Below are 57,671 nucleotides of genomic sequence, written 5' to 3' on the forward strand. Positions count from 1 at the left end.
ACGCCGTCAGCGTACGCAAAACAGCTTGCTGCCAAAGCCGATATCATCAATCCCGGACTCTAGATCCAACCGCTACTGAAAGCGGGGGGACGTCGCTGGGACCCGACAGGGCGGGCGTTGGCACCAAACATAGAGCCGGCAGCAGAGAAAATGCGCGCTTGGCTCAGGCGCGAAACTCAAGGAATGTGGGGGTCACACACTTACGCTTCCCCGTTCCTAGAGAAACAGCGAAACCCATATGCGGGAAGCCTTGAGACCTTGGGAGCATCGATCGCCCAGATCGTTGACGATGCATTTAATTTCATCGAGGCAGCCGATGAGATCCATCCCATCGAGGGAGAGATCCGACGTATTCGCCTTGAGACTGAACTGGTTCTCCATACCGCGCGATTCTGCGAGGCGGCAATCAAGCAGATGCTGCACTGCACGTCCTTCTCGCGGGCAAAGTACAAGAATGCGGCGCTGGGCGAACTCCTCGCTCAAGACTGCCATGCATGCCGCAAAGCCGGAGCGCCCAACCACCAGTTCTCGCTTATGGGCTCACTGGCCCACCAGTACTATCAGTGCTTAGACTTCGAGCAGTGCGGCTTTGACCACCTAGTCCTGACGAACAAGAGGCGAAACGTGGAGGCGGCACACTCAGATGCACAGCGTCTGCGGGACTGTACGGTTCGAGAGTCCAGACAGGCCCTAAAGACAACTCTTGATGAGGTGGCGAATGCATTCACACACCTTCTCGGCCACATAGCGGGCGTGGAGACCGCTTTGATTCGAGAGATCGAGATACGCATTGAGCACTACCCCAACATGCCACCTCGAGAGGCATTCCGTGGGCTACTCACGAAGACGTCCTTGAACTACGACGAAAAAGACGTCTACCAGGGTCCAGGCTACCTTGAGAGGCAGATCCACGAGCGTCGCGCTCGACGAGCCAAACAAAGTGGCCTACCCACCGACGCTCAAACGTCGACGCCTCCTTCCGATCAATCTCCCGCAGTCCAAGACTGAGCTACATACATGCAAGAAGAGACCGCAGTCGCCCTGCACTACCTAACTTGGCCAGCCGTCGGCGAGATCATTCGAACTGTTGGCGTCGTCGTGACCGCAGTGGTCGCGATTTGGGCCTTAAGGAACTGGAGCCGTCAGGACGGAGCCAAGAGGGAGGCAGAGTTCTTGGACCTGATAGTGGACGCGACTCATGAACTGCTTGCGCAGCTTCCAGGTCCTCTCACCTTGCTAGACATGATCCACATTGGATTCATGAGCCGCGCCAACGATCCAGAGGACCCGGCCGAGCTTATGCGCGGGGCAACGATCTACATCCAGCAGCACGGTCTAGAGCAGCACAAACTGCTCTTAGAACGCCTCGAACCTGTGCGACCCCTCCGCGCAAAGCTGAAAGCCCTGACAGCCAAGGGACAGATGTTCCAGTTTCCGAACTATCAGAACCAGTGCATAGCGGCCATTGAGTCGATTACCAGGCAGGTAGATCGTCTTGAGCACTTTGGAGTGGTTGTGTCTTCCGCAAACTGGAACTGGGATCACCCTGAAGTCCATAGGGCAGTACAGGTTGCCCTAGAGACGACCCCCTCTGACACTCGTCCCAAGTTGAACGCCGGCAACGTGCAGATCCTCGACTTCGCACGAGACGCGTATGGAAGACTGTACGGAAGGCGTTGGACAACGTAACGCATCACGCGTTTATAGCAACTCAGACGTCCACGGCAACCGAGAAGAACCACGGTGGCGATAGTTATAGCGTGCCATCGGCAGCAACCCGCGCGATCTCCGGGATCATTTTGCCTGACGCCTGCCTGACATGGCAGCAGCACGAACAAAGGGGCACTTGCCACCAAATGGCCCGTGCAACAAAAAGGGCTCCCGCCAGGGAGCCCTTTGTAGTCTTGATCACTAGACGGTAGGCCACTAGCAGCTTATGCCTATCCAACTAGCAGCTTATGCCTATCCGCACAGAAAGCGCTCTACTTAGCGCCAGAATTTCTCAGCCGCACTTCGAATAACCACAGTTCAAACACGTAGCACACCCGTCCATGATGACGAGCGCCTTGGTGCTGCACTTGTGGCAAAGAGTCGCAGAGGGCGGGAAGCTGGCGCCATCGCCAGTCACGGCGATGTCCTCGGCGGCGCCCTGCGCGGGCGCGGCCGGTGCAACGGTCACAGTTTCAACTACGTCAGAGTTTTTTTTTGCGCGGTCTTCGTACTGCTTGCGCTTCTCGGCCAGGATGGCGCGCTGGTGCGCGCTCATTTCCGGGTCGTGGATCAGGCCGATCGACTTCATGTGCTCTTCCACGATGGCGCCCAGCTCGGCCACCAGCGACGGCATGTACACGCCACCGGCCTTGAAGTAACCGCCGCGCGGATCGAACACGGCCTTCATCTCGTCCACCAGGAACGTCACGTCGCCGCCCTTGCGGAACACCGCCGACATGATGCGCGTCAGCGCCACGATCCACTGGAAATGCTCCATGGACTTGCTGTTGACGAAGATCTCGAACGGACGGCGCAGCTCATGCTCCGTGCCCGCGTTCAACACGATGTCGTTGATGGTCACGTACATGGCGTGCTCCACCAGCGGCGACTTGATCTTGTAGGTGCTGCCGATGAGGACTTCCGGGCGCTCGATGCGCTCGTGCATCTGGATGATGTTGTCCTGCGGCACTTCCTTTTCCACCGTCTCGCGCGCCACCGACGCCGTGGGAATCAGCGCAGCGGCTTCGCGCGCCTTGTCTTCCGGGGTGAGCACGCTGTAGCCCTTGATTTTCTTGTCGATCTTGACGGCCATGACGGGAGAATCCTGTTCGTGTTCTGAAAGTTGTCATCGATGGGCGGGGCCTGGCCTTCCGGGCCGGCGACCGCCCCAACCCTCCCCCGGACCCGGGGGAGGAGGGGTGCATCAGGTCTTACTTACGGGCCGCTTTTTTTGCTGCTTTCTTGGCGGCTTTCTTCGGGGCTGCCTTGCGCACGGCCTTCTTGGCCGCTTTCTTCGGAGCGGCTTTCTTCGCCGCCTTCTTCACGGGCGCCTTGCGGGCGACCTTCTTCACTGCTTTCTTGGCGGCCTTCTTTACCGGCGCCTTCTTGGCGGCGGCCTTCTTGGCGACCTTCTTCACGGCCTTCTTGGCAGCCGTCTTCTTGGTGGCTTTCTTCGCTGCCTTCTTCGCCGTCTTCTTGGCGGCCTTCTTGCCGGTCACCTTCTTCTGCAGGCTGGCGGCTTCGGCCTTGGCGGCGGAACTGGCGGCGGCCAGCTTCTTCTTCGCCTTGGCGACGGTCTTCTTCACCGCCTTGGTGGCCTTGTCGGTGCGCTTGGCCACGGCCTTCTTCGCCTTGGCGATGTCGGCACTGACCGTCTTGCGCGCCTTCTTGGCCGCCTTCTTGGCCTTGGCGACCGTTTCGCTGGCGGTGGTGGCCACCGCTTCGCCGATGCCTGCCACTGTTTCCTTCACGCTTTCGGCCGCGCCGGAAAGCGTCGCCGTGACACCATTACCGTTGCTCATGTTGCCCTCCTTGTGGGCGAGGTTCGTGACGCTGCCGATGCTATACCCGATTGCGCGGGGTGAAACGGTGAAGCCGATGAATCGGAGCCTGCCGTGATGCACCCCTTCCCCCGCGTGCGGGGGAAGGTTGGGATGGGGGCGCGTTTAGCAATGAGCAGAAGCAACTCGCTGCGCTCGCACCCCTCTCCCGCCCCTTCGGGGCACCCTCTCCCGCAAGGGGAGAGGGATTCAACGCTTGTCCTTCTCCCGACAAGCGGGAAGAGGGGTTCAATCTTTTCCTTCTCCCCGCAGGCGGGGAGAGGGATAAAGCATCAGAACTTGCCGTAATACCCTTCCTTCAACGCATCGAACAGGTTGGCGGCGGTGTGCATTTCGCCGTCGTATTCGATCTGCTCGTTGCCCTTCACCTCGATGACGTTGCCGTCTTCCAGCTCGAAGCGGTAGGTGGTGTTCTCCAGGTCGGCTTCCTTCACCAGCACGCCCTGGAAGGCTGCGGGGTTGAAGCGGAACGTGGTGCAGCCCTTCAGGCCCTGCTGGTGGGCGTAGCGGTAGATGTCCTTGAACTGCTCGTACGGGTAGTCCGTGGGCACGTTGGCGGTCTTGGAGATGGAGCTGTCCACCCACTTCTGCGCGGCAGCCTGCACGTCCACGTGCTCCTTCGGGCTGATGTCGTCGGCGGCGATGAAGTACTCCGGCAGCTTCGCATCGGCGTCGTCCGAGAACGGCATGGCCTTCGGGTTGACCAGTTCGCGGTAGGCCAGCAGCTCGTACGACCAGACGTCGACCTTTTCCTTCGACTTCTTGCCTTCGCGGATCACGTTGCGGCTGTAGTGGTGCGCGAACGAGGGCTCGATGCCGTTGCTGGCGTTGTTGGCCAGCGACAGGCTGATGGTGCCGGTGGGGGCGATGGAGCTGTGGTGGGTGAAGCGGCTGCCCACTTCGGCCAGTTCGTCCACCAGGTCGGGGGCGACGCTGGCCACGCGCTGCATGTAGCGGCTGTACTTGGCGTGCAGCACCTTGCCGGGGATCTCCTGGCCGACCTTCCAGCCGTCCTTCGCCATTTCCGGGCGCTGGCGCAGCATGGCGGCGGTGACAGTGAACAGCTCGTCCATGATCGGGGCGGCGCCCTTCTCCTTCGCCAGGGCCAGGCCCATTTCCCAGCCGGCCACGGCCATCTCGCGGGCGATGGCTTCGGTGAATTCGCAGGATTCCGGGCTGCCGTACTTGTGCTTGAGCATGGTCAGCGTGCTGCCCAGGCCCAGGAAGCCCATGCCGTGGCGGCGCTTGCGCAGGATCTCGGCGCGCTGCTGTTCCAGCGGCAGGCCGTTCACTTCGACCACGTTGTCGAGCATGCGGGTGAACACGCGCACGACTTCCTTGTATTCCTCCCAGTCGAAGCTGGCCTGGTCGGTGAACGGGTTGCGCACGAAGGTGGTCAGGTTGACCGAGCCCAGCAGGCAGGCGCCGTAGGGCGGCAGGGGCTGCTCGCCGCACGGGTTGGTGGCGCGGATGGTCTCGCACCACCAGTTGTTGTTCATCTCGTTGACGCGGTCGATCAGGATGAAACCCGGCTCGGCGTAGTCGTACGTGGACACCATGATCATGTCCCACAGGTGCCGCGCGCGGATGTGGCCGTAGATCTTGCAGGCCACCAGGCCGTCGTCGCGGACGATGTAGTTCTTGTGGGTGGGCCACTCGCGCCAGACCACCTGCGCGGCGTCCTCGACGTCGATGTCGCCCTTTTCCTTGATGTTCACCGGGAACACCAGCGGCCAGTCGGCGTCGGTGTCCACGGCTTCCATGAAGCCGTCGGTGATCAGCAGCGACAGGTTGAACTGGCGCAGGCGGCCGTCTTCGCGCTTGGCGCGGATGAAGTCCTTGACGTCCGGGTGGGAGATTTCGAACGTGCCCATCTGCGCGCCGCGGCGACCGCCGGCGGAAGACACGGTGAAGCACATCTTGTCGTAGATATCCATGAAGGACATGGGGCCGGAGGTGTACGCACCGGCGCCGGCGACGAAGGCGCCCTTGGGGCGCAGCGTGCTGAACTCGTAACCGATGCCGCAGCCGGCCTTGAGGGTCAGGCCGGCTTCGTGGACCTTGTCCAGGATGCCGTCCATCGAGTCCTCGATGGTGCCGGACACGGTGCAGTTGATGGTGCTGGTGGCCGGCTTGTGCTGCTGGGCGCCGGCGTTGGAGGTGATGCGGCCGGCGGGAATGGCCCCGCGGCGCAGCGCCCACACGAAACGCTCGTACCAGTAGGCGCGCTTTTCCGGGGTGCCTTCGGCGTCGGCCAGGGCACGGGCCACGCGCTGGTAGGTGCCATCGATGTCGGCGTCCAGGGCCTCGCCCTGCTTCGTCTTCAGCCGGTACTTCTTGTCCCAGATGTCCTGGGATGCCGGTTGCATGGGAATCAGGGCAGGCTGTTCCGTCTTGACCGCCTCGAGGCGCACCGTACTCATGGTTGTGTTGTTCTCCTAAAAACGACTGGAACGTGTGTTGGCTGTGGCGGGTGGGTAGCGGGCCCACCCCCGCGATTCACTGCGGGATGTTCATGGCGGACCCGGACGACGGGGACGGCGCCGCGGGCAGCTGCACAGGATGCGCCGCCCGGGTTGCCGGATTGTGGAAGTGGGACCTGCCATCGCCATGGTGCCCACTGCTTCCCTCGCCCTCATGCGCCAATCCCCAAAGGCGCCCGATTTCCCAAGCGCAAAGCCCGAAAAAACACCAGTGCTTGGGTCCGCTTCGTGCTGGACCGCAACATCTTGTGTCCGCACGAAGCCGTCAAACTACGCCCGGGGGTGCCCCCTGTCAACCGGATTGACATGACAATTGCATGGCATCCACCCCACCGTCCGTCATCACGCGCCGGTGCCGGATCAGGACCTGCGGAGGCCGGACTTCATTGCAGGTTTAGGGGTCCGTCAGCAGACTCATTCAGGTTGAACGGGCGCCCTTCCGGCCCCACTCCCTTCCCGACGCAACGACCTGCCGACCGACCATGAAGAATGCGCTGCGCCCGTTTCCCACCCTGCTGGCCCTGACCGCGGCCGCCGCGTTCGGCGGTTTCGCCGCCACCGGCCTGAACGATCTGCTGCAGAAGCCGGCCCAGGCCGCCCCTGCCGCCCCTGTCGCCGCTGCCGCCGTCCCGGCCGCCGCTGCCCTGCCCGCCACGGCGGACGGCCAGGCGCTGCCGTCGCTGGCGCCGATGCTCAAGCGGGTCACCCCGGCGGTGGTGAGCGTGTACAGCCGCCAGACCGTGCGGGTGGCCAGCCCGCTGGGGCCGTTCGGCGACGACCCGGTGTTCCGCCGCTTGTTCGGCATCCCCGACATGCCGCGCGAGCGCGTGGAGCGCGCACTGGGCTCGGGCGTGATCGTCGATGCCACCCGCGGCTACGTGCTGACCAACCACCATGTGGTGGAGAACGCCGACGGCGTGTCGGTCACGCTGAGCGATGGCCGCCAGGTGGAGGCCGAGTTCATCGGTTCCGACCCGGATACCGACATCGCGTTGATCCGCATCCCCACCCAAGGGCTGACGGCGGTGCCGATGGCGAACAGCGACCAGCTGCAGGTCGGCGACTTCGTGGTGGCGATGGGCAACCCCTACGGCCTGGGCCAGACGGTGACGTCGGGCATCGTCTCGGCGGTGGGGCGCAGCGGCATCCCGGTGGCCGGCTACCAGAACTTCATCCAGACCGATGCTTCGATCAACCCCGGCAACTCGGGCGGCGCATTGGTCGACCTGCAGGGCCGGCTGGTGGGCATCAACACCGCCAGCTTCAATCCGCGCGGCAGCATGGCGGGCAACATCGGCCTGGGCTTCGCGATCCCGATCAACATGGCGCGCGGCATCATGGACCAGCTGATCGCCAACGACGGCGTGGTGCGCCGGGGCACGTTCGGGGTGGAAGCGCAGGACGTGGACGAGCGCGTCGCCCGCGGCCTGGGCCTGGAGGCACCGCGTGGCGCGCTGCTCACGCGCGTGTATGCAGACTCGGCCGCCGCCGCCGCGGGCCTGCAGCCCGGCGATGTGGTGCTGGCCGCCAACGGCCAGCGCATCGACAACCGCGCCGCCCTGCACAACTTCGAAGGCCTGCAGCCGGTCGGCGCGCGCGTGGCGCTGGAGGTACGCCGCGACGGCAAGCCGCTGCAACTCAACGTGGCGTTGAAGGAAGGCGTGCGCAGCGCGGAAGGCGCCACCCTCGACGCACGCCTGACCGGCGCCACGCTGAAGGAACTGGACGAATCCGCACGCCAGATACTGCGCAGCCAGGGTGCCAACGGGGGCGTGCAGGTCAGCAACGTGGTGCGCAACAGCCGCGCCTGGAACAGCGGCCTGCGCCCGGGCGACATCATCGTGGCGGGCAGCAGTGGCGAATTCGGCGACCTGCCCAGCTTCCGCGCCAGCTTCGAACGCAAACCCGAGCAACTGGTGTTGCAGATCCTGCGTGGACGCGGCACCGGGCGCCTGCTGATGCGGTAACGCGCGGCGACGATGCGCGGGCATAACAGCCCGTTCACCGCCTTGCATTAGAGTGGCCCCATCCCCCGCCCACAGGAGCCAACCATGACCATGCCCACCAACACCGATGCGCTGAAGTCCAACCTGGGCGAAGCCGGTTCGCATCTGGCGTCGGCCGCCGCCGCTGCCGGCGAAGCGATCAAGGGCGCCGCCAGCGCCGCGGGCGACGAACTTCGCCTGGGCAAGGCCAACGTGAAATCGGAACTGGCCGACACCGCGCTGTCCGGCATCGCCGCCGCTGAAGCTGGTGGTGGTGCTGCGCGCGAGCAGGTGGACGCGCTGATGGACAAGGGCCGCGACCTGATCGACAGCGCCGCCGACCTGATCCGCGAGCGCCCGCTCGCTTCGTTCGGCGTGGCCTTCGCGGCCGGCTGGATCATCGCCAAGCTGGCGCGCAGCGGCGGCGACAAGTAAGCCGACCGCGTGAACGACGCGCCCCGCGAGTCCGAAGCCGGTGCATCCGGCGACACGCCGCCACCGGATTTCGCCGACAGCCTGAAGCAGGTCGGCGAGGCCGGCCGTGCCGCGTATGGTTCGGCCAAGGGCACGGGCCGAGCACTGCGCGGGCTGGTGTCGGCGGATTTCGCGCTGGCGCGCAGCGCCTTCGGACGCGCCCTGGCATGGGCCTGCGTGGCCATCGTGTTCGGCGCTTCCGCTTGGCTGCTGGTAACCGGCGCCCTGATCGCGCTGATGCAGCGCCTGGGGTTTTCCTGGCTGCAGTCGCTGTCGCTGGCGGCCTGCATCAGCCTGGCCATGACTGCGCTCGCAGCGTGGAAGGTGGGCCGCTACTTCGACTACACCGGCATGCATGCCACCCGCCGCCAGTTGGCGAGGCTGGGGTTGTTCGATGAGGACGAGGTGGTCGACGACGATCCCCCTCCCGGTACCGCGCATGATCCGCGCGCGGCCGATCACGGAGGGGCGTGATGCGCTTCGAACAGTTGCTGCAGCACGTGCAGCGTGCGGAACAGCGCGTCGAACTGCGCGCGACGCACACGCAGGTGCAGTGGATCACGCTGAAGCAGGCATGGCGTGCAGGCTGGACGCCGGGGCGCATCGTCATCGCGGGCGTGGTCAGCGGCTTCCTGGTGGGCCGCGCCGAACCGCTGCGCACGCTGACCGGTGCGCGCTGGATGCAGATGTTCACCGCCGTCTCCAGCTTCCTGGCCACCGCGCAGGCGGCCGCCGCCGCAGAGACCGCCGAGCAGGCGGCCGACACGGCGCAGGATGCGCAGGAGCAGGCCGAGGGCCTGGCCGACGACGAACCGATGGTGGACGAGGCGTTCGACGAGGATGAGATCGTGGTGACCGCGCCGCGTCCGGCTGAAGCGGCGACCGAGCTGTCCGAGCGCTGAGGCGCCTGCACGTTTGGGGGCGTTTGTAGGAGCGACGTGAGTCGCGACCGCGCGAATCAAGCCTTCCTTGCACCGAACTTCGCCGGAAAAGGCAGCGGCCTGTCCGAAGCCTCCCCGACCTCTGCCTCTTCCGGTCGCGACTCACGTCGCTCCTACAGGGGGCACTGCACAATCGCGCATCCACCCTGGCGGCCGACTGCCCATGACGACACCCGCTCCAACCGACGCATCCGCCGCTCCCACCCCACCTCCGCCGCGCCCACGCGCCTCCACGCCGATGCTTGTGCTGGCCACGCTGGCCGTCGGCTACACGCTGTGGGCGGCGCAGGACCTGCTGCTACCCGTGTTGCTGGCGATGTTCTTCGCGCTGGTCGGCAACCCCATCATCCGCGTGCTGCGCCGGATCTACGTGCCGCGCTTCCTCGGCGCGCTGATCGTGCTGATCGGCGGCATGGCGGCAACGGGGCTGTTGGCGCAGAAGATGCTGCCTTCCGCGATGGAATGGGCACAGCAGGCACCGCGCGAGATGCGCCAGCTCGCACCCAAGCTGCGCGAACTGACCAAGCCGGTGCAGGACGCCAACAAGGCGGCGGAGAACTTCGCCCGGGCCGCCGGCGGGCAGACCGGCAAGCAGCCGCAGGTGGTGCACACCGCGCCGCAGGACGAACCCTACCGCAAGCTGCTGGCCACGCCGCGCTTCCTTGCATCGCTGCTGGCGGTGGTGCTGCTGACGTTCTTCTTCATGGTCTACGGCGAGAACCTGCAACGCAACGCGATAGCGCTGTTGCCGGGGCGGCAGCAGAAGAAGTTCACCGTGGAGATCCTCCATTCCATCGAGCGCGAGGTATCGCGCTACGTGCTGACCATCAGCATCATCAACACCGTGGTGGGCCTGGTGTTCGCCGGGGTGCTCTACCTGCTGGGGCTGCCCCTGGCGGAGGCGCTGTTGTGGGGCACGATGGCGGCGCTGTTGAACTTCGCGCCGTACGTGGGCCCGCTGATCGGGATCGTGGCGATGCTGCTGGTGGGGTTCATCAGTTTCGAGGAACCGTTCCAGTCGATGCTGCCGGCGGTGGCCTACCTGGTACTGCACACGATCGAGGGCCAGATCATCACGCCGATCATCCTGGGCAAGCGGATGGCGCTGTCGCCACTGGTGCTGATCCTGGCGCTGATGCTGTTCGGCTGGCTGTGGGGGATCATCGGGCTGCTGCTGGCGGTGCCGCTGCTGGTATGCGTGAAGCTGGTGCTGGCGCGAGTGGAAGGGATGGAAGGCTGGGCGCGGTTGCTGGAGTGATTGCCGCGTGTTGAGCCCCTTTCCCGTCGGGAGAGGGGTTGGGGTGAGGGGCAACGAAGACCGTCTCTTCGATCTGCCCTGTTGGCACGACATCCAAGATGGCTCGTTGACGCCAAGGCGCCTTGCGGATGGGATCTTTCCTTCTCACGCATGGCGCGCTCGCCGCGAGGCATTACTTTCTTTGCTTGTGCAAAGAAAGTAATCAAAGAAAACAAACCCCAGGCGGCACGCCCTCCGCGCTGCGCGCTCCGGGTCCGCGAGCGGGCCGGGAATTTCCGTAAGACACATCCCTGTGCCATACGGAAACGCCGCCCATCCCGGGCGGCGCCCTTCGGGTTTTACCCGGCCCACTCGCCACGCCTCATGGGGACCCCAAAGCACAGGCAAAAACGCGCGCGCAGGATCTTGAGCTCTGGCTCTCGGGGGCCCCTGAGGTCCGGCAGTCCCGGCGGGTCAAACCCCAACGGGGCGGCGCACAGGACGTGCGCCGTTTTCGTATGGGCCAGGATGGCCCTTACGAAAATTCCCGCCGGGACTGCGAACCCGCCGCGCAGCGGCGGGCGGACCGCCGGGGTGTGCTTTCTTTTGCCTACTTTTCTTTGCACAAGCAAAGAACAGTAGGGCCCCGCGGCGAGCGGCACCATGTGTCAAGAGAAGACGGCCGCTCCCGCAAGTCCATCGAAAAAAGCCACCGCGGATCTGGTGGATCGCCATGACCGAGGGAGAAGCGGGCTCCGTTGCCCCTCACCCCAACCCCTCTCCCGCAGGGAGAGGGGCTCAATCCGGGCTAGAACCGCCCCGGGTGAAGGTGGGTGCGGAGCCGGGTGTAAAATCGGCCTGATGAGCTTCCCCGTCCGCGCCATCACCCTCGACCTCGACGACACCCTCTGGCCGTTCGCCCCCATCGGCGCACGCATCGAGCGCGTCCTCGACGACTGGCTGCGCCAGCACAGCCCCGCCACCGCCGCCATGTTCCCGGTCGAGCGCATGCGCGCCGTGCGCGAGCAGGTGTTCGCCGCGCATCCGCAGCACAAGCACGACCTCAGCACCCTGCGCCGGATGACGCTGGAACACGCCCTGCGCGAGAGCGGCGCCGACATGGCCCTGCTCGAGCCCGCGTACGACACCTTCTACGCCGCACGCAACCAGGTCGAGTACTACCCGGACGCGCTGGCGGCGCTGGAGCGCATCGCCGCACGCCTGCCGGTCGCCGCGGTGACCAACGGCAACGCCGACCTGCAGCGGATCGGGCTGGGCCACCTGTTCGTGCACCAGATCCATTCGCGCGAACACGGCGCCGCCAAGCCGGAAGCCAGCATCTTCCTGGCCGCCTGCGAACGGCTGGGCGTGCCGCCGGCCGAGGTACTGCACGTGGGCGACCACATCGAGATGGACGTGCTGGGCGCGGCACGCGCCGGCCTGCGCAGCTGCTGGATCAACCGGCCGGAAGACCACGACGGCCAACCCCGCGCCTGGACGCACGAAACGCTGCGCCCGGACTTGGAATTCCATACCCTCACCGCGCTGGCTGACTGGCTGGACGCCCACCCCGACTTCGCCACGGAACACGCCGCCGCATGAGCGCTGCCCTCGCCTATACCGATTCCTCCGCCAATGCCCGTCCGCTGCATGTACTGGAACGCGCGCAGCTGGCCGCGTGGCGCGCCACGCAGTCGCCGGCGGTGAATGCGTGGCTGGACGCGCAGAATTTCACCGCCTCGGCCGGTACGCTGCTCGCACTGCCGGGCGAACAGGGCCTGGCCGGTGCGGTAATCGGCATCGGCGACGCGCTGGACCCTTATGCCTACGCGCATGCACCTTTCGGCCTGCCGGCGGGCGATTGGGAGATCGCGGGCGAGCTGCCTGCCGATGCGCGCACCGCGCTCCAGCTGGGCTGGGGCCTGGGCAGCTACAGATTCGACCGCTACAAGCAGCCGCCGCGCAAGCCGGCGCGCCTGGTGCTCCCGCAGGCCGACGCCGAAGCGCTCGACCTGCTGGCGGCCAGCCTGCAGGTGCGCGACCTGGTCAACACGCCCACCGAGCACATGGGGCCGGACGAGCTGGAGGCCGCGGTACGCGAGCTCGCCGCCACGCACGGCGCGCAGGTGGAGGTGGTCGCCGGCGACGCGCTGCTGGCGCAGAACTTCCCCGCCATCCACGCGGTGGGCCGCGCCTCCCACCGCGCACCACGCCTGATCGCGCTGCGCTGGGGCGATGCGGCGCAGCCGCACGTGGCGCTGGTCGGCAAGGGGGTGTGCTTCGACACCGGCGGCCTGGACATCAAGCCGGCCGACGGCATGCGCAACATGAAGAAGGACATGGGCGGCGCGGCGCACGCGATCGCGCTGGCACGCCTGGTGATGGCGCGCCGGCTGCCCGTACGGCTGACCCTGCTGGTGCCGGCGGTGGAGAACAGCATCGGTCCCAACGCCTTCCGCCCGGGCGAAGTGATCGCCACCCGCAAGGGCGTCAGCGTGGAGATCGATAACACCGACGCCGAAGGCCGCGTGATCCTGTGCGATGCGCTGGCCTATGCGGGCGAGCAGTCGCCCGACCTGCTGCTGGACTTCGCCACGCTGACCGGCGCGGCGCGCATCGCGCTGGGTCCGGACCTGCCGGCGCTGTTCGCCAACGACGATGCGGTGGCCAACGACTGGATTGCCGCCGGCGAACGCACGCGCGACCCGGTCTGGCGCATGCCGTTGTGGCGCCCGTACCTGCGCTACCTGACCAGCGGCATCGCCGACCTGGCCAATGCGGGCTCGCGCATGGCCGGCGCGGTCACCGCCGCGCTGTACCTGGAGCGCTTCCTGCCGGACGGGATGAAGTGGGCGCACCTGGACGTGTACGCGTGGAACGACAGCGACCGCGCCGGTCGCCCCGCCGGTGGCGAAGCCCTCGCGCTACGCAGCGCGTACGCGATGCTGAAGGCGCGTTACGGCGGTTGACATCGCCCCCTCTGTAGGAGCGACGTAAGTCGCGACCGCACGCTGTCAGCGCTCCCGTTCTTCCGGATTGCCGCTTAGCGCTCGTGCGACGCATCGTGTCTGCCGGATGGGTACGGTTGGGTTCCGGGTCTGCGGTCGCGACTTACGTCGCTCCTACAGAGGGCACTTCATTTCTTACAACCACCCGCGCTGCCGCGCGAGACGATACGCCTCGATGCGGTTGCCGACGCCCAGCTTGCCGATCGCCTCGGACAGGTAGTTGCGTACCGTGCCCTGCGAGAGGTTCAACTGCCCGGCGATCTCGCCGGCCGACTGGCCCTCGCCGGCCAGCCGCAATACCTGGCGTTCGCGGTCGTTGAGCGGATCGGCATCGGACCATGCCTCGAGCGCGAGTTGGGGATCGATGGCGCGTCCGCCGCGCTGCACCTTGCGCAGCGCTTCGGCGAGGTCCTCGGCTGGCGCATCCTTCAGCAGGTAACCCGAAACACCTGCATCCAGCGCGCGTCGCAGGAAGCCGCTGCGTGCGAACGTGGTGACGATGACCACTTTGCACGGCAGTTCCTGCCGCTGGATGCGCTGGGCCAGTTCCAGTCCGGTCAGGCCGGGCATTTCGATGTCGGTCACCAGCAAGTCGGGCTTGAGCCGTTGCAGCTCGCGCCACGCCGTCTCGCCATCGGCCGCGCTGCCGACGACTTCGATGTCGCTCTCCATGCCCAGCAGGGCGGTGAGCGCGCCGCGCACCATGGCCTGGTCTTCAGCTAGGAGTACGCGGATCATTTGAACGCCGTCGCGGTAAGGTCGGTCGCCACGCTAGCAAATAACGTGCGCCTGGAGGGAGTGGGCACTGTTCCTTGTAGGAGCGACGTGAGTCGCGACCGCACGGCTTCAGCTGGCCGGGTGCTGATCGAGATGACAGGGGCGCATGCATGCGGATGCGTCTTCATTTCGCCACGATATATCGACGTTCAAGACGTGCGGTCGCGACTCACGTCGCTCCTACAGTGCCTTCGATCGGCTTCGATGTGGCTGCATGCTCCATCCCTTCCCCCGATGGCAGCGGCAACACGATCTCCACGCAGGTCCCCTGCCGCAGCGTGGAGTCGATGCGCAGGCGCCCGCCGCGCGACTCGACGCGCTCGCGCATGCCGTTCAGGCCATTGCCTGGCACGGCGGCGCTGCCGACGCCGTTGTCGCGGATGCGCAGTTGCACGTGCCCGTCGCTGCAGGCCAGCGCGACCTCGGCGATCGTGGCGCGCGCGTGGCGCTGGATGTTGGTCACCGCCTCGCGCAGGCTCAGCGCAAGCACCGTCTCCAGATCGGTCGGCAACGCCATGTCCTGCGCTTCGTAGCGCAGGGTGACGCCGTCGGATTCGAGCAGCAGGCGGGCGGAGGCGAGTTCGGCCGCCAGCCCCGCCGCACGGATGCCGGTCACCGCCCGGCGTACCTGCGCCAGCGCGTCGCGGGCGACGCGACTGACTTCATTGATCTCGTTGCGGGCGGCCTGCGGGTCGCGGTCGACCAGCCGGCCGGCCAGGTCCGACTTCAACGCCACCAGCGACAGCGTGTGCCCGAGCAGGTCGTGCAGGTCGCGGCCGATGCGCTCGCGTTCGGCCAGCGCGGCGAGCCGGCGCACTTCTTCGTGCGACAGTTTCAGCTCGGCACGCTTGCGCACCGTCTCGGCCTGGAAGTAGTTGCCCGTGAACACCGCCACCGACACGATCGCGGTCACGGCCGGCACGAACACCGGGAATCCCAGCCAGACCGCCATGCCGCAGTAAGCGATGATCAGCAGGGCGAAGACTTCGAGCCGGATCCACATCGACCCCGGCATCAGCGCCACGAAGGCCGCGGCGTAGATGACGTAGGTGTTGGAGAACGCATTGAACGGCATCAGTCCGTAGCCCAACGCCGCGATGCCCAGCGTGCACAGCACGCGCGCCAGCGCGCTGCCGCGATAGGCCAGGAAGTACATCGGCAGGAACACGGCGATGGACGCCAGCGTCGGCCACAGGTACCAGCGCACGCCCTCGCCCCAGTCGGCGTTGGACGGCACCAGCACCGGGACGAACAAGAACACCAGGTAACCCAGCAGGAAGATGGGCATCCAACCCAGGCCCAGCGCTTCGGGCACCAGACAGTCGCGCAGGCGCGTCAGCGTGGACAGCAGGGGCGACGAAAGATGTTTCATGGACGACTCCTTGCGCCGGCGATCCGGCTCACTGCACCAGGCGGCGGCGGGCCAGCACGAAGAACACGGCGGTGATAGCGGCCAGTACGGCCACGTGCAGCCCCAGCGGATGCCCCGTGCCCGCGCCGACGGCCTGTTGCGCGATGTGCGCCAGATAATACGCCGGCCACACCGGCGCGATGGTCTGCAGCACCGACGGCAGCATCGTGAGCGGCACCCACAGGCCCGACAGGAACGCCATGGGCAGATAGATGAGATTGATCAGCGCAGGAGCACCGCGTCCGCTGACCAGCGTGCCCAACCACAGGCCGAGCGCGCTGAAGGGCAGCACGCCGACCAGGCAGGTGGTGGCCCACGCGATCCACTGCGTGGCCGACAGCTGCACGCCGGCCACGCCGGCCGCGAGCGTGGCCAGCAGCGCCAGGATGATCGCGGCGAACAGCAGCGCCATCGCCATCTTCGCGACCAGATAGGCGCCGGGCGGCATAGGCTGCGCGCGCTTGAGCGTCAGCAGGCCCTGCTCGCGATCCATCGCGACGGTCACGCCGAAACCGAACAGCGCCACGCCGATCACCCCGAACACGCCATAGCCCGCCAGCATGTACTGCGCGGCGGCCGGACCGCCCTTGCCACCGAGCAGCACACCGAACAGCAGATAGAACACGGGCGGGAACAACAGGCACGGCAATGAGAACGACGGCGTGCGCAGCAGGCGGAGGAATTCGTAGCGCGCTTCGAGCACGTATGCGCGGGCAGAGGAAAACGGAACGGGAGCGATGGTGTCCATCAAGCGGCTTCCTTCTGTGCGTCGCGGGTCAGGGCAAGGAACGCATCGGCCAGGCCGGCGCGCTGTACTTCCAGATCGGACAGGGCGGCGTCCTCGGCCAACAGGCGGCGCACGACGGGCTCGGCGGCTTCGGCGACGATCTCCAGCCGCGCCCCATCGCGCTGCGCCAGCTGCACGCCTGGCCACCCCTGCACCAGCGCCGCCGGCAGCGCGCTGGTGCAGCGGATGCGGCGCTGGGCCACGTGCGCACGGATCTGCGCGACCGTGCCCTCCGCCACCACGCGGCCGTGGTTCACCACCACCACGCGGTCTGCCAACGCTTCCGCTTCTTCCAGGTAGTGCGTCGTCAACAGCACCGCGCACCCTTGCGAACGCAGTTCGCGGATCGCCTTCCACAGCGTCTGCCGCGCATCGATGTCCAGGCCGGTGGTGGGCTCATCGAGGAACAGCAGCTCGGGCCGGCCGCAGACGGCCAGCGCGAACTGCACGCGCCGCTGCTGGCCGCCAGAGAGCTGGCCGTAGCGGCGCGCCATCAGGCCGTCGAGTCCGGCCAGCGCGACCAGGTCGGCGACGCTGCGTGGTTGCGGGTAATAGGCGCGGGTGAGGTCGATCAGCTCGCGGACCTTCAAGGTGTCGGGGACGGCGGCGGCCTGCAACATCACCCCGGCGCGACGGCGTGCTTCCAGTGCCTGCGGTGGCAGCCCGAACAGCTCGGCCGTGCCGGTATCGGCGCGCTGCAGGCCCAACAGCAGGCTGATCGCGGTGCTCTTGCCCGCCCCGTTCGGACCGAGCAGGGCCAGCACCTGCCCGGCCGGCAGCGCCAGGTCCAGGCCATCCAGCGCCAGCGTCTTGCCGTAGTGGTGGCGCACGCCGCGCAGGCGGGCCAGCGGAGCGGAGATAGAGGATGCCAGGTTCATGCGAAGGTCTCGCCGGAGGGTATGGCCATCCTGCCGGCCCGCGTGCGGCGTGATGAGTGCAGTCCCTCAGGCGAATCAGGTGACAGGTGTCACTGGGATGCGTGCGTCCGCTGGGCAACGATGCGCCCCGTGGAAGGCCGAAGACAGCCATCGCCACACGAAGTGACTTCCGGCAACTAGGCTTCCGGTACTCTTGCTGGTCACACTTTCCCGCATTCACCGTCTGGATACGCATGAATACGTCTGCCGACCTGCTGAAGGAACTCCGCATCGACCGCAAGGCGCCGCCGCCTGAGCCCACGTCGCGCCGCGGCCTGTGGATCACGCTGGGCGTGGTCGTGGTGCTGCTGGCGCTGGCCGCGGCGGGCTGGGCGTTCTTCGGGCGCGAGAAGTCGATCGAAGTACGCACCGCGCCCACCGTGGCGATGGGCAACGGTAGCGCTTCCTCGTCCGTGCTGGACGCCTCCGGCTATGTGGTCGCGCGGCGCATGGCCACGGTGTCGGCCAAGATCACCGGCAAGGTGCGCGAAGTGCTGATCGAGGAAGGCATGAAGGTGGAAGCCGGCCAGGTCATGGCCACGCTCGACCCCGTCGATGCCGACGCGAGCCGCGCGCTGTCGCAGGCGCAGGTCGAGTCGGCGCGCTCGCAGGTGGCGAACGTACAGGCGCAGCTGACCGAAGCCGAAGCCAACGCGCGCCGTTTGTCCTCGCTGGTGCAGCAACAGCTGGTCGCCCGCTCGCAGTACGACCAGGCCGTTGCCACGCGCGACGCCCTGCGTGCACAGATGCAGGCCGCGCAGCGCAACGTCACCGTGGCCAGCCGCAGCCTGGCGATTTCCGATAACGGCGTGGACAACACCATCGTCCGCGCGCCGTTCGCCGGCGTGGTGATCGCCAAGGCCGCGCAGCCCGGCGAAATCGTATCGCCGCTGGCCACCGGCGGCTTCACCCGCACCGGCATCGGCACCATCGTCGACATGGAATCGCTGGAAGTGGAAGTGGAGGTCAACGAATCCTTCATCGGTCGCGTGCAGCCGAGGATGCCCATCCAGGCAACGCTGAACGCCTATCCCGAGTGGCAGATCCCGGGCGAGGTGATCGCCATCATCCCCACCGCCGACCGCAGCAAGGCGACGGTGAAGGTGCGCGTGGCGCTGGGCGTCAAGGATCCGCGCATCGTGCCGGACATGGGCGTGCGCGTGAGCTTCCTGGAGGCCGCCACACCACAGCAGGCCGAGCAGCCCAAGGGCGTGCGCGCCCCCGGTGCCGCGGTGATCGAGCGCGAAGGCGCGCAAGTGGCCTTCGTGGTCGGCGACGACGACACCGTGCAGCAGCGCGCCCTGAAGGTGGCCGGCAAGCTGGGCGACGACGTGCACGTCACCGACGGACTGGCCCCGGGCGAGACCGTCGTGCTGGACCCGCCCGCCGAACTGAAGGACGGCGCCAAGGTCGTGCTGGCGGAAGACACCGAGTAAGTCCGCAAAGCGCTGCGTGAGGATTGCCTCACCGCCGCGAATCACCGAACACCCGGCGCCGCCCCACCGGCGCCTGTCGATCCCGGGCGACGCCATCCGTCGTCCTGACGGGTGGTCCATGTCCATTGAGGACGGGATTCGCCCTGTTTGAACCGCAGCATCGCCGTTCGCCTTCCCGTCTCCCATCAAGGATCCTGCCGATGTCTTCCCTGGTTTCCATCCGCAACCTCACCAAGACCTACCAGCGCGGCCCCGAGAAGGTGCAGGTGCTGCATGGCATCGACCTGGACATCCCGCACGGCGACTTCGTCGCGCTGATGGGTCCGTCCGGCTCGGGCAAGACCACCCTGCTGAACCTCATCGGCGGCCTGGACACGCCCAGCGACGGCGAGATCGAGATCGAGGGCCAGCGCATCGACCGCATGAACGACGGCCAGCTGGCGCACTGGCGCAGCTCGAACGTCGGCTTCGTGTTCCAGTTCTACAACCTGATGCCGACGCTGACCGCGCAGCGCAACGTCGAGCTGCCGCTACTGCTGACCAAGCTGGGCGCGGCGCAGCGCAAGCGCAATGCCGAGATCGCGCTGCAGCTGGTGGGCCTGGCCGACCGCAAGGCGCACCGCCCCAACGAACTGTCCGGCGGCCAGCAGCAGCGCGTGGCCATCGCGCGCGCCATCGTCTCCGACCCGACCTTCCTGATCTGCGACGAACCGACCGGGGACCTCGACCGGCATTCGGCCGAGGAAATCCTCAACCTGCTGCAGATGCTCAACAAGGAACACGGCAAGACCATCATCATGGTCACGCACGATCCGAAGGCAGCCGAATACGCCACCCACACCATCCACCTGGACAAGGGCGAACTGGCCGATGCTCCGGCCGGCGCGCACTGACCGGAGGCGGCCATGAAATATTTCTCGCTGATATGGTCGGCGCTGTTCCGCAGCAAGACGCGGACATTGCTGACCCTGCTCTCGGTGGTAGCGGCTTTCCTTCTGTTCGGCCTGCTGGACTCGGTGCGCGTGGCGTTCAATTCCGGCGGCAGCGTGGCCGGCGCGGACCGCCTGGTCGTGGCCTCGCGGCTGTCGATCACCCAGATGCTGCCATACAGCCTGTCGGCCCGCATCGACGCCACGCCGGGCGTGAAGAAGAGCGCCTACGCCGCCTGGTTCGGTGGCATCTACAAGGATCCCAAGAACTTCTTCCCCAACTTCTCGGTCGGTCCGGGCTACATGGAGATGTATCCGGAATACATCATCGATCCCGCGCAGCTGAAGGCCTGGGAGGCCGACCGTACCGGCGCCATCGTCGGCGAGAACCTGGCCAAGCGCTTCGGCTGGAAGGTCGGCGACACCATCCCGCTGCAGGCGACGATCTTCCCGCAGAAGGACGGCAGCAACGCGTGGCCGCTCACGCTGCGCGGCACGTTCAAGCTCGCCGACAGCAAGCGCAAGGGCGAGGAGAACCAGTTGCTGTTCCACTGGAAGTACTTCGACGAGGCCAACCAGTACGTCAACGGCCAGATCGGCTGGTACATGGTCAAGCTGGACAACGTGAACCATGCGACGCGCGTGGCCAATGCCATCGATGCGATCTCGGCCAACTCGGCGCACGAGACCAAGACCCAGACCGAGCAGGCCTTCAACCAGTCCTTCGCCAAGCAGTTCGCCGACATCGGCCTGATCGTCACCGCGATCATGGCGGCGGTGTTCTTCACCCTGCTGCTGCTGACCGGCAACACGATGGCACAGGCGGTGCGCGAGCGCGTCCCCGAACTCGCCGTGCTGAAGACGCTGGGCTTCACCAACGGCACGGTGCTGGTACTGGTGCTGGTGGAATCGGTGCTGCTGATCGTGCTGGGTGGCGTGCTGGGCATGGCGATCGCCTCGGCCATCATTCCGGTGGTCAGCGGCGCCAGCAACGGCATGATCGCGCTGCCGACCATCCCGGCGCAGACGTGGGCGGTGGGACTTGGATTGATGGTCGCGATCGGCTTGATCGTCGGCGCCTTGCCGGCGACCCGCGCGATGCGCCTGAAGATCGTCGATGCATTGGCCGGCCGCTGACAGGAGACATGACATGAAGAAACAATGGCTGGGTAATCTCATCTCCATCGTGGCGCTGGTCGTCGGACTCGGCGTGTGGATCGTGCTGCCATGGTTCGCGGTGCTGGGCATCGCGGTGGCGCTGGTGCTGTGGCTGTTCCTCACCCGCAGCGGGCGGTTGTCGCTGGAGGCCGCGAAGATCGGCATCGCCAGCCTGCCGCAGCGCTGGGGCGCGTCCTCGGTGATCGTGGTCGGCATCGCCGGCGTGGTCGGCGTACTGGTGGCGATGCTGGCGATGGGCGAAGGCTTTTCGGCCACGCTCAAGCAGACCGGTGGTGAAGACACCGCCATCGTGCTGCGGGGCGGCTCGCAGGCCGAGACCAACTCGGTCATCAGCCGCGACCAGGTGCCGCTGATCTCCACGCTGGCCGGCGTCGCCAAGGGCAAGGATGGTCGCGCGCTGTTGTCGCCGGAACTGTCGCAGATCGTCAACCTGCCGACGGCCAGCACAGGCGAGGACGCCAACGCGCAGTTCCGTGGCGTCAGCGAAGCCGCGTGGTCGATCCGCCCGCAGGTGAAGCTGACCGAAGGCCGCAAGTTCAACGTCGGCGTGCGCGAGATCGTGGTCGGCCAGGGCGCGAAGGGCCAGTATCGCGGCCTTGATGTCGGCAAGACGCTGAAGCTGGGCAACCAGGAATGGACGGTGGTCGGCGTGTTCGCCTCCGGCGACGCGCACGACTCGGAGCTGTGGACCGACATCGACACCTTGTCGTCGGCGTACGACCGCCGCGCCTACCAGTCGGTCACGGTGCGCACGGAAGGCAAAGCGGGCTTCGATCAGTTCAAGCAGGCGATGGAGAACGACCCACGCCTGAAACTGGATGTGCTGACCACGCGCGACTACTACACCAAGCAATCGACGGGCCTCAACACGCTGATCAAGGTGCTCGGTACCGTCATCGGCACCATCATGGCGATCGGCGCGGTGTTCGGCGCGCTCAACACCATGTATGCCGCTGTCGCCGGCCGCGCGCGCGAGATCGCCACGATGCGTGCGATCGGCTTCCGCGGCCTGCCGGTGGTGATGGCGGTGATGCTGGAGACGATGTTGCTGGCGCTGCTGGGCGGCCTGCTCGGCGGACTGATCGCCTGGGTCGTGTTCAACGGCTACAGCGTGGCCACGCTGGGCAGCAACTTCAGCCAGGTGGTATTCCAGTTCAAGGTCACGCCGGAGCTGCTGTGGAGCGGCCTGAAGTGGGCACTCGGCATCGGCCTGGTCGGCGGGCTGTTCCCGGCACTGCGTGCGGCACGCCTGCCGATCACTCAGGCTCTGCGAGCAATCTGATGCATGTCGAGGGGGTGCCGGCGCAGGCCGGCACCCTTGTCACACCGGCGGATCGAGCCACCCTCGCGACACAGCCACACCCACATCCTCCGGTGTGTCGATGTCGACACCCAGATCCGGTGCCTCGCAGGCGATGACGTCGGCACCCGCGGCATTCAGCACGTCACGCAAGCCGCGATCTCCCTGCACGGCCAGTGCGGCACGCAGCATCTTCGGTGCGACGACAGCAGGAACACCCACGCGGTCGCCGAGACGCGTCGCAGCGGAATTCGACGGCGCTCGACGAGATGCCTCCAGCAGTGCCTGAAGGTGTGCGGAATCCAGTGCGGGCTGGTCGCAGGTCAGGAGCAGCGTCGCATGAGCATGCGTATCGAGCGAATCCGCGGCGATGCGTACGCTTCCTGCCAGCCCCTCACTCCATCGCGCGTTGACCAGGCATTCCACAGGCAAGTCGCGCACCGCGACGGCGATGTCGTCCGCGCAGGCCCCCACGATCACCAGCACACGCGACGCGCCCGACGCCAACGCAAGCCGCGCCGCACGATGCACCAGCGTCTCGCCATCCCGCGTCAGCAGTTGTTTCGGCCGTCCCAGTCGCGTACTGCCGCCGGCCGCCAGCACGACTGCCGCATGCGACCCGTTCATGCCGGCTCGCCGTGATGCCAGGCCTGCAGTTGCGCAGCGATGCTCAGCGCGATCGCCTCCGGGCCCTGCCCGCCCAGCTTCAATCCGATCGGCGAACGCAGGCGCGGCGACAGCAGGACTTGCAGATGGGCGGGGATCACCCGAAGCAGATCCTCGCGACGCCGTACCGGGCCCAGCAGACCGATGAAGGGAATGGCGGTGTCCGCCAGTGCGGCCAGCGCTTCGCGGTCGTGTTCGAAGTGATGGTGCATCACCAGTGCGGCATCCGGCACTGGCCGCAGGCTGCGCAATGCGTCCTCGGGGCCCTGCATCAGCCATGCATCGGCGATCTCCCCGGCGGGAATCCAGCGCGCGCGCCGTTCCACCACGGTGACATGCCAGCCAAGCTGGCGCAGCCACGCCACCAGCATCCGTGTTTCGGGACCGGCACCGAAGATCACCGCACGTGGTGGTGGTGGCACCGTCACTTCGCCGGCGATGTCCCCCGTGGGGGATGCGGCGACGGGAAGTACCCACGTCCGCTCCATGTCACCAGTGCACGCGGACACGCCACCTTCGGCGTTGAGCCGCAACGACAACGCACCCGCGCCCTGCCACCACGCCTGCACCAGCTGCGACCAACCCGGTAGCCGGTCCAGCGGCAGCAGCGCCAGGCGCAGCCGCCCGCGGCACCCGACCGCCGAGCCCGCGAACAGGTCCTCGTCGTCGCGCGTGTCGATCTCCATCGCGTCGAGGTGCCCATCGGCCACCGCATGCCGCGCGCGACGCGCGATTTCCGGCTCCAGGCAACCGCCGCTCAGCCAGCCGGTCTGCGTGTCATCAGAAGCGAACACGGCCATCGCCCCCTGCCGCACATAGGTCGAGCCTTCGGTGGCGACGACGATGACCAGCGCGCTGCCGTCGCCTTCATCACTGGCGCGCGCGGAGACTTCCAGCGGATGGCGATGGACCGACATGCGCACCACGATGGCGCAAGCACCCGGCAGAAGGCAACGGTCTGCAGTCCCTCGGGAACATCGGGCAAGCATGGCGCAGGATCGTGCAAGCCGTGGCCTCCGCTTCCACTGGCACGCTACAGGGCCACGGAGTATCGTCATCCGGCCCCAAGCCGCCGCCAGGGAGACACCATGAAGTTGAACGTCAACGGTTCCGAGCGCGACATCGATGCGCCGGACGACATGCCGCTGTTGTGGGTCCTGCGCGACCTGATGGGATTGACGGGCACCAAGTTCGGTTGCGGCATCGCCCAATGCGGTGCCTGCACCGTGCACGTCGATGGTTCGCCGTTGCGCGCCTGCGTCACACCCGCCTCCGCTGTCGCCGGCAAGAAGATCACCACCATCGAAGGCCTGTCGGCCGACGGCTCGCATCCGGTGCAGAAGGCGTGGGCGGAGCTTGACGTGGTGCAGTGCGGTTACTGCCAGTCCGGGCAGATCATGTCGGCGGTCGCATTGCTGGCCGTGGTGCCCACGCCGACCGACAGCGACATCGACCACGCGCTCTCCGGCAACCTATGCCGCTGCGGTACGTACCAGCGCATCCGCGCTGCCGTGCACCGCGCCGCGGAAATCGGTAAAGCCTGATTCCACGCCGCCACGGCATGCGATGCCGTGGTTCCGATCCGATGTTCGACGGAGGTCGTGTCCGTGAACCTTGAACTGAAATCCTCGCGCCGCGGCTTCCTGCGCTCCACCACCCTGGTGGGCGGCGGGCTGGTCGTCGCCATCGCCGTTCCCGGCGCCCGTCGCTTCGCCTGGGCACAGGAAGCACAGCCCGCCGCTGCCGCCACCTTCGCGCCGAATGCGTTCCTGCGCATCGCCGCCGACGACTCGATCACCGTGCTACTCGCGCATGCCGAAATGGGCCAGGGCATCTGGACCACGCTGCCGATGCTGATCGCCGAAGAGCTGGATGCCGACTGGTCGAAGATCCGCGTCGAACATGGCCCGGCCGACAAGGCCTATACCAGTCCGGTCTTCGGCATGCAGGGCACCGGTGGCTCGACCACCACGTGGTCCGAGTTCGACCGCTACCGCCAGGCTGGTGCCGTCGCCCGCACCCTGTTGCTGCAGGCCGCCGCCGCGCGCCTCAACGTGCCGGTGACCGAGCTGCGGACCGAGAACGGCGCGGTGGTGTCCGGCAGCCAGCGCCTGCGCTACGGCGAACTCGCCGATACCGCCGGCAAGCTGCCGCCGCCCGATCCGAAGACGCTGACGCTGCGCGACCCCAAGGACTGGAAGCTGATCGGCAAGGCGACCAAGCGGCTGGACACGCCGGAGAAGATCACCGGCAAGGCCGTGTTCGGCATGGACATCCAGTTCGAAGGCCTGCTGACCGCGGTGGTGCTGCGCTCGCCGGTCTTCGGCGGCACGGTGAAGTCATTCGACGCCACCGCCGCGCGTGCCGTGCCCGGCGTGCGCGACGTGGTGCAGGTGCCAAGCGGCGTGGCCGTGGTGGCGAACCACTTCTGGGCGGCGAAGCTGGGCCGCGACGCCTTGCAGGTGGTGTGGGAAGCCGGCGAAGGCGCCAAGCTGGACAGCACCGCGTTGCGGGAGCAGTTCTCGCAACTGGCAACCGAGGAGGGACCGACCGCCGTGCGTGCCGGTGATGTCGTCGCCGAACTCAGCAAAGCCGCGAAGACGGTCGATGCCGAGTACGCCGTGCCCTACCTCGCCCATGCAGCGATGGAACCGCTGAACTGCACCGTCAAGATCGCCGACGGCGAGTGCGACATCTGGTGCGGTACGCAGTTTCCCACCCTGGACCAGAACAGCACCGCGAAGATCCTCGGGATTCCTCCGGAGAAGGTCCGCATCCATACGCCGTTCCTGGGCGGCGGTTTCGGTCGCCGCGCGACGCCCGATTCGGACGTGGTCTCGGAAGCCGTGCATGTCGCCAGGGCCGCAAAGGCGCCGGTCAAGACGGTATGGACCCGCGAGGACGATACCCGCGGCGGCTACTACCGCTCGGCCTTCGTCGAGAAGATCAAAGTCGGCCTGGGCGAAGACGGCTTGCCGACGGCATGGCACCAGGTGATGGTGGGCCAGTCGATCATGGCCGGCACCTTCATGGAAGCGATGATGGTCAAGGACGGCATCGATGCCACCTCGACCGAAGGCGTGGCCAACTCGCCGTACGTGCTGGGCACGCCCGTGCACCGCGTGGACCTGCATTCACCCAAGACCGGCATCCCCGTGTTGTGGTGGCGGTCGGTGGGGCACAGCGTCAACGGTTTCGTGATGGAGAGTTTCGTCGACGAACTGGCGCATGCCGCCGGCAAGGATCCCGTCGAGTACCGCCGCACCCTGCTGAAGGACCATCCGCGCCATCTCGCCGCGCTGAACCTAGCCGCCGAGAAGGCGGGCTGGTCGACACCTGCCACCCAGGGACGCGGGCGCGGCATCGCCGTGCACGAGTCGTTCGGCAGCTACGTCGCGCAGGTGGCCGAGGTCTCGGTCGAGGACGGCCAGATCCGTGTGCATCGCGTGGTCTGTGCGATCGACTGCGGCGTGGCGGTCAATCCGTCCGCGGTCGAGGCGCAGATGGAGTCCGGCATCGTGTTCGGACTCGGCGCCACGCTGCACTCGGCGCTGACGCTGAAAGAAGGCCAGGTGCAGGAATCGAATTACCACGACTATCGCGTGCTGCGCCTGCACGAAATGCCGAAGATCGAAGTCCACATCGTGCCAAGCACCGACAAGATGGGCGGCGTGGGCGAACCCGGCACGCCGCCGATCGCACCGGCCGTGGCCAATGCGGTGTTCGCCCTGACCGGGCAGCGCCTGCGCGAGCTGCCACTGCGGCTGCCGGTCGCATCCGCCACCACCACGCCGACTGCCTGAGGAGACCGCCATGCGCATCGCACTGATGTCCCTGACCGTACTCCTGCTCACCGCCTGCGGCCCGCGCGTCAGCGAGGAACAGAAAGCGCAGGCGCTGACCGCCTTCGCAACGGTGGAGAAAGTGTTCCAGCATCCCCGCTGCAGCAATTGCCATATCCCCGGCGACCAACCGCTGCAGTTCGATGCGCAGACGCCGCATGCGATGAATGTGGCGCGGGGTCCCGACGGCAAGGGCGCGCCCGGCCTGCCCTGTTCCACCTGCCATGCCGAACAGAACGCGCCCGCCAGCTATGGCCCGCACGCGCCACCAGGCGCGCCGCACTGGCAGCTGCCGCCTCCCGACCACAAGATGGCGTGGATCGGCCTGCCCGCCGATCAGCTGTGCGAAATGATCCAGGACAAGAAGCGCAACGGTGGCCGCGACTTCGACGCGCTGGTCAAGCACGTCGCGGAAGACAAGCTGGTGCTGTGGGGCTGGAATCCCGGCGGCGAACGCGTACCCGTACCGGTGCCGCACGACCAGTTCGTCGCTGCGTTCAAGACGTGGACGGCCGCGGGCGGACCCTGCCCCGCGCCGGCGGCAACGACGTCCGGCTGACTAACGCCGGACAGGCGTCGCCGCGAGCGCGTCGCGGCGGCGCGCACGCCATAGCCCATCGCTGGCGAAGATCAGCAGCCCGGTCCAGATGGCGGCAAACCCGATCGCGCGCTCGATCCCGAAGGCTTCCCGGAACACCAGCACGCCGATCAGGAACTGGATGCTCGGCGCGATGTACTGCAACAGGCCCACCACCGACAACGGAATGCGCCGCACGCCGTAGGCGAAACCGATCAGCGGCACCGCCGTCACCACGCCGCCGAATACCAGCAGCAGGTCGTTCTTCCAGCCATAGCCACTGACGAAACCGCCGCCGTGGCCGAACTCGCCCCACACGACGTACGCCAGCGCAGGCAGGAACAGGTACAGGCTCTCCACGCCCAGCCCGGCCACCGGATCCACCGCGACCAGCTTGCGCACCAGCCCGTACAGGGCGAACGAGAATGCCAGGCCCAGCGCGATCCACGGTGGCGAGCCCGCCTGCAGCGTCAGCCAGGCCACGCCGCCCAGGGCGAAGCCCACCGCGACCCATTGCGCAGGCGTCAGGCGCTCGCGCAGCACCAGCACGCCCAACACCACGTTGATCAGCGGATTGATGAAGTAACCCAGGCTGGTTTCCACCACGTGACCCGCGTTGACCGCCCAGATGTAGAGGCCCCAGTTGAAGGCAATCAGCAGGCTGCTGACACCCAGCCACTGCACGGCGCGTGGTTGCGCACGCACCTGCCCCCACCAGCCGCGTCCGTTCTTCAGCAGCAGCCAACCGATCACCAGGACGGCGCTCCACACGATGCGGTGCGCGATGATCTGGAACGATGGCACCGCCTTGAGCAGATGCCAGTACAGCGGCACCACGCCCCATATCAGAAACGTGCCGGCGGTAATCGCCAGCCCTTTGCGGTCGATGGGTGCCGCACTCATTTCGCTTGCCGCGCGCGCGCCAGGGTAATGACCACCACACCCGCCAGGATCACCACCATGGCGCCGATGTCATGCGAGGTGAACGTCTCGCCGGCGATGAAGGCACCCAGCGCCACCGCGATCACCGGGTTGACGTAGGCATAGCTGCCCACCAGCACCGGACGCGCGTGATGCAACAACCAGACATACGCGGTGAACGCGATGATCGAGCCGAACACCGCCAGGTACGCGACCGCCAGCGCGCCGCTGGGCGTCCAGTCCGCCGTGTGGAAACGTTCGCCGTGCAGCAGCCCGGCAACCACCAGCATCACGCCCGCGGCCAGCATCTGCGCCGCGGCCGTCATGAACGGCGACGGCAGATCGCGGCCACGCGACCACACCGAGCCGTAGGCCCACGCAATCGGCGCGATCAGCAGCAACACCAGGCCGACCGGCGAACCCGTGAGCGAGCTGCCCGCATTGAGCCACACCACGCCAGCGAAGCCGACGATGATGCCCAACCACTCGCCCTTTGTCGGATGCTGGCCACGCATTGCACCGAACAGCCCCATCCACAACGGCATCGACGCCACCGCGACGGCGGCCAGGCCGGACGACACCGTCTGTTCGGCCAGCACCACCATGCCGTTGCCCATCAGCAGCAGCAACGCGCCCATCACCAGCAGGTTCTTCCACTGAGCACGCGTGGGAGGCGCGACGCCGCGCCACAGCAGGAACAGGAACATCACCAGTCCGGCAACGACGAAACGGCTGCCCGATACCATCAGCAGCGGCGGGAAGCCGCCTTCCAGCGCGAAGCGGATACCCAGGTAGGTCGAGCCCCAGACCACATAGACGATGGCCAGGGCGGCAGCGACGGCGAACCCGCCACGCGCGGGCGCGGCGGCGGAAACGGAAGAGGTCATGGGGGAACCGTGGGGAGTGCGGTATGACGCAATTCTAGGCCAGGCGCGGACCGAAGGCGTGGCAAAAATGTCCTCATCCATTTGAAACCTTTCCGGTCCGGCTTGAATTGCGTTCAAGCCTGTTGACGAGCCGCTTGTCTCGCTTGAGGGAGTGACCTCAGTCGCGACGAGGGCAGACAGGCCCGATGTCCGGCCGCAACACGGACACTCCCACGGTTGGGCTTTTCGACCCGGTCAAGCTTTCCGACATGAGCGCCCATCGCGACTCACGCCGCTCCCACAGCGCATGCCGCTCAGCCGCGCTCGCGCGCCAGCAGTTGCTGTTTGCGCGGCAAGCCCCAGCGATAGCCGCCGAGCGAGCCATCGCCCCGGATCACGCGGTGGCAGGGAACGACCACCGCGATGCGGTTGTGTGCACATGCGTTGGCCACGGCGCGTGCCGATCGCGGCGCGCCCAGCGATTCCGCCAGTCCGGCATAACTGACTGTCTCACCCGCCGGAATCTTCATCAGTGCGTCCCACACGCGCTGCTGGAAGCCGGTACCCAGCAGGTCCACCGGCACCTCGGCATCACCACCCGCCAACCGCTCCGCCACCGCACGAAGACGCGGTGCGAGGAAGTCGTCCCGCCCCGCCTCGACACGTTCGAGCTGCGCCAGAGGAAACTCCTCGCGCAGCCGTCGCTCCAGCGCATCGTCGTCGCCACCCAGTTCCACCGCGCAGATACCGCGCTCGGTGGCGGCCACCAGCGTGCGGCCGAGCACGGTGTCGACGAGGGTCCAGCGGATCGCAACGCCACGGCCGCCGGCGCGGTAGATGGCCGGCGTCATGCCGAGTTTCGCCGCACCCTGCTCGTACAATCGCGATGGCGAACCATAGCCGGCGTCGTACAGCGCGGTGGTGACATCGCGCCCTTCGCGCAGGGCGCTCTTCAGCGTGCCCAGCTTCTTGCGGGCCAGATACTCGGCGGGACTCAGGCCGAAGCGCGCGCGGAAACGACGCTGCAGATGCGAGGCGCTGAGGCCGGTATGCGAGGCCAGATCCGACAGTGAGGGTTCACCCTCGTCGAGCAGGCGACGCGCCAGATCCAGCGGATCGGCGGCGACGGCGGTGGGAGCGGGCAGTGATCGGCGCGGCATGGTGTCCATGCGCCCAGACTACGGCGCGCGCGACGGTGGGACTATCCGGATCTTGTGCTGCGGCCACGGGAGAGTCGAGCTTGCTCGGCTCTCCGCCCAACCACAACGGAGCAAGCAACAACAGCGGAGCAAGCTCCGCTCTAATTCACTCCGCCCAGAGGCCAGGACCCGGCGAATCGGGCAGTACCTGCGCCGACAGTTTGCGATCCTGACCCAGGACGCTGATGGCGTCGGAGAGGATGGCGGCGGATTCGCGCAGCAGCGGGTCCGGACGCTTGTCGGCCAGCTTCTCGCGCTGTGCATCCTTCACGATGTCGCGCTCGGAAGCGCCCAGCCCGTCATCTGCCAAGTCCTCGGCCAGCGGATCCAATGCCAGACCCAGCGCCTTGCGCTCGGCCTGCCGCTGCTTGCGCTGCACTTCCTGGCGGTCACGCTCGGCGCGGCGCTCGGCCTCGTTGAGCGAAACATATTTCTTTGCCGCTTCGGCACGGAACTGGGCGACGTCTTCCGACCACCACTGGAATTCCTTGTCCTTGGCCGAACGCGCGGCATGCAAGGCTTCCAGTCGCGGCAGGAGCGGGGCGAAGTTGCCGTACTGCGTGTGCGGTACGGCGGCGATGCGGGTCCACGGCAGTGCGTTGTCGTAGGTGCTCTCACCGTACTCGCTGGCGTCCACGCTGACCGGGAACGCGATGTCCGGCACCACGCCCTTGTGCTGGGTGCTGCCACCCGCCACGCGGAAGAACTGGGCGATGGTCAGCTTCACCGAACCGAAGCGCGGTGCTTCGTTGGCAGGCCAGCGGTCCAGGTCGACCATGTTCTGCACGGTGCCCTTGCCGAAGCTGGTTTCACCGATCACCAGGCCACGCCCGTAATCCTGGATGGCGCCCGCGAAGATCTCCGATGCCGAGGCCGAGCCGCGATTGATCAGCACCGCCAGTGGACCTTCCCAGGCCACACCGGTCTTGCGGTCGCTGTTGACCGTCACGCGGCCGCCGGACTCGCGCACCTGCACGACCGGGCCCTTGTCGATGAACAGACCGGTGAGTTCCACCGCCTCGTCCAGCGAGCCACCGCCGTTGTTGCGCAGATCCATGATGACGCCATCCACGCCCTGTGCCTTGAACTGCACCAGCAGCTTGGCGATGTCGCGGGTGGCGGAATTGAAGTCGTTCGGGTTGCGGCGACGGCCCTCGAAATCCTGGTAGAACGCTGGCAGCTTGATCACGCCGATGCGGCGCTCGGCCTCACCCGCGCTGGCCGGCAGGGTGATGGTTTCCGCCTTCGCGGCCTGCTCTTCCAGCTTGACCTTCTGGCGCGTGATGGTGACCTGCGCATGCTTGCCGTCGATGCCGGCCTCGACCGGGATGTACTCGATGCGCACCTGGGTGTCCTTCTTGCCGCGGATCTGGGCCACCACGTCGTCGATGCGCCAGCCGATCACGTCGGTCAGCGGCCCGGACTTACCCTGCCCGACGGCGACGATGCGGTCGCCCACCTTGAGCTTGCCGCTCAGGTCGGCCGGACCGCCCGGCACGATCTCGCGGACGGCGACCAGGTCGTCCTGTCTCTGCAGCACAGCGCCGATGCCTTCCAGCGAAAGCGACATCGACTGATTGAAGTTCTCCGCCGTGCGAGGCGTGAAGTAATCCGTGTGCGGATCGATCGCACTGGTATAGGCGTTGAGGAAGGTCTGGAAGACGTCCTCGGTCTTCAGCTCGTTGATGCTGCGCTGCAGATTGGCGTAGCGCTTGTCCAGCGTCTTGCGGATGTCGTCGGACTTCTTGCCGGCCAGCTTCAGGCGCAGCCAGTCGTTCATCACCGACTTCTTCCAGATCGCATCCAGGGCCTTGCCATCGGCGGCCCACGGCGCATCCTCGCGGTCGTACTCCCAGCGCTCGTCGCCGTTGAAGTCGAAGTCCTGCTTAAGCAACGCGCGTGCAAATGCCACGCGCTGACCAACCCGCTGCTTGTAGACGGTGAAGATCTCGTAGGCCGGCGCAAGGTCGCCGCTGCGGATCGCATCATCCATCTTGGTCCTGTAGGGCGCGAAGCGCTCCACGTCGGCGGCGGTGAAGAACTGCTTGCCGCCATCCAGCGCTTCGAAATAGCGCTTGAAGACATCCTGCGACAACGTGTCGTCCAACGGGCGCGGACGGTACGCATAGCGACTGTCGGACAGGAGGCCGTAGACCAGCTTGGACGTGTTGGACTGGTCGGTGGTGGGTGCCACCGTGACCGCTTCACTGTCACCGCGCGCAAGCAGCGCCAGCGGGGTCGAGAGGGCCAGGGCCAACAGCAGGAGGGGGACTTTCTTCAGTGTCATTGCGTACTCATGGCCGAGAGGCCCGTCAGGCTGGAACGGATTGCGGATTCGACACGCCGACAGTGCACAAAGTTGCGTGCATTGTCATCTGCCTTTGGGCAGCCTAAAGGCCGGAACGTAGGAAAAGGTGAACCGTGGCCGTGCCGTGACCTGGACGAGGATACGGTGACGCCACCGGGAGGGTCGGCGTCACGGTTCCGGACCGGGGCTCAGCCCGCCTGCGCGGCGTGGGCCGCCTGCGCCGCCTGCTGGTCGGCGTGGTAGGACGAACGGACCAGGGGGCCGGACGCCACATGGCTGAAGCCCAGCGCGTTGCCGTACAGCTCAAGTTCTTTGAACTCTTCCGGGGTCCAGTAACGCAGCACCGGATGGTGGTGGGCCGTGGGCTGCAGGTACTGGCCGATGGTCACCATGTCCACGTCGTGCGCGCGCAGGTCGCGCAGCGTGGCCTGCACCTGCTCCATGGTTTCGCCCAGCCCCAGCATGATGCCGGACTTGGTGGGCAGGTGCGGGTGCTGCTGCTTGAACCGCTGCAGCAACGTCAGCGACCACTGGTAATCGGCACCGGGGCGAACGTTCGGGTACAGGTCCGGCACGGTTTCGATGTTGTGGTTGAACACGTCCGGCGGATTCACCGCCAGGATTTCCAGCGCGCGGTCCATGCGGCCCTTGCCGCGGAAGTCCGGGGTCAGGATCTCGATGCGGGTGGCGGGCGAGTGTTCGCGGATGGCGGCGATGCAATCGACGAAATGCTGGGCACCGCCGTCGCGCAGATCATCGCGATCCACGCTGGTCACCACCACATACTTCAGGCCCATGTCGGCAACGGTATGGGCAAGGCTCAGCGGCTCGGACGCGTCGGGCGGCTTCGGACGGCCGTGGGCGACGTCGCAGAACGAGCAGCGCCGCGTGCAGACCTCGCCCAGGATCATGAAGGTGGCCGTACCGTGGCCGAAGCATTCATGAATGTTCGGGCAGCTGGCTTCTTCGCAGACGGTGACCAGACGGTTCTCGCGCAGCTTGGCCTTCAGCTTGGCCACCGACCCGTCGGAAGGAATGCGTACCCGGATCCAGGACGGCTTGCGCAGTACCGGCGCGTCCGCGAACTGCACCGGCGAACGCCCGATCTTGTCGCCCCCCAGCTGTTTGGCGCCCGTCTCCAGGGGAGCAGGCGAAGAGCTGACGACCTGGAGCGGAATCACGCGTGCGGGGGTATCGGTCATGGGGCAATTCTACCGCTTTCGCCTCTCGCCCTAGGGGCAACCCATGCCGCCCATCTCCCGGCGCACGGGAATCGCGCTGGGACAACCGCCTCTGAATCACGGCAGGCAGCGAACCGGCGTTGTGACGGCGCAGCGCCTGGGCCAGCAGTGTGCAGCCCGCCCCGGTCCTTGATGCCTGCGCAACAGGCACAAAAAAGCCCGCAATGGCTAGGCCACTGCGGGCTTGCTCCCTCCCCCACGTCGGGATGCGGAGCCATCGTGAAGGGTCCGTTACGCGTCTTGCACGCTGCACTGCAAAACAGAACCGGGGAGTTCAGCGCGCGCCCACGTCATGTCACAAATATGAATGGACGCCAAACCCGCGCCACTGCTGCGTGTTACCGATATCAGACCAATTCGGGGCCGCCCTCTCGGAATCCCGGTTACGCTCTTCATCGTCTTTACCTGAACAGGCGACCCTCTTTCCGGGCGCGCAACGACCGCGCAGCCTGGCTACTCCAGATAGTGGCGGCGGCCGTCGTACCAGGCCCGGGCCCTGACGAGGTGGAACTTGCGTTGCGCACCCTGCAGTTCCACGCCGACGCTCAACGCCCGCCACTTGGCGTAGAGGTCGCCCTGCCGCCGGGGCCCCTGCAGCCGCATCCGCGCACGCATTTCGTAGCGGTCATTGCGTGCCTGCAGGCGATCCAGCACCAGCACATCGTCCTGCCACTGCACGCGCCCATCGACGTGCGCCTGCCCCGAATCGACCAGTCTGTAGACCCAGGCCGGATACTCCTTCTTGCGGGAGAACAGGGCCAGCAGGAAGCCCACGTCCTTCATCGTCACGTCGGCAAGTCCGCCCGCACTGAGCGGACGATCGATGTCCAGCCGCGCGCGCCCCAGCGTCGCGCGGGCCCACCACCCTGTGCGGGTCCCGCCATCGGGTTCACGGAAGCTGACGTTACGCACCTGCAGCGTGCTGCCGTCGGCCACGAACAGATGGCGCTTCAGATCGGCCCGGCGCAGGCGCAACGCCAGATCGACATCGCCCCGCAGTTGGATGCCGGCAAGAAACATGCGCGTGCCCCGCCCGGCGATACGCAGCGACCCATGCCCCACCTCACCGGCGGCATCCAGCGACACGTCACCACTGAGGTAGCCGGCACCACCGTCGAACCGCATGTGACGCCGCGGCAGGAACGGGTTGTAGACGCGCAGGTCAGGCACCGTGGCATCGTCGAACACTACACGCGCCTTCAGCGTCTCGCGCATGCGCGTGCCATCGTCCGCATTCACCGACAGGCGCAGGTTGCGTCCGCGCACGTACGGCTTGCCCGGTACTTTCACTGCCGCGACGTCGAACGTCTCCATCACCGCCTCGAGCCGCGGCAGCAGTTCGCCGCCAGCGCCGGCGTCAAGCCGGATGTCCGCGCGGCCGCGTCCACGGATGCGATTGCCCATCACGTCGACGACCGCGTCCACGCCCGGCACCTCGATGCTACTGCCCGGCGCGAGTCTGCCGTCCACCACCTGCACGTCGGCACTGATCGCACCGGCACCATCGAGCTTCAGCCATGGCGCCTGCGGGAAAAGCCCGGACAACCAGCGCAGCGAACCGAAATGCCAGGTCCCGGCCACACGTCCGGATGCGCGCGGCAGGACACTGGCGAAGTCGCGCAAAGGCACGCGTCGACCACGCAGGCGCATATCCGCCTCCACCGCCAGCCTGCCATCGGCCTGCGGCGGCACCGTCGCCTTTATCGCGATGTCCTGGTCCACCGCCACATCGACGCCCAGGATGTCGTGGCGCACCGCGCCCGTGATGTCGTTGCCGGCGACGGCCATCGTCCATTGCGCGCGGCCACCCGGCGCGAGCACGCCACGTTCGAAGGCCAGGGCGATGTCCGCCCTGCCCTCGCCCGGCACCAGCTTGACCGCAATCTCTCCCCGCGGACTGACGGCCACGTTCAATCCTGACGTGCGACCGCCAAGCCGCAGGTTCAGCCGCGTCTTGAGCAGCTTGTCGAGCCCGGCGGCCTGCTCGCGCCGATGGCGATCAAGGGCGAAACCGGCATGCAGGGTCGTCTCGCGCAGCACCTCGGCGCCCTCGCGCGTCACCCGGGCGCCGGTCATGTCGAATGTCGACGGCATCAGTTCCATCGGTCCACCGCGCAACTGCTTGTAGAACCCGACCTGCGCGTGGCCTTCGCCTTCGAGCACCCAGGCATCGAATGCGCCACGGCGGACCGAATCGCTGGCGATGCGGTCGAACTGGAGTTCCCAACCGCCCGCCCGCGGCGGTGGCGGCGCCAACTCGCTTGCCACACGCCGGACCCCGCCATGGACCTGGTCCGCGCGCACCTCGGGCACATGCAGCCGTCGCGAAAGCAGTGGCCACAACGCGATGCGGCCCTCCACGCGTGTGGCGTGTGCGTCCCAGGCGATGCGCCGCGCCTGACCCTGGAGGGTGACATCGGTCAGGCTGACCCGCCCCGGCCACCAGGTACTGCCGGACGCCCATTGCATCCGGAAACGTTCCGGTTTGCGGTTCAGGGTGGCTTCGCCCAGCGGCGTATTGAGGAACACGTTGCCTGCGAGCAGATAGAGCACATAAAGGGCGACGAGGGCCAGCAGCCCTCGCCGCAGCCAGCGCAGGGGTGTGCCACGAAGGGAGGTCCTTTCCATCCGCACAGGATGCCGCATCCACGTCCCGGCAAGAACAGCCGCATGGGATCAAGCGGCGGCGAAGTGACCATGGAAGCCCAGCGGCACGGTGTACGGCAGCCACGCCTGGGCAACAGGACCCGCTTCCACGCGGCCCGCGTCGAGCACCGCGATGCCGCTGCGACCGCGCGCGGCGTCCAGCAGCGTGCCGACCAGCCAGCCATCGTCGGGGCGCGTGCTGCCGGGACGCGGCACGAACAAGTGCTCTTCCACCAGCACATCGCGACCGTAGTCATGTACCTGGCGCCGGTCACGCGCTACATCGAAAGCGCCGACGCCATTGAAGTACGGCGCAACCGAAGCGCTCGCGTGCACGGGCGCGTACAGCCGCGCGGGACCGGCAGACCGAGTGCGGGTATCGAACACGGGGAACTCGATGCCGGCGATGCCCGTCTCTTCCCAGCGGGCATCGCCACGACGCAGATCGAGCACGAGTTCACGCAATGGCCCGTTTCCGCCATGCACGTCGCCGTCGCCGTTCATGGCCGCCTTCAAGGGCGAGCGCGCCTCTTCCACATCCGGATGCTGCACGGCGCGCAGCACGATGCGGCCATCGCGCTCGTATGCATCGCCGAAGTGATAGATCGCCGCGAAGTCGGCTTCGAACCAGCGCGCCTGCGCGGGGGCATGCTTGTCCACGACGGCGATGCGCAGCGGCTGGTCCTGCCGGAAGCGCAGGCGCTCGAAGAACGCACCGGCACCCTCCAGGTAGCGGAACGGGATCAGGACGAACACCAGATGGCGATCGGTCATCGCGAAGCTGTGCAGATAGCCCGGTACCGGTGTCTCCAGCACGTCGGCCGACGCCAGCGTACCGTCGCGGCCGATGTGCCACACCACCAGGCCATTGCCGCCCATCATCGAGATGGAGCCGAAATTCCACACCGAACCGTCGCGGTCCACCAGCGGATGCGCCGAAAACGGGATCGCCGCCAGGTCCGCTCGCCACGTCACCGGGCCGAGCGTGGTCAGCTGGTCGGGATCCAGTTCGAACGCCGAGCCCGCCTCGCACAACGCGAACAGGCGGCCATTGATCACCGTCACCGAGGTGTTGGCCGCGTTCGCATCGTCGTTGTTGCGGATCGGCTGCATGTCCGGAACGGATGTGCCGGCGACGGGATACAGGAACCGCCCGGCCGCCTGTTCGCGGGTGAACTTGGGCGTGGCCACCATGCGCGCGCGGTGGGTCAGCGTGCCATCACCGTTGAAGCGCCATGCGTGGACCATGCCGTCACCATCGAACCAGTGCTCGTAGCGGAAGCCCGCGCGCTCGGTCCAGGCGGGGCCATTGCGGTACAGCGTGCCGCCGAAGCCCGCCGGCAGCCGTCCTTCGATCCGCACGTTTTCCGGGCCCAGGGTTTCGGACTGCACCGACTTCCAGCCGGCCAGCCACGGGCGTTCGCGCAAGCCGGCGGCGAAGCGGGCAGGATCGCCGGCCAAGGCGTCCTGGCCGCGCAGCAAGGCGGGGGCGACGGCCAGCGCGGTGGCGCCGGACAGGAGGTTGTGCAGGAAGCGGCGGCGGTCCATGGCATCGCGCCTCAGTGCAGTGCGATGTCGATGGCGGCATCCTGCGCGCCGATGTCGAAGCGGGCTTCGTCCCACGTCGGCTTGCGCATCACGCGCGGATTGTTGCTGAAGCCGTAGCCTTCGGTCGGCATGCCGATCATGTTGCTGTCGAGCTTGCCGTTGCCGTTCTCGTCGTGCGTGACCATCACGGCGTATGTGCCGGGTTTGACGCCCTTGAAAACAAACTTGGCTTGCGGACCGGCAGGCGTCGCACTGGTCGCCTGTACCGGCCGCGCGTTGCCGTCCCACCCTTCCGACGAGTCGACCAGGGCCGCCTTCACTACACCGGTCTGCGCGCGCACATCGTGCAGCACGACGGTCAGGTCGGCGGCCAAGGCGTCGCTCGCGCAGGCAACGGTGGCGACCAGGGTGGCGAAGATGAGCGTGTGTCGGGCGATGCGGTCCATGGTGGACTCCGGCGGCGGGGAATGTGGCGCCAGTCTGCGAGCCGCGCCCGCACCGTGTCAGTTGCCACCCGTCATCCGTCGGACCTGCCGGAAGTCACTCATTCCTGCATGGCCATCCCAAGCTCCCGCGCCGCCACCGGCCGACCCAACAGGAATCCCTGCACCGACATGCAGCCCAGCGCACGCAGGGCTTCAAGCTGTTGCTCGTTCTCCACACCCTCCGCCGTGACCGACAGTTCCAAGGCATGCGAGAGCTGGATGATCGCCGCGATGATCGACCTGGTGGTGTCGCGGGTCTCCTGCTGCAGTCCGGCCGCGAATGACTGGTCGAGCTTGATATGGTCGAACGGCAACTCGCGCAGTTGCGCCATGGAAGAATAGCCCACGCCGAAATCATCGATAGCGATGCGGATGCCAACCCCCCTGAGCCGCGCCAGGACCTGCCGGACAGACGCGGGATCCTTCGCGAGCACAGATTCGGTGATCTCCAGTTCCAGCCGGTCCGCCGGCAAGCCTACGCGATGCAGGATATCGAGCACCGAGGGCACGAAGGCTGGCCATGCCAGCTGGACGGCAGACACGTTGACCGCCAGTGACGTGGTGCTGCTCCAGGCCAGGGCGTCGCGACAGGCGCGCTCCAGCACCCACATGCCGATGGGAACGATCAGGCCGGACTCCTCGGCGGCGGGAATGAAATCCGCAGGGCTGATGCGCCCATGCAGCGGGTGCCTCCATCGCACGAGCGCTTCATAACCACGTACCTGCAGGGTATCGGCAGCGTGCAACGCCATGTAGTCGATCTCGAGCTGGCCGTTGTCGGCGGCAGCCGCCAGGTCGCTGATCAGCGCCAGGCGTTTGTACACGTGCTCGCTCATCCTCGGCTCGTACAGGCGGACGGTATCGCGACCCTCGCCCTTGGCGACATACAGGGCAGTGTCGGCGCGCCGCAGGAGTTCTTCCAGCGGCTCGACGGAGGCCGGGAACAGAGCCACGCCAATGCTCGCCCTGACATCGATCCTGAACCCATCGACCCACTCCGGCTGGCGCAGGACCTGCAACACATGATCGAGGCAGCGCTGCGCATCATGCGCGGCCGACGCCGTAGGCAGGTCCCGCAGCAGCAAGGCGAATTCATCGCCTCCCAGGCGCGCCAGCGCATCGCCCGGACGGCACACCTGCTGCAGGCGCCGCGCAACGGCGCACAGCAACTGGTCGCCCACCAAGTGACCGAGGCTGTCATTGACGTTCTTGAAATTGTCCAGGTCGATCAGGGCCAGCGCCGCACGGGTATCGTCGCGGCCCCCGGGCGCCTGTGCGAGGAACTGCCGGCGATTGGGCAGGCCCGTCAACGCATCGTGATGGGCGAGGTGGTGGAGATGCCGTTCGCGCTGCAGCGATTCCACTTCGCGCAGCCGCGCGTCGGATACGTCGCAACCCACGCCGCGCCAACCGATCCAGGTACCTGCCTGAGTGTGCACCGGCCGAGCACTGATGCTCCAGCTGCGCGGCTCGCGACCGACGACGGCCTCCACCACCACGCCGGCGAAGGCCTGCGGGGACTGCAGGCAGGATCGCAATGCATCCACGCCGACATGCCGGTCGCTGCCCACCGCCAGCAGCCGTCGCGATGCGAACAGGGCGGGAAGCACGCGCCCTTCCAGGCTCCCGCCCGCCTGCCCCAGCACCTGCGCCAGTCGAGGCCCCACGCGGACGAGCATTCCCTCCCTGTCACTCTCCCACAGCCAGTCGTTCGCATTGCTTTCGAACTCGCGCAGCAACAGGCCGATGATCTGCTGCTGCTGTTCGGCCGCCATCTCGGCCTCGATACGCCTCACCAGCGTGCGCGAAATGAACAACAAGGCAATCGTCAGCATCACGGCGTAGCAGCACAACTGCGCAATGGTCATCCCCTGCGCCATGAATTCCAGCTGGCCCACCATCAGGCAGGCCGCGACGGTCAGGATGACCAGCCACAGGAACGCCACCAGCGGCGCCGTGATGCCCACCAGCACGCCCGTGGCAATCAGACCCGGCGTGTACGCGGCCAGCAGCAGGCGACTACCGTCACTCGCTGCCAGCGGCGCAGCGAGATACAGGCCGGCGGCGCACGCGCACGCGCACAGGACGCACCAGAACGCAGACAGCCTGAGGTCACCGATCGTGAAACCGGCCTTGTCGCTGCCATCCACTCGCCGGAGACGACCCACTGCATGCCCGGCCCATCCGAGATGCGTGACCAGCAGGCACAGCATCCATGCCTGCCAGGCATGTCCGGCAAGAAACGGTGCCATGACATAAGCCACCCCCGCGCCGGTCAGCAGATTGGAGACCACGTACCAAGGAACCACCCGGAACAGATGGCGGAGCTGTCGATCCAGCAGCACCGCCTGCGCTTCCGCATCGGCATCGGGCAGCGCCCAGCACCTGCGCACGTCCTCCCACAACGTCGACATATCCCTCTCCCGCTGGGCCCGCGGACGACGCGGCGAACACCGGCGTTGCGGCGACAGGCCCCATCGACCCTATCGCCGCGGCGGTACCGGACAGGACAGGACGCTGTTCCAGGCGCTGCGTTACGCCGCCTTGGCCAGCGAGCGCCGGCACCGCACCGCCAGCGCCAACCGCTGCAGCACGTCGACCGAGGCCTCCCAGTCCAAACATCCATCGGTGATGCTTTGCCCATGAACCAGTGGCTTGCCCGCGACGAGTTCCTGCCGCCCGCCCACCAGATGGCTTTCCACCATCACGCCGACGATGCGCTCTTCACCTGCCCGCAGCTGCGTGGCGATGTCGTCGATCACCGATGGCTGGTTGTCGGGGTTCTTGCCGCTGTTCGCGTGGCTGGCATCGACCATGAGGCGCGCCGGCACGCCCGCCTTGGCCAGCACCTGGCTCGCCGCTTCGATACTGTCGGCATCGAAGTTCGGCGTTTTCCCGCCGCGCAGGATCACATGGCAATCCGGGTTGCCCGCCGTCGCCGCGATGGCCGAACGCCCTTCCTTCGTCACGGCCAGGAAATGATGCGGATGCGAGGCCGCGCCCACCGCATCGACCGCGATCTTCACGTTGCCATCGGTGCCGTTCTTGAACCCGACCGGGCACGACAGCCCGCTGGCCATCTCGCGATGCACCTGGCTTTCGGTGGTGCGCGCCCCGATCGCGCCCCATGCCACTAGGTCGCTGATGTACTGCGGCGAGATGGTGTCCAGGTATTCGCACCCTGCCGGCAACCCCAACGCGTTGATGTCGCGCAACAGCCTGCGCGCCAGGCGCAGGCCGCGGTTGATGTCGAAGCTGCCATCCAGCGCCGGGTCGTTGATCAGCCCCTTCCAGCCAACGGTGGTGCGCGGCTTTTCGAAGTAGACGCGCATGACGATCTCCAGCTCGCCGGCCAGCGCGTCACGCAATGGCTTCAGTCGATTCGCGTACTCCATCGCGGATACAGGGTCGTGGATCGAGCAGGGCCCGATCACCACGATCAAGCGATCATCGCGTCCGTGCAGGATGTCGTGCAGCGCGCCGCGGGCGTCGGACACGGTCTGCGATACCGCGTCGTCGCAGGGCAGTTCGCCGATCACGGCGGCGGGCGTCACCAGCTCATCGAGTTTGCGGATGCGCAGGTCGTCGGTATGGGGGGCCATCGGGTTTCTCCGGGTCAACAAAAAAGCCGCCAGGTTCGCTGGCGGCTTCAAGGGGATTCTTCTGGTGTCTTGCCTAGAATGAATGCAACCTCGCCTCCGCCGCTGGCATCGGAAAGCCGTAATACCAAAACCAGAAGCGGGCACGGGCGGTGTTCATTCGCGGCTAGAGATAACACGCCATGCCGGCGATGGCGAATGTTTCATCTGCAACGTGAAGTGCGTTCCAGCTGACCCGCCACCCACTTGCCGTGGCCGCCCGGCCACGGGCCCCACGTTTGCCAGCATGTCCGCTTCGAAGACGACACCCGCGCAGGTGTTCCATGGAACTGACCCGCCGACAGTTGTTCGCGGCGCCCGCCGCGCTCGCCGCTGCCACGTTGCTGCCCGGGCGCCTGCTGGCCGCAGTGACGGCGCAGACCCCGGCGCTTCCCGACCTCTCCACCTGGGAATCGGTACGCGGGCAGTTCGCACTGGACCCGGCGTACTGCCACTTCGCCTCGTTCTTCATCGCCAGTCATCCGGCACCTGTGCGTGAAGCGCTGGAAGGCTACCGGCGCGCCATGGACGCCAACCCGTTCCTGTTCGTGGAGCGCGCGATGTTCGAGGACGACGCGCACAATCTTCCCCTGCACGTCTGCGTGGAGGTGGCCGCTTACCTGGGTGGTCGAGGCGAGGATGTCTGCACGACGCGAAGCACGACCGAGGGCCTGGCCCTGGTCTATCACGGCCTGCCCCTGAAAGCAGGCGACGAAGTACTGACCACGGTGCACGACCATTACTCGCACCATGAATCGATCCGGCTTGCCACGGCGCGCTGCGGCGCGTCGACGCGGAAGGTGGCCCTGTTCCGGACATCGCACGACGCCAGCGTTGACGAGATCGTCGGCAACCTGAAAGCGGCCATCCGCTCGCAGACGAAGGTGGTGGGCGTGACGTGGGTGCATTCCAGCACCGGCATCCGTCTGCCGATCCGCGAGATCAGCGCAATGCTGCGCAGCCTGCCGCAGGCCCCATGGCTGGTGGTCGATGGCGTGCATGGACTGGGCGCCGCGGACGAGACCATCGCCGACATGGGTGCCGACTACTTCTGTGCCGGCACGCACAAGTGGATGTTCGGGCCACGCGGCACCGGGATCGTCTGGGCGAACGCGGCGAACTGGGCACGCCTGCAGCCGTTGGTTCCCAACTTCACCGAACTCGAGAGCTATGTCGCCTGGACCAAAGACCGGGCACCGGCCGGCCCGTGCAATGCCGCGCGGATGACGCCCGGCGGGTTCCATGCCTTCGAGCACCAGTGGGCGCTGGCGGCCGCGTTCCGCATGCACGGGCAGATGGGGCGCCAGCGCGTGGCGGCGCGCATCACCGCACTGAACGATCGACTGAAGCAGGGCCTGGACGATCTGCCAAAGGTGAAAGTGCACACGCCTCGCTCCGCAGCGTTGTCGGCGGGGCTGGTCGCGTTCGAAATCGAGGGTGTGCGGCCCAATGACATCGTGAAGCAGTTGCTCGCGCGACGCATCATCGCCAGCACCAGCCCCTACGCCGTGAGCTACGCGCGACTGGCGCCGAGTCTGGTCAACACGCCCGCCGAGGTCGACGAGGCGTTGCGCGCGGTGCGTGCGATCGCTGGCTGAACGTGTCCGACGATCGGTATCCGCCGGGCGGTGGCCCGTGCGCCGGGATTTGCGCGTTGGTTCCTGTTGCCCGTCGTTGCAAGGCGACGACGCGCTGTCCCTCCGCCATATCCGGATCGTCATGCCCACGAACGACGCTTCCCCCCGCCCGCTGGACGACATGTTCGGCGAGGTTTACCAAGAGTTGCGCCGGCTGGCGCACAAGCAACGATTTCCCCGCGATGGCGCCACGCTGGACACCACGGCGCTGGTGCACGAGCTGTACCTGCAGATGAGCCACCAGCAGCCCCAGTTCACCCATGCGCGGCAGTTCTATGCGTATGCGGCGCGCGCCATGCGGCACATGCTGGTCGACCGCGCGCGTGAACGCGCACGCATCAAGCACGGTGGCGACCTGCGTCGCACCGACTATCGCGATACGCTGGCCGGCCAAGTGACGATCGATCCGCAACACGCATTGGAACTGGACCAGGCGCTGCGCCGCCTCGCGCTGGACGATGCGCGTGCCGCCGAAGTCGTTGAACTGCACTACTTCGCCGGCCTGCCGCTGGAGCGCATCGCCGAGCTCTGCGAGCTGAGCGTGCGCACCGTCTACCGCGACTGGCAGTACGCCCGGGCATTCCTCGGCGCCCAGCTGGCCGCGTAAGCGCGCCGGCGTGTCAGGGTCCAGCCCCGAAAGTCGCTTGATGGCAGACCCTTTCCCGCAGACACACGCCATGCCTTCCCTGCGCCAATCGTTCGATGCGGTCGTGGACCTGCCCCCGCAGGCACAGCGCGACTGGATGGACCGGCACTGCCCCGACCCGACCGACCGCCGCCACCTGGAAGCGTTGCTCGCCGCCCACGCACGCACCGAACCCGTCCTGCTCGACACACCCGTCGCCGCACTGATCGAGGCGTTGAAGGCGGAAGACATCCGCCCACCGCAGGCATGGATCGGCGAGCGCATCGGTGCCTTCCGGCTGATCAGTCCATTGGGCCAGGGCGGCATGGCCACGGTGTTCCTCGCCGAACGCGAGGATGTAGATTTCCAGCAACGCGTCGCGGTCAAACTGCTGCGGCGCGGACCGTATTCCGAACTGCAGCAGCAGCTGTTCCGCCGCGAACGGCAGACGCTGGCGGCGCTCACGCATCCGGCCATCGCGCGCCTGATCGACGGCGGTGTCACCGACGAAGGCGTGCCCTATCTCGTCATGGACCACGTGGATGGCCTGCCGATAACCCGCCACGCGGAACTCCGCAACCTGGACCAGACTGCACGACTGCAGCTGCTGTGCGACGTCTGCCGCGCGGTGGACGCTGCGCACCGGCAACTGGTCGTCCATTGCGATCTCAAGCCCTCCAATATCCTGGTCACGACCGAAGACTCGCCGCGGCTTCTGGATTTCGGTGTTGCGCGCCTGATCGACGCCACCGGCGACGGCGAAGGCGCAACCGCCATTGGACTGACGCCGGGGTACGCAGCACCCGAGCAGTACACCGGCGCTGCCGTGACCACCGCTACGGACGTGTACGCGCTGGGCGTGCTGATGCGGGAGTTGCTGAGCGGCGAGCGCCCCGGTGAAAGTGCGCACCAGGATGCGTTGCCGAAGGGCGATCTGGGCGCGATCCTGTCGAAGGCTACCGCGGCCGAGCCCGCCCGCCGCTACGCATCGGCAGGCGATCTGTCCGAGGATCTTGAACGCCACCTGCGCCACGAGCCTGTCCGCGCGCGGTCGCCGTCGCTGCTCCATCGCATGCGTCTTTTCGCCCGCCGCCATCGCGGTGGCGTGGCGGTCGCCACCCTGCTGATGGTCGCCGTGCTCGCCAGCCTGTCGGCTGCACTCTGGCAGGCGCACACCGCGCGCGTGGCCGCGGCCGAAGCGCAGGAGCAGGCTTGGCGCGCGCGCAACGAAGCGCAGCGCGCGAATGCCGTGCGCGACCTGCTCGTACAGTTGTTCGAGAATGAAGTACCCCAAGGCCCGCGCGCCGCGCTGCCGGATACCGCCACCCTGCTGGAACGCGGTGCCGAGCGGGCACGCACCGACCTGGTGGCCTCGCCAGCGTTGCAGGTCGAGATGCTGGTCGTCATCGCGCGCATCTACGACGAAATGTCGCGCTACGACGACGCACGACCGCTGCTGGCGCGCGCCGTCGCCACCGCGCGCGCACTGCCCGCGCGCGACCACGCCGCGCTCGGGATGGCGCTAAGCCAGCAGGGACAACTCGCGTCCAGCGAGAAGGACTATCCCGCGGCGCTCGCATTGTTGAACGAAGCGCTCGCGGTCCAGCGCAGCGTCGATCCGCAGGGGCTCGCCGCCGCCCTCACCTACCACCGTCGCGCGATCGTGCGCAGCGAGATGGACGAGCATCAGGCCGCCATCGCCGACCACTTGGCCGCTATCACGATCCAGCAGGCGCGCCTGCCGCCACGCGATCCCCGCCTGGTCCGCAGCTACGGCGCGCTGGGTACCGCTTACACGCGCGCGCACCAGGCCGGCCACGCCGTGCGCTGGCAACGGCATGCCCTGGCGTTGACGCGCGCGGCGTACGGCAATGAACATCCGGAGACGTCGCGACGCCTCAGCAACTACGGCATCGCGCTGATGGCGACTGGACAGATGGCGGAAGCCGAGGCTCCGCTCCGTGAAGCCGTCGGCATCGCGCGCCGCATCTATCGCGGACCGAACGCGGACGTCGCGCCGCGGGTGCACAACCTTGGTGGCGTGTACCTTGCGCTGGGTCGCCTCGACGAGGCCGAACCGCTGCTGCGCGAAGCCATGGCCATCGAGCATGCGATCGGCCGCGAGCGCTCGCCGGGCATCGGGTTCTCGTTGGCGAAGCTGTCCCGCATCCAGGAACTGCGCGGCGACTTGGCCGGTGCCCGCACATTGGCCGATGAGGCGCGGGCCCAGTTGGACAAAGTGCTGCCACCCACGCACGAACAGCGCCTCGACGCCGAACTGCGCGTCCTCCGCCTGCAGTTGGTGGCTGGCCTCGATCATGACCTGCGGGAACACGCGATCGATCTGCAGCGGCGCGTCGACGCACAACAAGAGCCCTACCTTTCGGCGAACGCACTGTACGTGCGCGCCCTCGCGCATGCGCGGCAGGGGGAGGATGCGGCGGCGATCGCCATGATCGATCAAGCGTTGCGGATCAGCGACCGTCCGCGCTCGTTCCCGCACGACCTGCTCGCGTGGTACGCCACGCTGGCGCAGCTGCATTCGCGCAATGGACATCCCGAAGCAGCCGCACGCACGCGCCGGGAGGGCCTGGCGTTTGCGGACCGTATGGACATTCCTGCAAACCATCCTGCCCGCATTGCGTTGGCGACCGCCTCCTTCGTCACGATGGCCAACGCGCCCTGAATCGTTTCGCCCCGCATCGTCGGGACGTGTCAGTGAGGACGGCAGGAAAGCGCTTGTCTCTGTGAACCCTCACGCAGAGATCGGACTTCCATGCTGCTTTCACGCCACGCCACGCACGCCGCCGAACCCCTGACCGACATTCCCTCCCCGTCCGCCGCCGCTCCACGCGGTGGCGATACCGAACCCGGGCCTCCGACCCCCATCAACCCGTGGACGCGAGCGCTGCAATGCCTCATCGGCCTGCTCGCACCGCGCCACGCCGCACGCAGGGGGTTGCTGCAACTCGATGACGAGACCGGCTTCGCCGACTGTCCGCGACACGTAGAAGGCTGCCCGGAACGCCGTGAAACACTGGTATTGCACGGCCGGTGCTTGCAGCTAGTGTCCTGGGGCGATCCGCACCGGCAGCCGTATGTGCTGCTACCGCCGCTTGACGCGACGGGCCGTGACGCGATGGCCGGCTGGGTGCGCGCGCTGACGGCGCACGGGTACGCCGTCGTCGCCTTCGCCCGCGAGGGCCGTACGGTGGCCACGCAAACGTCCACCCTGCTGGAGACCGCGGGCGACATGCTCGAGGTCGGCCGCCGCTGCGGCGAAGCGGCCGCGGTCATCGGCCATTCGCTCGGCGCCATGTCGGTGGTGCTCGCGCTGCACCAGGGCTTGCGCGCGAAGCGGGCGATCCTGGTCTCCGCGCAGGCCGATCCGCGCGCGGCGTTGCAGCGCTTCGTGGATCGTTCCGGCATGGGATCGCGCGTGGGCGCGCGCATACTGGCGCTGCTCGAATCCCGCATTGGCCAAGGACTGGATGCGCTGCAGGCGCACCGCATCGCACCGGCCATCGGCATCCCCGTGCTGGTCGTGCACGATCTGCTCGACGACGAAGTGCCATGGGATGAGGGCGAGCGTTTCGCCCGACACCTCACTGCTGCGCGCCTGCTGACCACGCTCGACCTCGGCCACCACGGCGTCCTCAACGACCCGACGGTGTTGCGCGACTGCGTGCGTTTCCTGGAAGGCGAAGCCATCGGCGACAAGGTCGTGTCGTCACCCAATCTTCCTTACGGCTTCAGCTGACATGGTGCCGGCGCGCCGCCACGACGTGGCGCCTGCCTGCATCATGCGATTCCGCCTCGCGCGCAGGAGTTCCGGCCACGATGCCAGCGACGCCATGACGGCTCTCTGCCTGCGCGGTGGCCGCGGAATGCACGCGCCGCCCACGTGCCGCGGCTGCGCGCTGGTCATCGCGCTGCGCGGCGAGGTGGACGTCGAGACCGACGACGGCGTATTCCGGCTGCCCGGCCGCCGGTTCCTGGCGCTGCCGAGCGACGCGCCCAGGCGCCTGCTCGCCGGGCCCGGCGCGGACTGGGTGCTCGTGCACGCGCCCAGCCACTGGGCACAGGCGCTGTCCGAGCCTGCAGAGCGTCGCGGCCTGGCGGCGCCACTGCTGCTGCCCGCCGTACTGCCCATGGACCGCCCGATGCTGCAGCAACTCTCCGCATTGCTGCGATGCGCACCGCATCCTTGCGACCGCGAATCGGGGCGCGAACTGGCCGCCGTGATGCTGGCAGCGCGCGACGCGCAGGCACGCGCCGCGGACTGGGTGGAGCGCGCCTACGGTCGCAGTGAACGGCATCGGCGCGCGGTCGTGGCACGCCTGCTGACCGCGCGCAACCGCATCCTCAACGCCCCCTTCGATGCGCACGACCTTCACACCCTGGCCGAGGCTGCGCGTTACTCGCCCTCGCATTTCCTGCGTTCGTTCCGTGACGTGTTCGGAATGACGCCCCACGACCTGCTCACCCAGACCCGCCTGCTGCGTGCCTGCGCGCTGATCCAGGATGGCCGGCTGGCGATCTGCGAGATCGCCGCGAGCGTAGGCTACGAGAGTCGGCATGCGTTCTCGCGTTCGTTCAAACGCGCCACCGGGGTCACCGCGACCCGCTTCCGTACCGCGGGCGGCGCCCGCTGAGCCCTCACCATCCCGAATCGCGACAGGCGTACCCCCACATCACGACGGCGGACACCGCCACCCGCGCGCATCGCGCAACACGGACAGCACGACATGCGTCGCACACGACTGCGCACCGGGCCTCTCTCCCCGGTGCGCTCTTTTTCCACGTGGAAAGGCCGCGTCCTCGTGGACGCGGCCGGCTGGACCGCTGCGGACGGCTCAGAACTTCTGCTGGTACTTCAGGTAGACGAACCGTCCGATGTCGTAACCACCGTAATACGAGTAGCCCGAGCTAGGCTGCGAGTACATCGGCGGCCCATAGCGCTCGAACACGTTGTTGGCCCCGAACGAGATCGTCACGTTCCAGGGCGCCTGGTAGCGGACCTGCACGTCGTGGAAGGTCGTGGAAGGACGCTCGTGCATCTGCAGCACCTCGCCGCCCGTCCAGGGCGCGCGGTAGTTCGGTAGGCTGCAGATGTCGTCGAAGACGCAGCGTTCCTTCACCCCCGCGTAGTACCGCATCCCCCAGGACACGCCCCATGCCCCGTGCTCCCAGCCCAGATTGAGGTTGGAGCGGATGCGGAAGTTGCTGCCTGTGCTCGTCGCGATGCCATTCAACTGCTGCGGCGGATTGTCCTCCAGATCGTCGGTCTTCAGTTCGAGCTTGCTGATGTACGTGCTCAGCCAACTGGCGCTGAAGATGCCCCACGGTGTCGTACGGCGGTAGTTCATATCGAAATCGAAACCCTCGGTCTCGACATGGCCCACGTTGATCGGCGTGGTGGTGAACGAAAGGATCTCGCCGGTGGCCGCATCACGTTCGAAGCGCGAGCCCGTCGATGCGTTGCAACGCGCCTCGATCCCCCGCAGGTAGCAATCGTCCAACACCTGGGTCTCAGTGTCGGCCACGATGGTGTTCTCGATGCGGATCGTCCACCAGTCCAGCGACACGTTCAGCCCCGGCGCGAACGACGGACTGAACACTACGCCCAGCGTCGTCGATTCGGATGTTTCCGGGGTAAGGTCCGGATTCGAACCCGATACGAAGGGGATCGGGGTCTGCGTACCGGGACCGTTCGCGACGCCGTCGGCGTCATTGGCGGGCTGGCGGAAGTCGGCGGGCACGTCCTGCAGGCATCGCGCATTGCCGCGCGCGGCGCCGAAGGCGGTGTCGCACGGATCCGTGTAGAACGAGAACGTCTGCGACGCGCCGCCGTACAGATTGCTGACATCCGGCGCACGGAAGCCCTCCGCCCACGTGCTGCGGACCAGCAGCGAGTCCACGGGCTTCCATTTCAGGCCCAGCTTGCTGTTGGTGGTGTCGCCGAAGGTGTCGTAATCCGAATAGCGCGTCGCCGCACTGAGCGTCAGCTCGCGGGCCAGCGGTACCTCGGACAGCAGCGGCACCTGCACCTCGGCGTAGATTTCATCGAGGCTGTAGCCGCCCGCCGTCGGCCCGGCCGCGAGATCGGTGGAACCGCCCGACTGGGCCAACGCATCGGGCGAGAATTCGCCGTATTCCTTGCGGTGCTCCACGCCCAGCGCGATCGCCAGGTCACCGGCCGGCAGCGTCGCCAGCGTGCCGGTGATGTTGGCGAAATAGTCCTGCGTCTTCGTCATCGAGACGGCCTGGCCGACCGGGAAGATGAACTGCCTGACGGCCGGGTCCGCCGCCGAGCCGTCACCCGGGCCGCCGTACCCGAACGGGAGCAGCGGGTTCCATGGCGTGCATTCGCCCTGGCTGGTGCCCAGCGGAATCGGGTTGTCCGGCGTGCCGCACTGGACAACGCCCTGGCTGTTGAGGAACGACGGGCCCACCGCCATCCGCACGGCGGCAAGGTTGAGGTTGCCGGTGCCGACCTGCACACCCTTGTTCTGGTTGTAGAGGTAGCCCACGTCCCAGTCCCAACTGCGGCCGGCCAGGTCGAAGTAGCCCGACAGCGTGCCGCTGAAGCGGTAGGTGGTCAGCGAAAGCCGGTTCTCGCGCGGCACTTCCCAGCCGCGGCGGGTGAAGTGCACGGCGGTGGGATCCGCGTCTCCGCTCTGGTTGCCAACGGGGTTGTAGTAGCTGTCGATCGACATCGGCGTATCGAACGCCTGCGACGAGTACGGATAGCCCGCATTGCGCGAGAACGAGGCGCGGTCGGTGTAGAGCATGTCGCCGGCGAAGCGGATGCGGTCACTCAGCGCATGGTCGAGGTTGACGAACACCGACTTGCGTTCGATGCCCGCCAGCAGCGTGGACTGCTGGACCGGCAACGAGAAGTCGGTGTCGTCCAGCGCGCGGTAGCTGTCCAGGTCACGCGGATCGAGTCCGGGCGTCTCGCGCCGGAGCGTGAAGTTGCCGCGCCCGGGGACGATCAGGCGGCCGTACTGCGTGGTTCCGCTTTCACCACCCGGCCTCGGTACCCTGCCCTCACCCATCGGGAAGCGGTTCGCCGAGAACCAGCGGTCGGTGGCCCACACCGGATCTTCTTCCGTGTACTCCGCGCCAACGGTCACCGACCCGCGATCACCACTGAAACCGGCGATCAGGTCCAGTACCGTGCGCTGGCCGTCGCCCTGCGAGTATTGGCCGCCATAGACGCTGGCCTGCATGCCGTCCATGTTGCGCCGGGTGATGAGATTGACGACGCCGGCGATCGCATCGGATCCATACAGCGTCGATGCGCCGTCCTTCAGCACTTCGATCCGTTCGATCATCGCCGCCGGGATCTGCGAGAGGTCCTGGAAGCCGCTGGTGGTGATGCCCAGCCGCTTCCCGTTGACCAGCACCAGGGTGCGGTTGGGACCGAGGTTGCGCAGGTCGATATACGCACCGCCCACCGCCTCGCCCGCGGCAAGCGGCGTGATGCGGCTCACCGCCGGACTGCCCGCGCTGGTGATGTTCTGCAGGATATCGGCGACGGAATTGAAGCCCTGCTTCTGGATCTCCTCGCGCGAGATCACCAGCACCGGCGCGGCGGTTTCCACATCCACCTGGCGGATGCGCGAGCCGGTCACCTCGATGCGGTCCAGTGTGGTGGGCGCCGTGCCGGAGGGCGCCGGCGCTTCCTGTGCGTGGGCCGCCGCCGCGGTGGCCGCGCACGCGACCAGGGCGACGCGGATCGCGTCGCGCAATGCATGTCGTTTCATTTGAATCCCTCTCCTCGATGGCTGTCGTTCGCGTCGTGTTCGGTGAAAACATCGTTAAGCACCGAAGTTCGTACGCTACGGAGCCGGTCCGGCAGAGAGGTGTCCCGCGCGCGGCTTTGCCGGAACGCTTGTTGCGGTGTCGCGGTGCGCATATCGCGAAAAACAAAAAGGCCCCGCATCGCTGCGGGGCCCTTCCTGGAACGGTGACGCGGGAAGCGGGACTTAGAAGTCCATGCCGCCCATGCCGCCCATGCCACCGCCGGCCGGCATCGCCGGCTCGTCCTTCTTCGGAGCCTCGGCCACCATCGCTTCGGTGGTGATCATCAGACCGGCAATCGAAGCGGCGTTCTGCAGCGCGGAGCGCGTGACCTTGGTCGGGTCCAGGATGCCGAACTCGATCATGTCGCCGAACTCGCCGTTGGCGGCGTTGTAGCCGAAGTTGCCCGAACCGTCCTTGACGCGGTTGACGATCACCGACGGCTCTTCACCGGCGTTGGTGACGATCTCGCGCAGCGGGGCTTCCATTGCGCGCAGGGCGATCTGGATGCCGTGGTTCTGGTCTTCGTTGGCGCCCTTCAGGTTGCCGATGGTCTGCAGCGCGCGGATCAGCGCGACGCCGCCGCCCGGGACCACGCCTTCTTCCACCGCCGCACGCGTGGCGTGCAGAGCGTCTTCGACGCGGGCCTTCTTTTCCTTCATCTCGATCTCGGTCGAGGCACCGACCTTGATCACGGCCACGCCGCCGGCCAGCTTGGCCACGCGTTCCTGCAGCTTCTCGCGGTCGTAGTCCGAAGAGGTCTCTTCGATCTGCGCCTTGATCTGCTTGATGCGCGACTGGATGCGCTCGGCATCGCCGGCGCCGTCGATGATGGTGGTGTTCTCCTTGGAGATCACGACCTTCTTCGCACGACCCAGGTCGTTGATGGTGGCCTTCTCCAGCTGCAGGCCGACTTCCTCGGAGATCACCGTGCCGTTGGTCAGCGTGGCGATGTCTTCCAGGATGGCCTTGCGGCGGTCACCGAAGCCCGGCGCCTTGACGGCGGCGACCTTCACGATGCCGCGGATGGTGTTGACCACCAGCGTGGCGAGGGCTTCGCCTTCCACTTCCTCGGCCACGATCAGCAGCGGCTTGCCGGCCTTGGCGACGCCTTCCAGCACCGGCAGCAGTTCGCGGACGTTGGAGACCTTCTTGTCGTGGATCAGGATGAAGGGGTCGTCGAATTCGACCTGCTGCGACTGCTGGTTGTTGATGAAGTACGGCGACAGGTAGCCGCGGTCGAACTGCATGCCCTCGACGACGTCGAGTTCGTTCTCCAGGCCGGAGCCTTCTTCGACCGTGATCACGCCTTCCTTGCCGACCTTCTTCATGGCCTCGGCGATGATGTCGCCGATGTTGCTGTCGGAGTTGGCCGAGATGGTGCCGACCTGGGCGATCGCCTTGTCGTCGGCGGTGGGCTTGGAGAGCTTCTTCAGCTCTTCGACGGCGGCCTTCACGGCCTGGTCGATGCCGCGCTTCAGGTCCATCGGGTTCATGCCGGCGGCGACGGCCTTGGAGCCTTCGCGGATGAACGCCTGGGCCAGCACGGTGGCGGTGGTGGTGCCGTCACCGGCATTGTCGGAGGTCTTGGACGCGACTTCCTTCACCATCTGAGCGCCCATGTTCTCGAACTTGTCGGCCAGTTCGATTTCCTTGGCGACGGACACGCCGTCCTTGGTGATGGTCGGGGCGCCGAAGCTCTTCTCGAGCACGACGTTGCGGCCCTTCGGGCCGAGGGTGGCCTTGACGGCATTGGCGAGGATGTTCACGCCGCGCACCATGCGCGTACGGGCGTCTTCACCGAAACGGATATCTTTGGCTGCCATGTGCAACTCCAGGAGTATTGAGTGTGATTCGTGAGGCGGGCAGGCCCGCCATCAGGAGGAATGCGGTGACGTGGGCGGCGGCGCGGAGCCGCCACGCGCGATCAGCCGAGGATCGCGAGGACGTCGTCTTCCTTGATGATCTTGTACTCGACGCCTTCGTACTTGTAGGGCGAACCCGAGTACTGGCCGTAGATCACCTTGTCGCCGACCTTCACCTTCGGGGCGCGCACGCCGCCGGTGGCGTCGATGAACTTGCCTTCGCCGACGGCGACGACTTCACCCTTGGTGGGCTTTTCCTTGGCGGCGTCGGGGATGATGATGCCGCCGACGGAGGTTTCTTCGGCTTCGATCGGCTTGACCACCAGGCGGTCGTACAGCGGCTTGATATTGCTCATGTCAATCCTCTTAAGTGATTGATTGGACTGGGAAAGGGGCGGCGATGTTAGCACTCCCCACGGGAGACTGCCAACGCCAGGGGCACAGAAACCCGACAGGGCCGGGATGCGAGGGATATCGGGGTGCCTGGCGCGGTTTCAAGGGGTGGGTGCGCATATCGGTCGCAGGGGCGCCCGGACCGGGTCTGCGATAATCGACGCCCCATGCCCGTCTTCCTGATCCTGTCGACCTGTCCCGACGCCGACACCGCCCAGCGGTTGGCACGGGCGCTGGTGGACGAGCGCCTGGCCGCCTGCGTCAGCGTGCTGCCCGGCATGTTTTCGACCTACCGCTGGCAGGGCCGGGTGGAACAGGCCAGCGAGGTCCAACTGCTGGCGAAGACCAGCGCCGACCGGCGCGACGCGCTGATGGCGCGGCTGGCCGAACTGCACCCGTATGAACTGCCGGAGATCCTGGCGGTCGAAACCGCCGCCGGCCTGCCCGCCTACCTGGCGTGGGTCGCCGCTGAAACCCGGGCCGATGGCGCCCCCTCGAGTTGAAGACCCAGGCCCGATGACGCTGATCCGCACACTGTTCGCCTTCCTGGCCGTATCCCTGCTCGCCGTGGTGGCACCCGCTGCATCGGCGGCGATCAGCCAGGACGACCTGCTGCCGGTGGACGAGGCCTTCGTGCTGACAGCCACTGCACCGGCGCGGGACCGTATCGAGATCCGCTGGAAGATCACCGACGGCTACTATCTTTATCGCCACCGCACCAGCGTGGAGGCGGGCGCCGGCTTCGCGGCGCAGCCGCTGCAGCTGCCCAAGGGCAAGGCGTATCGCGACGAGTTCTTCGGCGACGTCGAGACGTATCGTGGCGAACTGATCGCCACCCTGCCCGGCCAACCTGCGCCCGACGCCGACAGCATTACCTTGAAGATCAAGTATCAGGGCTGCGCCGACGCCGGCATCTGCTACCCGCCGCAGACACGCACAGTGAAGGTCGCGCTGCCGGCGGCCGCGGGTGAGGCGTTCGTACCGCTCGGCGCGGGCGCGCTGACCGGTGGACTGCGGGGGCAGAGACCGCAGGCGGGCATGGACACCCTGCCGCTGCCGGCCGAACAAGCGTTCGGCTTCGAAGCGATCGCCTTCAATGGCAACGAGCTGCTGTTGCGCTTCACGCCGGCACGCGGCTACTACGTCTACCGCGACCGCACCTCGATGGCACTGGAGGGTGCGCAAGGTATCGCCTTGCAGGCGCCACGCTGGCCGAAGGGCATCGCACACCGCGACGAACACTTCGGCGACGTCACCGTCTACTTCGACCAGGCCGAAGTGCCGGTGCCGCTGAAACGCGACCATGCCCGTGCGGCGACCGCGACGCTGCGGGTGACGTTCCAGGGCTGCCAGAAGGACGGCATCTGCTATCCCCCGATGACGCGGCGGGTGACGCTGTCGATCCCGCCCGGGACGATCACGCCCGCCAGCACGCCTGACATGCCCGCGCCCGCCACCGTGGCGCCGCTGACGACCGCGACAACACCGGTCGACGCCCCCGTCGCCACTCCGGACACGACTACGCCGGCAGCGTCCATCGCGACCGACGTCGAACGCACGCGCCCGCCCGAAGATGTGCTGGCCCGCAACCCGCGCGGCACCCCCTCGCTGATCGTCGCGCTGGCACTCGCGCTGGCCGGTGGCCTGATCCTCAACCTGATGCCATGCGTGTTGCCGATCCTGTCGCTGAAGGCGCTGTCGCTGGCCGAAAGCGGGCGCGAGGGCGGCGATGCCCGTCGGCGCGCGCTCTGGTACACGGCCGGCGTGCTGGTCAGTTTCGTCGCCGTCGGCGCGCTGGCCATCGCGCTGCGGGCGGCGGGCCAGGCGCTGGGCTGGGGTTTCCAGCTGCAGCAACCGTGGGTGGTCGGGCTGCTCGCGTACGTGATGTTCGCGGTGGGTTTGAGCCTGTCGGGCGTGTTCGCGCTCGGGCATCGACTGGCGGGAACCGGTCATGGGCTGGCGTCGCGTCGCGGCCCGGTCGGCGACTTCTTCACCGGCGTGCTGGCGGTGGTCGTGGCCAGCCCCTGCACAGCGCCCTTCATGGGCGTGGCGCTGGCGTATGCGTTCACTGCTCCCACGCCGCTGGCGCTGCTGGTATTCGCGGTGCTCGGCCTGGGGCTCGCCCTGCCGTTCCTGTTGATCGGTTTCGTGCCGGCGCTGGCGAGCCGCCTGCCGCGTCCAGGCGCGTGGATGGACACGCTGAAGCAGGTGCTGGCCTTCCCGATGTACCTGACGGCCGTCTGGCTGCTGTGGGTGCTGGGCAAGCAGCGCGGCATCGACGCGGTGGGTCTGGCGCTGGTTGGCCTGGTGCTGCTGGCGCTGGGGCTGTGGTGGTTCCAGCGCGCGCGCTTTGCCGCTGCGCCTTTGCAGCGCGCGCTGGCGCTGGCGCTCAGTGTCTCCGCACTGGTGCCGCTGGCGATGGTGCACCGGCTGCCGGCGGAGATAGCGACGGCACCGACTGCCGAAGGCCACGTGGCCTATTCTGCGGAACGTCTGGCGGCGTTGCGTGCGGAGGGTCGCATCGTCTTCGTCGACATGACCGCCGACTGGTGCGTCACCTGCAAGGCCAACGAAAAGGCCGTACTGAACACTGACGCATTCCGCGACCTGCTGGCAGAACACGATGCCTTGATGATGACGGGCGACTGGACGAACGTGGACCCTGCGATCACCGCGTTCCTCGAACAGCACAAGGCCGTTGGCGTACCGCTGTACGTGATGTATCCGCGCAACGGCGGTGAAGGCGATGTGTTGCCCACCGTGCTGACCCACGACACGATGCGCCAGGCGTTCGAACGGGCGGCACGATGAAGGTCACCACGCCGCGCATCCTCGCCGTCGCCCTCGTGGCCGGCGGCCTGGGCCTGGTGGCCAGCCTGTGGTTCAACGGCAACCCGCTGTGGCGGACCGGACCCGGCGAGCGCGCCCTGCACGCCGCGGTGAATGCGACGGCCCCCAAGCCTCCGGAAGGCGTCACGCCTGCCGGCATC

46 protein-coding genes (1 of these 46 running past the window's edge) are annotated in these 57,671 nt (G+C 67.2%); 24 read left to right on the top strand and 22 right to left on the bottom strand.

From position 1 onward, the window contains the following. Window positions 1-150: 150 nt before the first annotated feature. Together FB548_RS17660 and FB548_RS17665 are read left to right on the top strand one after the other, a co-directional pair. Window positions 151-1,008 carry a hypothetical protein gene (locus tag FB548_RS17660; protein ID WP_221625990.1) on the top strand — a complete coding sequence of 286 codons (858 nt, stop codon included), beginning with the start codon at window positions 151-153 and terminating at the stop codon, window positions 1,006-1,008. Window positions 1,009-1,017: 9 nt separating this feature from the next. Beyond that, window positions 1,018-1,689: a hypothetical protein gene (locus FB548_RS17665; RefSeq protein ID WP_142126128.1), complete on the top strand. Its 672-nt coding sequence runs from the start codon at window positions 1,018-1,020 to the stop codon at window positions 1,687-1,689. A gap of 313 nt (window positions 1,690-2,002) precedes the next feature. Here the strand turns inward: FB548_RS17665 and FB548_RS17670 are convergent, their stop codons facing one another. The 3 genes from FB548_RS17670 to FB548_RS17680 all read right to left on the bottom strand — a co-directional run bounded on the left by FB548_RS17670 (window position 2,003) and on the right by FB548_RS17680 (window position 5,974). Beyond that, the gene (locus FB548_RS17670; RefSeq protein WP_142126129.1) at window positions 2,003-2,803 is read right to left on the bottom strand and encodes an NrdJb; all 801 of its coding nucleotides are present in this window, start codon (window positions 2,801-2,803) and stop codon (window positions 2,003-2,005) included. 118 nt (window positions 2,804-2,921) lie between these two features. After that, the gene (locus FB548_RS18840; RefSeq protein WP_185742161.1) at window positions 2,922-3,512 is read right to left on the bottom strand and encodes a hypothetical protein; all 591 of its coding nucleotides are present in this window, start codon (window positions 3,510-3,512) and stop codon (window positions 2,922-2,924) included. 311 nt (window positions 3,513-3,823) lie between these two features. Next, window positions 3,824-5,974 (bottom strand): adenosylcobalamin-dependent ribonucleoside-diphosphate reductase, encoded by a 2,151-nt coding sequence (locus tag FB548_RS17680; RefSeq protein ID WP_142126130.1) that lies wholly within the window; start codon window positions 5,972-5,974, stop codon window positions 3,824-3,826. A gap of 554 nt (window positions 5,975-6,528) precedes the next feature. Between FB548_RS17680 and FB548_RS17685 the strand changes: the two genes are divergently transcribed. The 7 genes from FB548_RS17685 (at window position 6,529) to FB548_RS17720 (ending at window position 13,640) form a co-directional block, all read left to right on the top strand. Further along, window positions 6,529-8,001 carry a Do family serine endopeptidase gene (locus FB548_RS17685; protein WP_142126283.1) on the top strand — a complete coding sequence of 491 codons (1,473 nt, stop codon included), beginning with the start codon at window positions 6,529-6,531 and terminating at the stop codon, window positions 7,999-8,001. Window positions 8,002-8,091: 90 nt separating this feature from the next. Beyond that, the gene (locus FB548_RS17690) at window positions 8,092-8,454 is read left to right on the top strand and encodes a hypothetical protein (RefSeq protein WP_142126284.1); all 363 of its coding nucleotides are present in this window, start codon (window positions 8,092-8,094) and stop codon (window positions 8,452-8,454) included. 81 nt (window positions 8,455-8,535) lie between these two features. Beyond that, window positions 8,536-8,967, top strand: coding sequence for a phage holin family protein (locus tag FB548_RS17695; RefSeq protein ID WP_255470629.1), 432 nt, complete (start codon window positions 8,536-8,538; stop codon window positions 8,965-8,967). Continuing rightward, on the top strand, window positions 8,967-9,395 hold the full coding sequence (locus FB548_RS17700; RefSeq protein WP_142126132.1) for a protein sip-5: 429 nt from the start codon (window positions 8,967-8,969) through the stop codon (window positions 9,393-9,395). The genes FB548_RS17695 and FB548_RS17700 overlap by 1 nt, the downstream gene beginning before the upstream one ends. A 202-nt stretch (window positions 9,396-9,597) precedes the next feature. Next, the gene (locus FB548_RS17705) at window positions 9,598-10,692 is read left to right on the top strand and encodes an AI-2E family transporter (RefSeq protein WP_142126133.1); all 1,095 of its coding nucleotides are present in this window, start codon (window positions 9,598-9,600) and stop codon (window positions 10,690-10,692) included. 840 nt (window positions 10,693-11,532) lie between these two features. Then, the gene (locus tag FB548_RS17715) at window positions 11,533-12,273 is read left to right on the top strand and encodes an HAD-IA family hydrolase (RefSeq protein WP_142126135.1); all 741 of its coding nucleotides are present in this window, start codon (window positions 11,533-11,535) and stop codon (window positions 12,271-12,273) included. Next, window positions 12,270-13,640 carry a leucyl aminopeptidase family protein gene (locus tag FB548_RS17720; protein ID WP_142126136.1) on the top strand — a complete coding sequence of 457 codons (1,371 nt, stop codon included), beginning with the start codon at window positions 12,270-12,272 and terminating at the stop codon, window positions 13,638-13,640. The genes FB548_RS17715 and FB548_RS17720 overlap by 4 nt, the downstream gene beginning before the upstream one ends. Before the next feature lie 174 nt (window positions 13,641-13,814). Here the strand turns inward: FB548_RS17720 and FB548_RS17725 are convergent, their stop codons facing one another. The 4 genes from FB548_RS17725 to FB548_RS17740 all read right to left on the bottom strand — a co-directional run bounded on the left by FB548_RS17725 (window position 13,815) and on the right by FB548_RS17740 (window position 17,532). Beyond that, on the bottom strand, window positions 13,815-14,417 hold the full coding sequence (locus FB548_RS17725) for a response regulator transcription factor (RefSeq protein ID WP_142126137.1): 603 nt from the start codon (window positions 14,415-14,417) through the stop codon (window positions 13,815-13,817). A 208-nt stretch (window positions 14,418-14,625) separates the two neighbouring features. Continuing rightward, window positions 14,626-15,828: a sensor histidine kinase gene (locus FB548_RS17730; protein ID WP_142126138.1), complete on the bottom strand. Its 1,203-nt coding sequence runs from the start codon at window positions 15,826-15,828 to the stop codon at window positions 14,626-14,628. Between the two features lie 28 nt (window positions 15,829-15,856). Next, on the bottom strand, window positions 15,857-16,615 hold the full coding sequence (locus tag FB548_RS17735) for an ABC transporter permease (protein WP_142126139.1): 759 nt from the start codon (window positions 16,613-16,615) through the stop codon (window positions 15,857-15,859). Then, window positions 16,615-17,532: an ABC transporter ATP-binding protein gene (locus FB548_RS17740; RefSeq protein ID WP_142126140.1), complete on the bottom strand. Its 918-nt coding sequence runs from the start codon at window positions 17,530-17,532 to the stop codon at window positions 16,615-16,617. Before FB548_RS17740 ends, FB548_RS17735 begins: the two co-directional genes overlap by 1 nt. A 233-nt stretch (window positions 17,533-17,765) precedes the next feature. On the opposite strand from FB548_RS17740, the gene FB548_RS17745 reads away from it, so the two are divergent. The 4 genes from FB548_RS17745 to FB548_RS17760 all read left to right on the top strand — a co-directional run bounded on the left by FB548_RS17745 (window position 17,766) and on the right by FB548_RS17760 (window position 22,397). Then, the gene (locus tag FB548_RS17745; protein WP_142126141.1) at window positions 17,766-19,007 is read left to right on the top strand and encodes an efflux RND transporter periplasmic adaptor subunit; all 1,242 of its coding nucleotides are present in this window, start codon (window positions 17,766-17,768) and stop codon (window positions 19,005-19,007) included. Window positions 19,008-19,207: 200 nt separating this feature from the next. Then, window positions 19,208-19,900, top strand: coding sequence for an ABC transporter ATP-binding protein (locus FB548_RS17750; protein ID WP_142126142.1), 693 nt, complete (start codon window positions 19,208-19,210; stop codon window positions 19,898-19,900). 12 nt (window positions 19,901-19,912) lie between these two features. Beyond that, entirely contained in the window at window positions 19,913-21,073 is a 1,161-nt protein-coding gene (locus tag FB548_RS17755; protein ID WP_142126143.1) for an FtsX-like permease family protein, read from the top strand. 13 nt (window positions 21,074-21,086) lie between these two features. Beyond that, the gene (locus FB548_RS17760; protein ID WP_142126144.1) at window positions 21,087-22,397 is read left to right on the top strand and encodes an ABC transporter permease; all 1,311 of its coding nucleotides are present in this window, start codon (window positions 21,087-21,089) and stop codon (window positions 22,395-22,397) included. Between the two features lie 39 nt (window positions 22,398-22,436). Here the strand turns inward: FB548_RS17760 and FB548_RS17765 are convergent, their stop codons facing one another. Both FB548_RS17765 and FB548_RS17770 read right to left on the bottom strand, forming a co-directional pair. After that, window positions 22,437-23,042 (bottom strand): nucleotidyltransferase family protein, encoded by a 606-nt coding sequence (locus FB548_RS17765; protein ID WP_142126145.1) that lies wholly within the window; start codon window positions 23,040-23,042, stop codon window positions 22,437-22,439. After that, window positions 23,039-23,998 carry an XdhC/CoxI family protein gene (locus tag FB548_RS17770; RefSeq protein ID WP_142126146.1) on the bottom strand — a complete coding sequence of 320 codons (960 nt, stop codon included), beginning with the start codon at window positions 23,996-23,998 and terminating at the stop codon, window positions 23,039-23,041. Before FB548_RS17770 ends, FB548_RS17765 begins: the two co-directional genes overlap by 4 nt. 171 nt (window positions 23,999-24,169) lie before the next feature. Here FB548_RS17770 and FB548_RS17775 point away from each other — a divergent pair, with 171 nt between their 5' ends. The 3 genes from FB548_RS17775 to FB548_RS17785 all read left to right on the top strand — a co-directional run bounded on the left by FB548_RS17775 (window position 24,170) and on the right by FB548_RS17785 (window position 27,482). Next, window positions 24,170-24,625, top strand: a complete 456-nt coding sequence (locus FB548_RS17775; RefSeq protein ID WP_142126147.1) for a (2Fe-2S)-binding protein — start codon at window positions 24,170-24,172, stop codon at window positions 24,623-24,625. A 63-nt stretch (window positions 24,626-24,688) separates the two neighbouring features. Further along, on the top strand, window positions 24,689-26,884 hold the full coding sequence (locus tag FB548_RS17780; protein ID WP_142126148.1) for a xanthine dehydrogenase family protein molybdopterin-binding subunit: 2,196 nt from the start codon (window positions 24,689-24,691) through the stop codon (window positions 26,882-26,884). A 10-nt stretch (window positions 26,885-26,894) separates the two neighbouring features. After that, complete coding sequence (locus FB548_RS17785) at window positions 26,895-27,482, top strand: hypothetical protein (RefSeq protein WP_142126149.1); 588 nt, start codon at window positions 26,895-26,897, stop codon at window positions 27,480-27,482. Here FB548_RS17785 and rarD read toward each other — a convergent pair whose 3' ends face one another. The 10 genes from rarD to FB548_RS17835 form a co-directional block, all read right to left on the bottom strand. Further along, a complete protein-coding gene (rarD, locus tag FB548_RS17790) occupies window positions 27,483-28,403 on the bottom strand; it encodes an EamA family transporter RarD (protein ID WP_142126150.1) in 921 nt (306 codons plus the stop codon). Then, window positions 28,400-29,308, bottom strand: coding sequence for a drug/metabolite exporter YedA (gene yedA, locus FB548_RS17795; RefSeq protein WP_142126151.1), 909 nt, complete (start codon window positions 29,306-29,308; stop codon window positions 28,400-28,402). Before yedA ends, rarD begins: the two co-directional genes overlap by 4 nt. Window positions 29,309-29,601: 293 nt before the next feature. Beyond that, entirely contained in the window at window positions 29,602-30,447 is an 846-nt protein-coding gene (locus FB548_RS17800) for a methylated-DNA--[protein]-cysteine S-methyltransferase (protein WP_142126152.1), read from the bottom strand. 145 nt (window positions 30,448-30,592) lie between these two features. Beyond that, window positions 30,593-32,773: a carboxy terminal-processing peptidase gene (locus FB548_RS17805; RefSeq protein ID WP_142126153.1), complete on the bottom strand. Its 2,181-nt coding sequence runs from the start codon at window positions 32,771-32,773 to the stop codon at window positions 30,593-30,595. 209 nt (window positions 32,774-32,982) lie between these two features. Next, window positions 32,983-33,996: a lipoyl synthase gene (gene lipA, locus FB548_RS17810; protein WP_142126154.1), complete on the bottom strand. Its 1,014-nt coding sequence runs from the start codon at window positions 33,994-33,996 to the stop codon at window positions 32,983-32,985. A 492-nt stretch (window positions 33,997-34,488) separates the two neighbouring features. Continuing rightward, window positions 34,489-36,663 (bottom strand): hypothetical protein, encoded by a 2,175-nt coding sequence (locus FB548_RS17815; RefSeq protein WP_142126155.1) that lies wholly within the window; start codon window positions 36,661-36,663, stop codon window positions 34,489-34,491. A 48-nt stretch (window positions 36,664-36,711) separates the two neighbouring features. Next, window positions 36,712-38,229 (bottom strand): carotenoid oxygenase family protein, encoded by a 1,518-nt coding sequence (locus FB548_RS17820; RefSeq protein WP_142126156.1) that lies wholly within the window; start codon window positions 38,227-38,229, stop codon window positions 36,712-36,714. An 11-nt stretch (window positions 38,230-38,240) separates the two neighbouring features. After that, a complete protein-coding gene (locus FB548_RS17825) occupies window positions 38,241-38,675 on the bottom strand; it encodes a DUF2141 domain-containing protein (RefSeq protein WP_142126157.1) in 435 nt (144 codons plus the stop codon). A 98-nt stretch (window positions 38,676-38,773) separates the two neighbouring features. After that, on the bottom strand, window positions 38,774-41,128 hold the full coding sequence (locus FB548_RS17830; protein WP_142126158.1) for an EAL domain-containing protein: 2,355 nt from the start codon (window positions 41,126-41,128) through the stop codon (window positions 38,774-38,776). 120 nt (window positions 41,129-41,248) lie between these two features. Further along, window positions 41,249-42,316, bottom strand: a complete 1,068-nt coding sequence (locus tag FB548_RS17835; protein WP_142126159.1) for a 3-deoxy-7-phosphoheptulonate synthase — start codon at window positions 42,314-42,316, stop codon at window positions 41,249-41,251. A 320-nt stretch (window positions 42,317-42,636) separates the two neighbouring features. Between FB548_RS17835 and FB548_RS17840 the strand changes: the two genes are divergently transcribed. From FB548_RS17840 to FB548_RS17860, 5 genes are all read left to right on the top strand, one after another. Then, window positions 42,637-43,950 carry an aminotransferase class V-fold PLP-dependent enzyme gene (locus FB548_RS17840; protein ID WP_142126160.1) on the top strand — a complete coding sequence of 438 codons (1,314 nt, stop codon included), beginning with the start codon at window positions 42,637-42,639 and terminating at the stop codon, window positions 43,948-43,950. 121 nt (window positions 43,951-44,071) lie between these two features. After that, on the top strand, window positions 44,072-44,596 hold the full coding sequence (locus tag FB548_RS17845; RefSeq protein ID WP_142126161.1) for an ECF-type sigma factor: 525 nt from the start codon (window positions 44,072-44,074) through the stop codon (window positions 44,594-44,596). A gap of 70 nt (window positions 44,597-44,666) precedes the next feature. Continuing rightward, complete coding sequence (locus FB548_RS17850) at window positions 44,667-47,300, top strand: serine/threonine-protein kinase (RefSeq protein ID WP_185742162.1); 2,634 nt, start codon at window positions 44,667-44,669, stop codon at window positions 47,298-47,300. Window positions 47,301-47,390: 90 nt separating this feature from the next. Beyond that, on the top strand, window positions 47,391-48,374 hold the full coding sequence (locus FB548_RS17855) for a lysophospholipase (protein WP_142126163.1): 984 nt from the start codon (window positions 47,391-47,393) through the stop codon (window positions 48,372-48,374). A 94-nt stretch (window positions 48,375-48,468) separates the two neighbouring features. Next, window positions 48,469-49,269 (top strand): helix-turn-helix transcriptional regulator, encoded by an 801-nt coding sequence (locus tag FB548_RS17860; protein ID WP_221625992.1) that lies wholly within the window; start codon window positions 48,469-48,471, stop codon window positions 49,267-49,269. 201 nt (window positions 49,270-49,470) lie between these two features. Here the strand turns inward: FB548_RS17860 and FB548_RS17865 are convergent, their stop codons facing one another. From FB548_RS17865 to FB548_RS17875, 3 genes are all read right to left on the bottom strand, one after another. Then, a complete protein-coding gene (locus FB548_RS17865; protein WP_142126165.1) occupies window positions 49,471-52,392 on the bottom strand; it encodes a TonB-dependent receptor in 2,922 nt (973 codons plus the stop codon). 216 nt (window positions 52,393-52,608) lie between these two features. Beyond that, entirely contained in the window at window positions 52,609-54,249 is a 1,641-nt protein-coding gene (gene groL / locus FB548_RS17870; protein ID WP_142126166.1) for a chaperonin GroEL, read from the bottom strand. Between the two features lie 101 nt (window positions 54,250-54,350). Next, window positions 54,351-54,644 carry a co-chaperone GroES gene (locus FB548_RS17875; protein ID WP_142126167.1) on the bottom strand — a complete coding sequence of 98 codons (294 nt, stop codon included), beginning with the start codon at window positions 54,642-54,644 and terminating at the stop codon, window positions 54,351-54,353. Window positions 54,645-54,848: 204 nt separating this feature from the next. Between FB548_RS17875 and cutA the strand changes: the two genes are divergently transcribed. The 3 genes in view from cutA to FB548_RS17890 are tightly spaced (at most 13 nt apart) and all read left to right on the top strand, a layout consistent with a single transcriptional unit that may run on beyond the window. Beyond that, window positions 54,849-55,184, top strand: a complete 336-nt coding sequence (gene cutA / locus FB548_RS17880) for a divalent-cation tolerance protein CutA (RefSeq protein WP_142126168.1) — start codon at window positions 54,849-54,851, stop codon at window positions 55,182-55,184. Between the two features lie 13 nt (window positions 55,185-55,197). After that, a complete protein-coding gene (locus FB548_RS17885; RefSeq protein WP_142126169.1) occupies window positions 55,198-57,492 on the top strand; it encodes a protein-disulfide reductase DsbD in 2,295 nt (764 codons plus the stop codon). Next, window positions 57,489-57,671, top strand: the start of a protein-coding gene (locus FB548_RS17890) for a TlpA disulfide reductase family protein (RefSeq protein WP_142126170.1). Its footprint extends 411 nt past the window's final position; the window shows 183 of its 594 coding nt (coding positions 1-183); its start codon is at window positions 57,489-57,491; its stop codon lies off the right edge, out of view. The genes FB548_RS17885 and FB548_RS17890 overlap by 4 nt, the downstream gene beginning before the upstream one ends.

Source organism: Pseudoxanthomonas sp. 3HH-4 (genome assembly GCF_006716465.1).
GTDB lineage: Bacteria > Pseudomonadota > Gammaproteobacteria > Xanthomonadales > Xanthomonadaceae > Pseudoxanthomonas_A.

Coding starts and splice junctions, on each gene's coding strand:
- FB548_RS17855 (WP_142126163.1), top strand. CDS start 47,391: ATGCTGCTTTCACGCCACGCCACGCACGCCGCCGAACCCCTGACCGAC.
- FB548_RS17770 (WP_142126146.1), bottom strand. CDS start 23,998: ATGTCGGTCCATCGCCATCCGCTGGAAGTCTCCGCGCGCGCCAGTGAT.
- FB548_RS17875 (WP_142126167.1), bottom strand. CDS start 54,644: ATGAGCAATATCAAGCCGCTGTACGACCGCCTGGTGGTCAAGCCGATC.
- FB548_RS17845 (WP_142126161.1), top strand. CDS start 44,072: ATGCCCACGAACGACGCTTCCCCCCGCCCGCTGGACGACATGTTCGGC.
- FB548_RS17705 (WP_142126133.1), top strand. CDS start 9,598: ATGACGACACCCGCTCCAACCGACGCATCCGCCGCTCCCACCCCACCT.
- FB548_RS17785 (WP_142126149.1), top strand. CDS start 26,895: ATGCGCATCGCACTGATGTCCCTGACCGTACTCCTGCTCACCGCCTGC.
- FB548_RS17680 (WP_142126130.1), bottom strand. CDS start 5,974: ATGAGTACGGTGCGCCTCGAGGCGGTCAAGACGGAACAGCCTGCCCTG.
- FB548_RS17815 (WP_142126155.1), bottom strand. CDS start 36,663: ATGGAAAGGACCTCCCTTCGTGGCACACCCCTGCGCTGGCTGCGGCGA.
- FB548_RS17775 (WP_142126147.1), top strand. CDS start 24,170: ATGAAGTTGAACGTCAACGGTTCCGAGCGCGACATCGATGCGCCGGAC.
- FB548_RS17840 (WP_142126160.1), top strand. CDS start 42,637: ATGGAACTGACCCGCCGACAGTTGTTCGCGGCGCCCGCCGCGCTCGCC.
- FB548_RS17750 (WP_142126142.1), top strand. CDS start 19,208: ATGTCTTCCCTGGTTTCCATCCGCAACCTCACCAAGACCTACCAGCGC.
- FB548_RS17745 (WP_142126141.1), top strand. CDS start 17,766: ATGAATACGTCTGCCGACCTGCTGAAGGAACTCCGCATCGACCGCAAG.
- cutA (WP_142126168.1), top strand. CDS start 54,849: ATGCCCGTCTTCCTGATCCTGTCGACCTGTCCCGACGCCGACACCGCC.
- FB548_RS17805 (WP_142126153.1), bottom strand. CDS start 32,773: ATGACACTGAAGAAAGTCCCCCTCCTGCTGTTGGCCCTGGCCCTCTCG.
- FB548_RS17725 (WP_142126137.1), bottom strand. CDS start 14,417: ATGATCCGCGTACTCCTAGCTGAAGACCAGGCCATGGTGCGCGGCGCG.
- FB548_RS17690 (WP_142126284.1), top strand. CDS start 8,092: ATGCCCACCAACACCGATGCGCTGAAGTCCAACCTGGGCGAAGCCGGT.
- FB548_RS17820 (WP_142126156.1), bottom strand. CDS start 38,229: ATGGACCGCCGCCGCTTCCTGCACAACCTCCTGTCCGGCGCCACCGCG.
- FB548_RS17735 (WP_142126139.1), bottom strand. CDS start 16,615: ATGGACACCATCGCTCCCGTTCCGTTTTCCTCTGCCCGCGCATACGTG.
- FB548_RS17835 (WP_142126159.1), bottom strand. CDS start 42,316: ATGGCCCCCCATACCGACGACCTGCGCATCCGCAAACTCGATGAGCTG.
- FB548_RS18840 (WP_185742161.1), bottom strand. CDS start 3,512: ATGAGCAACGGTAATGGTGTCACGGCGACGCTTTCCGGCGCGGCCGAA.
- lipA (WP_142126154.1), bottom strand. CDS start 33,996: ATGACCGATACCCCCGCACGCGTGATTCCGCTCCAGGTCGTCAGCTCT.
- FB548_RS17715 (WP_142126135.1), top strand. CDS start 11,533: ATGAGCTTCCCCGTCCGCGCCATCACCCTCGACCTCGACGACACCCTC.
- groL (WP_142126166.1), bottom strand. CDS start 54,249: ATGGCAGCCAAAGATATCCGTTTCGGTGAAGACGCCCGTACGCGCATG.
- FB548_RS17850 (WP_185742162.1), top strand. CDS start 44,667: ATGCCTTCCCTGCGCCAATCGTTCGATGCGGTCGTGGACCTGCCCCCG.
- FB548_RS17825 (WP_142126157.1), bottom strand. CDS start 38,675: ATGGACCGCATCGCCCGACACACGCTCATCTTCGCCACCCTGGTCGCC.
- FB548_RS17885 (WP_142126169.1), top strand. CDS start 55,198: ATGACGCTGATCCGCACACTGTTCGCCTTCCTGGCCGTATCCCTGCTC.
- FB548_RS17765 (WP_142126145.1), bottom strand. CDS start 23,042: ATGAACGGGTCGCATGCGGCAGTCGTGCTGGCGGCCGGCGGCAGTACG.
- rarD (WP_142126150.1), bottom strand. CDS start 28,403: ATGAGTGCGGCACCCATCGACCGCAAAGGGCTGGCGATTACCGCCGGC.
- FB548_RS17730 (WP_142126138.1), bottom strand. CDS start 15,828: ATGAAACATCTTTCGTCGCCCCTGCTGTCCACGCTGACGCGCCTGCGC.
- FB548_RS17740 (WP_142126140.1), bottom strand. CDS start 17,532: ATGAACCTGGCATCCTCTATCTCCGCTCCGCTGGCCCGCCTGCGCGGC.
- FB548_RS17700 (WP_142126132.1), top strand. CDS start 8,967: ATGCGCTTCGAACAGTTGCTGCAGCACGTGCAGCGTGCGGAACAGCGC.
- FB548_RS17660 (WP_221625990.1), top strand. CDS start 151: ATGCGCGCTTGGCTCAGGCGCGAAACTCAAGGAATGTGGGGGTCACAC.
- FB548_RS17860 (WP_221625992.1), top strand. CDS start 48,469: ATGACGGCTCTCTGCCTGCGCGGTGGCCGCGGAATGCACGCGCCGCCC.
- FB548_RS17720 (WP_142126136.1), top strand. CDS start 12,270: ATGAGCGCTGCCCTCGCCTATACCGATTCCTCCGCCAATGCCCGTCCG.
- FB548_RS17755 (WP_142126143.1), top strand. CDS start 19,913: ATGAAATATTTCTCGCTGATATGGTCGGCGCTGTTCCGCAGCAAGACG.
- yedA (WP_142126151.1), bottom strand. CDS start 29,308: ATGACCTCTTCCGTTTCCGCCGCCGCGCCCGCGCGTGGCGGGTTCGCC.
- FB548_RS17830 (WP_142126158.1), bottom strand. CDS start 41,128: ATGTCGACGTTGTGGGAGGACGTGCGCAGGTGCTGGGCGCTGCCCGAT.
- FB548_RS17670 (WP_142126129.1), bottom strand. CDS start 2,803: ATGGCCGTCAAGATCGACAAGAAAATCAAGGGCTACAGCGTGCTCACC.
- FB548_RS17665 (WP_142126128.1), top strand. CDS start 1,018: ATGCAAGAAGAGACCGCAGTCGCCCTGCACTACCTAACTTGGCCAGCC.
- FB548_RS17800 (WP_142126152.1), bottom strand. CDS start 30,447: ATGCCGCGCCGATCACTGCCCGCTCCCACCGCCGTCGCCGCCGATCCG.
- FB548_RS17760 (WP_142126144.1), top strand. CDS start 21,087: ATGAAGAAACAATGGCTGGGTAATCTCATCTCCATCGTGGCGCTGGTC.